This window comes from Streptomyces megasporus (assembly GCF_000718985.1).
In the GTDB taxonomy this organism is placed as follows: Bacteria; Actinomycetota; Actinomycetes; order Streptomycetales; family Streptomycetaceae; genus Streptomyces; species Streptomyces megasporus.
The window spans coordinates 1-56,034 of the sequence record NZ_JODL01000028.1; the positions used below are offsets into that span (position 1 = coordinate 1).

At 72.9% G+C, this 56,034-nt stretch carries 52 protein-coding genes, 1 pseudogene and 1 riboswitch (1 of these 54 only partly in view); of the genes and pseudogenes, 28 read left to right on the forward strand and 25 right to left on the reverse strand.

Annotated features, from left to right (window positions below):
* Window positions 1-285 precede the first annotated feature (285 nt).
* Window positions 286-957, reverse strand: a complete 672-nt coding sequence (locus IF47_RS0121190; protein ID WP_031510488.1) for a DNA-3-methyladenine glycosylase — start codon at window positions 955-957, stop codon at window positions 286-288.
* 131 nt (window positions 958-1,088) lie between these two features.
* Between IF47_RS0121190 and IF47_RS0121195 the strand changes: the two genes are divergently transcribed.
* The 3 genes from IF47_RS0121195 to IF47_RS0121205 all read left to right on the forward strand — a co-directional run bounded on the left by IF47_RS0121195 (window position 1,089) and on the right by IF47_RS0121205 (window position 3,456).
* The gene (locus IF47_RS0121195) at window positions 1,089-1,871 is read left to right on the forward strand and encodes a sporulation protein (RefSeq protein WP_031510489.1); all 783 of its coding nucleotides are present in this window, start codon (window positions 1,089-1,091) and stop codon (window positions 1,869-1,871) included.
* A 140-nt stretch (window positions 1,872-2,011) separates the two neighbouring features.
* Window positions 2,012-2,551, forward strand: coding sequence for a YbhB/YbcL family Raf kinase inhibitor-like protein (locus IF47_RS0121200; RefSeq protein ID WP_031510490.1), 540 nt, complete (start codon window positions 2,012-2,014; stop codon window positions 2,549-2,551).
* Window positions 2,552-2,934: 383 nt separating this feature from the next.
* Window positions 2,935-3,456 (forward strand): HNH endonuclease, encoded by a 522-nt coding sequence (locus IF47_RS0121205; RefSeq protein ID WP_031510491.1) that lies wholly within the window; start codon window positions 2,935-2,937, stop codon window positions 3,454-3,456.
* A gap of 58 nt (window positions 3,457-3,514) precedes the next feature.
* On the opposite strand, the gene IF47_RS0121210 is transcribed toward IF47_RS0121205, so the two are convergent.
* The 4 genes from IF47_RS0121210 to IF47_RS0121225 all read right to left on the reverse strand — a co-directional run bounded on the left by IF47_RS0121210 (window position 3,515) and on the right by IF47_RS0121225 (window position 6,677).
* Window positions 3,515-4,282: a sulfite exporter TauE/SafE family protein gene (locus tag IF47_RS0121210; RefSeq protein ID WP_031510492.1), complete on the reverse strand. Its 768-nt coding sequence runs from the start codon at window positions 4,280-4,282 to the stop codon at window positions 3,515-3,517.
* 129 nt (window positions 4,283-4,411) lie between these two features.
* On the reverse strand, window positions 4,412-5,362 hold the full coding sequence (locus IF47_RS0121215; RefSeq protein ID WP_031510494.1) for an SPFH domain-containing protein: 951 nt from the start codon (window positions 5,360-5,362) through the stop codon (window positions 4,412-4,414).
* Between the two features lie 79 nt (window positions 5,363-5,441).
* Window positions 5,442-5,864, reverse strand: coding sequence for an NfeD family protein (locus IF47_RS0121220; RefSeq protein WP_037733097.1), 423 nt, complete (start codon window positions 5,862-5,864; stop codon window positions 5,442-5,444).
* Between the two features lie 21 nt (window positions 5,865-5,885).
* Window positions 5,886-6,677: an ABC transporter ATP-binding protein gene (locus IF47_RS0121225; protein WP_031510496.1), complete on the reverse strand. Its 792-nt coding sequence runs from the start codon at window positions 6,675-6,677 to the stop codon at window positions 5,886-5,888.
* 108 nt (window positions 6,678-6,785) lie between these two features.
* Between IF47_RS0121225 and IF47_RS0121230 the strand changes: the two genes are divergently transcribed.
* Window positions 6,786-7,568, forward strand: a complete 783-nt coding sequence (locus IF47_RS0121230; RefSeq protein ID WP_031510497.1) for a hypothetical protein — start codon at window positions 6,786-6,788, stop codon at window positions 7,566-7,568.
* A 30-nt stretch (window positions 7,569-7,598) separates the two neighbouring features.
* Here the strand turns inward: IF47_RS0121230 and IF47_RS0121235 are convergent, their stop codons facing one another.
* The 3 genes from IF47_RS0121235 to IF47_RS0121245 all read right to left on the reverse strand — a co-directional run bounded on the left by IF47_RS0121235 (window position 7,599) and on the right by IF47_RS0121245 (window position 12,192).
* A complete protein-coding gene (locus IF47_RS0121235; RefSeq protein ID WP_051718022.1) occupies window positions 7,599-8,288 on the reverse strand; it encodes a response regulator in 690 nt (229 codons plus the stop codon).
* Window positions 8,281-9,438 (reverse strand): GAF domain-containing sensor histidine kinase, encoded by a 1,158-nt coding sequence (locus IF47_RS0121240; protein WP_031510499.1) that lies wholly within the window; start codon window positions 9,436-9,438, stop codon window positions 8,281-8,283. Before IF47_RS0121240 ends, IF47_RS0121235 begins: the two co-directional genes overlap by 8 nt.
* Before the next feature lie 204 nt (window positions 9,439-9,642).
* Window positions 9,643-12,192: an ABC transporter ATP-binding protein/permease gene (locus tag IF47_RS0121245; RefSeq protein ID WP_031510500.1), complete on the reverse strand. Its 2,550-nt coding sequence runs from the start codon at window positions 12,190-12,192 to the stop codon at window positions 9,643-9,645.
* A gap of 369 nt (window positions 12,193-12,561) precedes the next feature.
* Here IF47_RS0121245 and serB point away from each other — a divergent pair, with 369 nt between their 5' ends.
* A complete protein-coding gene (serB, locus tag IF47_RS0121250; RefSeq protein ID WP_031510501.1) occupies window positions 12,562-13,797 on the forward strand; it encodes a phosphoserine phosphatase SerB in 1,236 nt (411 codons plus the stop codon).
* Between the two features lie 53 nt (window positions 13,798-13,850).
* Here serB and IF47_RS0121255 read toward each other — a convergent pair whose 3' ends face one another.
* From IF47_RS0121255 to IF47_RS0121270, 4 genes are all read right to left on the reverse strand, one after another.
* Window positions 13,851-14,372 (reverse strand): SixA phosphatase family protein, encoded by a 522-nt coding sequence (locus tag IF47_RS0121255; RefSeq protein WP_031510502.1) that lies wholly within the window; start codon window positions 14,370-14,372, stop codon window positions 13,851-13,853.
* A gap of 120 nt (window positions 14,373-14,492) precedes the next feature.
* Window positions 14,493-14,690 (reverse strand): hypothetical protein, encoded by a 198-nt coding sequence (locus IF47_RS0121260; RefSeq protein WP_031510503.1) that lies wholly within the window; start codon window positions 14,688-14,690, stop codon window positions 14,493-14,495.
* A 207-nt stretch (window positions 14,691-14,897) separates the two neighbouring features.
* Complete coding sequence (locus IF47_RS31950) at window positions 14,898-15,014, reverse strand: SGM_5486 family transporter-associated protein (RefSeq protein WP_281179533.1); 117 nt, start codon at window positions 15,012-15,014, stop codon at window positions 14,898-14,900.
* Window positions 15,015-15,018: 4 nt separating this feature from the next.
* Window positions 15,019-16,401: a CynX/NimT family MFS transporter gene (locus IF47_RS0121270; RefSeq protein ID WP_051718032.1), complete on the reverse strand. Its 1,383-nt coding sequence runs from the start codon at window positions 16,399-16,401 to the stop codon at window positions 15,019-15,021.
* A 79-nt stretch (window positions 16,402-16,480) separates the two neighbouring features.
* Here IF47_RS0121270 and IF47_RS0121275 point away from each other — a divergent pair, with 79 nt between their 5' ends.
* Window positions 16,481-17,185 (forward strand): FadR/GntR family transcriptional regulator, encoded by a 705-nt coding sequence (locus IF47_RS0121275; protein ID WP_031510505.1) that lies wholly within the window; start codon window positions 16,481-16,483, stop codon window positions 17,183-17,185.
* A 177-nt stretch (window positions 17,186-17,362) separates the two neighbouring features.
* Window positions 17,363-17,710 carry a hypothetical protein gene (locus tag IF47_RS0121280; protein ID WP_031510506.1) on the forward strand — a complete coding sequence of 116 codons (348 nt, stop codon included), beginning with the start codon at window positions 17,363-17,365 and terminating at the stop codon, window positions 17,708-17,710.
* Between the two features lie 74 nt (window positions 17,711-17,784).
* Here IF47_RS0121280 and fabI read toward each other — a convergent pair whose 3' ends face one another.
* The 4 genes from fabI to IF47_RS0121300 all read right to left on the reverse strand — a co-directional run bounded on the left by fabI (window position 17,785) and on the right by IF47_RS0121300 (window position 20,418).
* On the reverse strand, window positions 17,785-18,564 hold the full coding sequence (gene fabI / locus IF47_RS0121285; RefSeq protein WP_031510507.1) for an enoyl-ACP reductase FabI: 780 nt from the start codon (window positions 18,562-18,564) through the stop codon (window positions 17,785-17,787).
* Window positions 18,565-18,569: 5 nt separating this feature from the next.
* A complete protein-coding gene (fabG, locus tag IF47_RS0121290) occupies window positions 18,570-19,274 on the reverse strand; it encodes a 3-oxoacyl-[acyl-carrier-protein] reductase (protein WP_031510508.1) in 705 nt (234 codons plus the stop codon).
* Between the two features lie 277 nt (window positions 19,275-19,551).
* Window positions 19,552-19,734, reverse strand: a complete 183-nt coding sequence (locus tag IF47_RS0121295) for a hypothetical protein (protein ID WP_031510509.1) — start codon at window positions 19,732-19,734, stop codon at window positions 19,552-19,554.
* A 159-nt stretch (window positions 19,735-19,893) separates the two neighbouring features.
* Entirely contained in the window at window positions 19,894-20,418 is a 525-nt protein-coding gene (locus tag IF47_RS0121300) for a DUF1648 domain-containing protein (RefSeq protein ID WP_031510510.1), read from the reverse strand.
* A gap of 133 nt (window positions 20,419-20,551) precedes the next feature.
* Between IF47_RS0121300 and IF47_RS0121305 the strand changes: the two genes are divergently transcribed.
* The 3 genes from IF47_RS0121305 to tyrS all read left to right on the forward strand — a co-directional run bounded on the left by IF47_RS0121305 (window position 20,552) and on the right by tyrS (window position 24,982).
* A complete protein-coding gene (locus tag IF47_RS0121305) occupies window positions 20,552-22,072 on the forward strand; it encodes a TldD/PmbA family protein (RefSeq protein ID WP_031510511.1) in 1,521 nt (506 codons plus the stop codon).
* Window positions 22,069-23,487, forward strand: a complete 1,419-nt coding sequence (locus IF47_RS0121310; protein WP_031510512.1) for a metallopeptidase TldD-related protein — start codon at window positions 22,069-22,071, stop codon at window positions 23,485-23,487. Before IF47_RS0121305 ends, IF47_RS0121310 begins: the two co-directional genes overlap by 4 nt.
* Window positions 23,488-23,572: 85 nt before the next feature.
* A complete protein-coding gene (gene tyrS / locus IF47_RS0121315; RefSeq protein WP_031510513.1) occupies window positions 23,573-24,982 on the forward strand; it encodes a tyrosine--tRNA ligase in 1,410 nt (469 codons plus the stop codon).
* A gap of 127 nt (window positions 24,983-25,109) precedes the next feature.
* Here the strand turns inward: tyrS and IF47_RS0121320 are convergent, their stop codons facing one another.
* A complete protein-coding gene (locus tag IF47_RS0121320) occupies window positions 25,110-25,388 on the reverse strand; it encodes a GlsB/YeaQ/YmgE family stress response membrane protein (protein ID WP_031510514.1) in 279 nt (92 codons plus the stop codon).
* A gap of 189 nt (window positions 25,389-25,577) precedes the next feature.
* On the opposite strand from IF47_RS0121320, the pseudogene IF47_RS30320 reads away from it, so the two are divergent.
* Together IF47_RS30320 and IF47_RS0121330 are read left to right on the forward strand one after the other, a co-directional pair.
* Window positions 25,578-25,886: pseudogene (locus tag IF47_RS30320) on the forward strand (DUF3099 domain-containing protein); the annotation flags it as partial.
* Between the two features lie 383 nt (window positions 25,887-26,269).
* Window positions 26,270-26,512: a hypothetical protein gene (locus tag IF47_RS0121330; RefSeq protein WP_037733098.1), complete on the forward strand. Its 243-nt coding sequence runs from the start codon at window positions 26,270-26,272 to the stop codon at window positions 26,510-26,512.
* Here the strand turns inward: IF47_RS0121330 and moaA are convergent.
* A complete protein-coding gene (gene moaA / locus IF47_RS0121335) occupies window positions 26,495-27,484 on the reverse strand; it encodes a GTP 3',8-cyclase MoaA (RefSeq protein WP_031510517.1) in 990 nt (329 codons plus the stop codon). The two genes, IF47_RS0121330 and moaA, sit on opposite strands and share 18 nt — an antisense overlap.
* A gap of 405 nt (window positions 27,485-27,889) precedes the next feature.
* Between moaA and IF47_RS0121340 the strand changes: the two genes are divergently transcribed.
* Complete coding sequence (locus IF47_RS0121340) at window positions 27,890-29,416, forward strand: S8 family peptidase (RefSeq protein WP_031510518.1); 1,527 nt, start codon at window positions 27,890-27,892, stop codon at window positions 29,414-29,416.
* Window positions 29,417-29,451: 35 nt separating this feature from the next.
* On the opposite strand, the gene IF47_RS0121345 is transcribed toward IF47_RS0121340, so the two are convergent.
* The gene (locus tag IF47_RS0121345) at window positions 29,452-30,375 is read right to left on the reverse strand and encodes a sterol desaturase family protein (RefSeq protein ID WP_031510519.1); all 924 of its coding nucleotides are present in this window, start codon (window positions 30,373-30,375) and stop codon (window positions 29,452-29,454) included.
* Between the two features lie 143 nt (window positions 30,376-30,518).
* On the opposite strand from IF47_RS0121345, the gene IF47_RS0121350 reads away from it, so the two are divergent.
* From IF47_RS0121350 to IF47_RS0121360, 3 genes are read left to right on the forward strand one after another with little or no spacing between them, the layout of a single operon-like run.
* On the forward strand, window positions 30,519-31,514 hold the full coding sequence (locus IF47_RS0121350; RefSeq protein WP_031510520.1) for a DEDDh family exonuclease: 996 nt from the start codon (window positions 30,519-30,521) through the stop codon (window positions 31,512-31,514).
* A gap of 25 nt (window positions 31,515-31,539) precedes the next feature.
* Window positions 31,540-32,481 carry an SURF1 family cytochrome oxidase biogenesis protein gene (locus IF47_RS0121355; RefSeq protein ID WP_037733099.1) on the forward strand — a complete coding sequence of 314 codons (942 nt, stop codon included), beginning with the start codon at window positions 31,540-31,542 and terminating at the stop codon, window positions 32,479-32,481.
* A gap of 4 nt (window positions 32,482-32,485) precedes the next feature.
* A complete protein-coding gene (locus IF47_RS0121360; protein WP_031510523.1) occupies window positions 32,486-33,241 on the forward strand; it encodes an SDR family oxidoreductase in 756 nt (251 codons plus the stop codon).
* Between the two features lie 91 nt (window positions 33,242-33,332).
* Here IF47_RS0121360 and IF47_RS0121365 read toward each other — a convergent pair whose 3' ends face one another.
* From IF47_RS0121365 to IF47_RS0121390, 6 genes are all read right to left on the reverse strand, one after another.
* Window positions 33,333-34,112: an enoyl-CoA hydratase/isomerase family protein gene (locus IF47_RS0121365; RefSeq protein ID WP_031510524.1), complete on the reverse strand. Its 780-nt coding sequence runs from the start codon at window positions 34,110-34,112 to the stop codon at window positions 33,333-33,335.
* A gap of 99 nt (window positions 34,113-34,211) precedes the next feature.
* Window positions 34,212-34,433 (reverse strand): helix-turn-helix domain-containing protein, encoded by a 222-nt coding sequence (locus IF47_RS0121370; RefSeq protein ID WP_031510525.1) that lies wholly within the window; start codon window positions 34,431-34,433, stop codon window positions 34,212-34,214.
* Between the two features lie 363 nt (window positions 34,434-34,796).
* Window positions 34,797-36,395: a ribosomal protection-like ABC-F family protein gene (abc-f, locus tag IF47_RS0121375; RefSeq protein ID WP_031510526.1), complete on the reverse strand. Its 1,599-nt coding sequence runs from the start codon at window positions 36,393-36,395 to the stop codon at window positions 34,797-34,799.
* Window positions 36,396-36,575: 180 nt separating this feature from the next.
* Window positions 36,576-38,021: a hypothetical protein gene (locus IF47_RS0121380; protein ID WP_078592023.1), complete on the reverse strand. Its 1,446-nt coding sequence runs from the start codon at window positions 38,019-38,021 to the stop codon at window positions 36,576-36,578.
* A 148-nt stretch (window positions 38,022-38,169) separates the two neighbouring features.
* The gene (locus tag IF47_RS0121385) at window positions 38,170-39,303 is read right to left on the reverse strand and encodes an alpha/beta hydrolase (protein ID WP_031510528.1); all 1,134 of its coding nucleotides are present in this window, start codon (window positions 39,301-39,303) and stop codon (window positions 38,170-38,172) included.
* 91 nt (window positions 39,304-39,394) lie between these two features.
* Entirely contained in the window at window positions 39,395-40,054 is a 660-nt protein-coding gene (locus tag IF47_RS0121390; protein ID WP_031510529.1) for a class II aldolase/adducin family protein, read from the reverse strand.
* A 205-nt stretch (window positions 40,055-40,259) separates the two neighbouring features.
* On the opposite strand from IF47_RS0121390, the gene IF47_RS0121395 reads away from it, so the two are divergent.
* From IF47_RS0121395 to IF47_RS0121450, 12 genes are all read left to right on the forward strand, one after another.
* Entirely contained in the window at window positions 40,260-41,507 is a 1,248-nt protein-coding gene (locus IF47_RS0121395) for an inorganic phosphate transporter (RefSeq protein ID WP_031510530.1), read from the forward strand.
* Between the two features lie 43 nt (window positions 41,508-41,550).
* Window positions 41,551-41,769 carry a hypothetical protein gene (locus IF47_RS0121400; protein WP_031510531.1) on the forward strand — a complete coding sequence of 73 codons (219 nt, stop codon included), beginning with the start codon at window positions 41,551-41,553 and terminating at the stop codon, window positions 41,767-41,769.
* A 182-nt stretch (window positions 41,770-41,951) separates the two neighbouring features.
* Window positions 41,952-42,076, forward strand: a riboswitch (cobalamin riboswitch).
* A gap of 125 nt (window positions 42,077-42,201) precedes the next feature.
* Window positions 42,202-43,209, forward strand: a complete 1,008-nt coding sequence (locus IF47_RS0121405) for a cobalamin biosynthesis protein (RefSeq protein ID WP_051718024.1) — start codon at window positions 42,202-42,204, stop codon at window positions 43,207-43,209.
* Window positions 43,209-44,753 carry a cobyric acid synthase gene (locus IF47_RS0121410; protein WP_037733100.1) on the forward strand — a complete coding sequence of 515 codons (1,545 nt, stop codon included), beginning with the start codon at window positions 43,209-43,211 and terminating at the stop codon, window positions 44,751-44,753. The genes IF47_RS0121405 and IF47_RS0121410 overlap by 1 nt, the downstream gene beginning before the upstream one ends.
* 116 nt (window positions 44,754-44,869) lie before the next feature.
* A complete protein-coding gene (gene cobN, locus IF47_RS0121415) occupies window positions 44,870-48,532 on the forward strand; it encodes a cobaltochelatase subunit CobN (protein ID WP_031510534.1) in 3,663 nt (1,220 codons plus the stop codon).
* Between the two features lie 172 nt (window positions 48,533-48,704).
* Window positions 48,705-50,750, forward strand: coding sequence for a putative cobaltochelatase (locus tag IF47_RS0121420; RefSeq protein WP_031510535.1), 2,046 nt, complete (start codon window positions 48,705-48,707; stop codon window positions 50,748-50,750).
* On the forward strand, window positions 50,750-51,346 hold the full coding sequence (gene cobO / locus IF47_RS0121425; RefSeq protein ID WP_031510536.1) for a cob(I)yrinic acid a,c-diamide adenosyltransferase: 597 nt from the start codon (window positions 50,750-50,752) through the stop codon (window positions 51,344-51,346). Before IF47_RS0121420 ends, cobO begins: the two co-directional genes overlap by 1 nt.
* Before the next feature lie 19 nt (window positions 51,347-51,365).
* Window positions 51,366-52,763 (forward strand): cobyrinic acid a,c-diamide synthase CobB, encoded by a 1,398-nt coding sequence (locus tag IF47_RS0121430; RefSeq protein ID WP_031510537.1) that lies wholly within the window; start codon window positions 51,366-51,368, stop codon window positions 52,761-52,763.
* On the forward strand, window positions 52,760-53,518 hold the full coding sequence (gene cobI, locus IF47_RS0121435) for a precorrin-2 C(20)-methyltransferase (RefSeq protein WP_031510538.1): 759 nt from the start codon (window positions 52,760-52,762) through the stop codon (window positions 53,516-53,518). The genes IF47_RS0121430 and cobI overlap by 4 nt, the downstream gene beginning before the upstream one ends.
* Window positions 53,519-53,628: 110 nt before the next feature.
* Window positions 53,629-54,477 carry a precorrin-4 C(11)-methyltransferase gene (gene cobM / locus IF47_RS0121440; protein WP_051718035.1) on the forward strand — a complete coding sequence of 283 codons (849 nt, stop codon included), beginning with the start codon at window positions 53,629-53,631 and terminating at the stop codon, window positions 54,475-54,477.
* The gene (locus tag IF47_RS0121445) at window positions 54,470-55,651 is read left to right on the forward strand and encodes a cobalt-precorrin-5B (C(1))-methyltransferase (protein WP_037733101.1); all 1,182 of its coding nucleotides are present in this window, start codon (window positions 54,470-54,472) and stop codon (window positions 55,649-55,651) included. Before cobM ends, IF47_RS0121445 begins: the two co-directional genes overlap by 8 nt.
* Window positions 55,648-56,034 carry the 5' end (the start) of a bifunctional cobalt-precorrin-7 (C(5))-methyltransferase/cobalt-precorrin-6B (C(15))-methyltransferase gene (locus tag IF47_RS0121450; protein WP_031510541.1) on the forward strand. It continues 852 nt past the right edge of the window, so 387 of the gene's 1,239 nt are visible here — the first part of the coding sequence; its start codon is at window positions 55,648-55,650; its stop codon lies beyond the right edge, outside the window. Before IF47_RS0121445 ends, IF47_RS0121450 begins: the two co-directional genes overlap by 4 nt.

Genomic DNA, 56,034 nt, shown 5'->3' on the forward strand with positions numbered 1-56,034 from the left:
GTCTGGCGTTGACTTTTGGCACGCTGTTGAGTTCTCAAGGAACGGACGCTTCCTTCGACACCCCTCCTCGGGGCCCCTCCGGGCGCTTCCCTTCGCTGTGTTCACCACTTTAGCGGATCTTTCCGGCGGCTCATAATCGAGCCTTTCGGACTGGCTTTCCGCACAGCGGAAAGAGCCCCGTTCGGGGATCCGCAGTTTGGTGGTTGTCCGCTCCGGGCCTCTTCTCTCGTACGACCCTTCCGGTCGCCACGAGGAACTCGTCCCGTTCCAGCGGCTCGGTCAACACTAGACCTCGGACACCCTGGCGTCAAGCACCGTCTTCCGACGCCGCGGCTGGTGCGCTCTGTAGGGGCTCACCGAGGGGTCGTCGGCGATCCAGTAACGCCAGGGGTGGGTGGCTCCCTCACCGCCCACGCCCGTGCGTGGACCGGTGCGCACCAGGTGCGGCGGAGCCGGAGTGCCTGTGAGGACGCGGAGGGGAGCCCGTGGGTCGTCCCCGCAGACATCGGTGCCGTTCAGGGCGCGGTCCACTCCCAGGGCCGTTGCCAGACGGGCGGGGCCCTTGGCCAGTTCGCTGTCGTTGCGCGCCTTGGGGCGGCGCTTGCGCGCCGACTCCACGCCCTTCACCACCTCGCCCGCGCGCAGCAGCACACCGCTCGCGGTGCCCTCCTCGTCGCAGACGAGGTTGAGGCAGTGCCACATGCCGTAGGTGAAGTAGACGTACGCGTGGCCGGGCGGACCGAACATCACGGCGTTGCGCTCGGTGCGGCCTCGGTAGGCGTGCGATCCGGGATCGATCCGTCCCGCGTACGCCTCGACCTCGGTCAGACGCAGCTCGATGGGGCCGTCCTCGGTCATGCGGACCAGGACACGCCCGAGCAGGTCCGGGGCGACCTCCAGGACGGGGCGGTGGAAGAAGTCACGCGGCAGAGGCATACGGTCTTGGTCTGCGGTCACGCCCGTCGAGCGTAGTGCAGTCGCCGGGTTGTGACTTCGGGCGGCCCCGAGCGGTGGAACCGTCCGGCGGGCTGTCGGCGTTTACAGATTCCGACGCGACACACAGGCCCAGGGCCTGGGGGAGGAAGAACATGGGCTTCAAGAAGCTGTTCGCGAGCGTGGGCATCGGCGGCGCGTCCGTCGAGACGGTGTTGACCGAGCCGAACGTGGTGCCGGGCGGTGTGGTCCAGGGCGAGGTGAGGATCCAGGGCGGCTCGGTCGCCCAGGAGATCCAGGGGCTGTCGGTCGGCCTCCAGGCGAGAGTCGAGGTGGAGAGCGGCGAGGGGGAGCACGTCAGGGACGTCGAGTTCCACCGCATGCAGCTCGGCGGCGCCTTCGAACTCCAGCCGGGGGCCGTGCACACGGTGCCGTTCGGTCTGGAGGTGCCGTGGGAGACCCCGATCACCATGTTCGCGGGCCGCCACCTGACCGGGATGAACATCGGGGTGAGGACGGAGCTGGCGATCGCGAAGGCCGTCGACTCCGGCGATCTTGACCCGGTGAACGTCCACCCGCTCCCCGCCCAGCAGGCGATCCTCGACGCGTTCGCGGGCCTGGGCTTCCACTTCAAGAGCGCGGACATGGAGCAGGGGCACATCCGCGGGACGCGGCAGAAGCTGCCCTTCTACCAGGAGATCGAGTTCCTGGCCCCGCAGCAGTACCGCGGGCTCAACCAGGTCGAGTTGAGCTTCGTCGCGGACGAGCGCGAGATGGACGTCGTCCTGGAGATGGACAAGAAGCCCGGCCTGTTCAGCGAGGGCAGCGACACCTACCGCTCCTTCACCATGGACCTGACGAACTTCGGGCAGACGGACTGGACCGCCTACCTCAACCAGTGGCTGGCCGAGGTCGGTGGGAAGCGGAACTGGTTCTGACCCGTTCCGTCGATCGTTTCGCCGTGGCGGCGCGCATGCCCGACGCGCGCCGCCACGGCGTTTCCCGGGGTCCGGTCGGAGGGGCGAAGATCGATAGGCTGGTCGGTGCATCGATGTCGCGCTACCGAGGAGGTTCCGACGTGACCGAGCAGAAGCGGCGCCCACTCCCCCACGACTTCCATCCTCCGGTGCCGTCGTTCACGGTCGTCAGTGACGACGTGTCCGAGGGCGCCCGGCTGAAGCCCGACCAGGTCCACGCCGAGGGCAACACCTCTCCGCACCTGCGGTGGGAGGGGTTCCCCGAGGAGACGAAGAGCTTCGCCGTCACCTGCTTCGACCCGGACGCGCCGACCGGCAGCGGCTTCTGGCACTGGTCGGTGTTCGACATCCCGGCGACCGTGACGGAGCTGCCCGCCGGCGCCGGCACGGGCGAGATGAAGGGTCTGCCCGCCGGCGCGGTGCACGTGCGCAACGACTACGGCACCAGGGACTTCGGCGGGGCCGCGCCGCCGCCCGGAGACGGTCCGCACCGCTACGTCTTCACGGTGTACGCCGTGGACGCCGAGAAGCTGGGGGTGGACGCGGACGCGTCGCCCGCCGTGGTCGGTTTCAACCTGCGGTTCCACACCCTGGCCCGGGCTCAGTTGATCGGCGTGTACGAGGTGCCCGCGCAGGACTGACGTCACCGCCGTCCCATCGGCGGGAAAAGGCTTTGCGCCCCGTCGTCCCCGAGGGGCACAGTGGTCGCCGGGCAGCCGGCACCGCAGTGGCGGGGGCGGCGGGGCGCTCATCCGTCCGCGTCGCCCGCCGGAATCCGACGGAGTCGGACGACCGCGTCGGCTGCCCTTTGGGCGTTTCGGTCGCCTCCTCCGGGGACGTCCCGTCCTTCTCCTTCTCCTCCGGTCCGTGCCGTACACGGTCGTTTCCCATGATCGTCACCTGGTGGCAGGTCTGTGGGCATCTCCCGTACAACATGGGGAAATTGCGTTGTCCACCTCACGGTGCGACGGCACAGTGGTCCCACCTCGCCGCGGGGGCGGGGCCCGGTCCAGAGGTGGGTGAGATGCGCGAGACGCTGGTGCTCAACGCCGGTTTCGAGCCGCTGTCGACGGTGTCGCTGCGGCGTGCGGTGGTGTTGGTGATGCAGGACAAGGCCGTCGTCGAACAGTCGCACCCCGGGCTGCGGGTGCGGGCGGCACGGGTCGAATTGCCGGTGCCGCAAGTGATCAGACTCCGCAGATACGTACGGGTTCCGTTCCGACAACGGGCGTCGTGGTCGCGGCGCGGTGTGCTCGTGCGGGACCGGCACCGGTGCGCCTACTGCGGGCGTCGGGCGACCACGGTGGACCACATCGTGCCGCGTTCGCGCGGCGGGGGCGACACCTGGCTGAACACGGTCGCGGCGTGCGCGGAGGACAATCACCGCAAGGCGGACCGCACGCCCGCGCAGGCGGGGATGCGGCTGCTCACCCAGCCGTTCGAACCGACGCCGGCGGACGCGTTGGTCCTCGCTCTGGGGCTGCGGGACGGCGAGTCGCTGCCGGACTGGTTGACGGTGCCCGCGGCGGTGTCCGCGTCGGCCTGAGCCGGACTGAGTCGACCCTGACCGGACTGAGCGGGGCTGAGCGGCCGTTCCGGCGCGGTCAGCCCAGGGAGAGTTGGAGGATCGCCACCACGCCGACGACCACGATGACCGCGCGGAGGGCGGTGGGGGGCAGTCTGCGTCCCAGACGGGCGCCGAGTTGGCCGCCCACCGCCGAGCCGACGGCGATGAGGAGGACGGCGGTCCAGTCGAAGTCGGCGACGAAGAGGAAGAAGAGCGCGGCGGTGCCGTTGACGATCGCGCCGAGGACGTTCTTGACGGCGTTGATGCGCTGGAGGTCGTCGGGGACCAGCAGCCCCATCAGGGCGAGGTAGATGACGCCCTGGGCGGCGCCGAAGTAGCCGCCGTACGCGCTGGACAGGGTCATGCCGCCGAGGAGGACGGGGCCGCCGTGGGGATGGCCGGACTCCCCGGTGCGTTCGCGGCGCCGCTGGATCACGCGGGACAGGCGTGGCTGGGCGATGACGAGTACCAGGGCCAGTGCGATGAGCACCGGGACGATCATGTCGAACGCCGTGGACGGCAGCGTGATCAGCAGGGCCGCTCCGGCCAGTGCCCCGACGAAGGCCGCGCCGCTCAGCCGCAGGACGCGGTCGCGCTGTCCGCGCAGTTCGCGACGGTAGCCGATGGCGCCGCTGACGGAGCCGGGCACCAGGCCCAGGGCGTTGGAGACGTTCGCGGTGACCGGGGAGAGGCCGATCGCGAGGAGCACCGGGAAGGTGATCAGGGTTCCGGAGCCCACGATCGTGTTGATGGTGCCCGCGCCGATGCCGGCGGCGAAGACCGCCAGTGCCTCCCAGATGTCCACGTCCAACGCCCCTCGGCTGATCGGTGTCCAGGGCACCGATCATGCCCGAGGGGCGTTGTCGTCATGCGTCGGGGTGGTGTGCGGGATCCGCGCAGGAGGTGTGTCGGCCCGTCGCCGGGCCTCGGTCGGTCAGTCGATCGGGGGCTGCTCCCGGCGCTTGGTCAGGTCGGATCGGCCGGCGCCACCGTCCCCGGGGGCGGCGACGGCGCCGCCGAGGTTGCCGAACGCGCCGCCCAGCCCCTTGAGGGCGTCGCCGATCTCGCTGGGCACGATCCACAGCTTGTTGGCGTCGCCCTCGGCGATCTTGGGGAGCATCTGGAGGTACTGGTAGGCCAGCAGCTTCTGGTCCGGGTCGCCGGCGTGGATGGACTCGAAGACCGTGCGGATCGCCTGGGCCTCGCCCTCGGCGCGCAGCGCGGCGGCCTTGGCCTCGCCCTCGGCGCGCAGGATCGCGGACTGCTTCTCGCCCTCGGCGGTGAGGATCTGGGACTGCCGGACGCCCTCGGCCTGGAGGATCGCGGCGCGCTTGTCGCGGTCGGCGCGCATCTGCTTCTCCATGGAGTCCTGGATGGAGGTCGGCGGCTCGATCGCCTTGAGCTCGACGCGGTTGACGCGGATGCCCCACTTGCCGGTGGCCTCGTCCAGGACGCCGCGCAGCGCGGCGTTGATCTCCTCGCGGGAGGTCAGGGTGCGCTCCAGGTCCATGCCGCCGATGATGTTGCGCAGCGTGGTGACGGTGAGCTGTTCGATGGCCTGGATGTAGCTGGCGACCTCGTACGTCGCGGCCCGCGCGTCGGTGACCTGGTAGTAGATCACCGTGTCGATGTTCACCACCAGGTTGTCCTGGGTGATCACCGGTTGCGGCGGGAAGGGGACGACCTGCTCACGGAGGTCGATGCGGTTGCGGATGGTGTCGATGAACGGGACGACGATGTTGAGGCCCGCGTTCAGCGTCCGTGTGTAACGGCCGAAGCGCTCCACGATCGCGGCGCTGGCCTGCGGAATGACCTGGATCGTCTTGATGAGTGCGATGAATACCAGCACCACCAGGATGATCAGCACGATGATGATGGCGTCCATCGTGGCTCCCCCTGCGTTCTATGGATTTCACGCTGACTGCGATGACGGGATGACGGTGTGACCGTGCGGTTACCCGCTATCACATCACGACGGCGGTCGCCCCGTCGATCTCCACCACGTCCACCTGAGTGCCCGGCTCGTAGGTCGCGCCCGTGTCGAGGGCACGCGCGGACCAGACCTCGCCGGCGAGCTTGATCCGTCCCCCGTTGGCGTCCACCTTCTCGAGGACCGTCGCCTGACGCCCCGTCAGGGCGTCGACACCGCTCCGCAGTTCCGGACGCTGGGTCTGCATGCGTCTGGCGATGGGGCGGACGACCAGGATCAGCGCGGTGGAGACCACCGCGAAGACGGCCACCTGCGCCACTGCTCCCCCGCCCAGCCCCGCGACGACCGCCCCCGCGATGGCGCCCACCGCGAGCATGCCGAATTCGGGCAGGGCGGTCAGCACGAGGGGGATTCCGAGCCCTACGGCGGCGATCAGCCACCACACCCATGCGTCCACACCGCCATGGTAGGGCGCGGGTCACCCGAGCGGGAGACCCTGAGCCGTCCAGCGTCCGCCGTTGTGCTCCACGATCAGGGGGAGCCCGAAACAGCGCGAGAGGTTGGCGGAGGTCAGCTCGGTTTCGACCGGTCCGGCGGTCAGCACCTTTCCCTGACGGATCATCAGCACGTGGGTGAAGCCCGGGGGGATCTCCTCGACGTGGTGGGTCACCATGATCATCGAGGGGGCGTACGGGTCCCGGGCGAGTCGGCCCAGCCGGCGCACCAGGTCCTCGCGACCGCCGAGGTCGAGCCCCGCGGCGGGCTCGTCCAGCAGGAGCAGTTCGGGGTCGGTCATCATCGCGCGGGCGATCTGGGTGCGCTTGCGCTCGCCCTCGGAGAGGGTGCCGAACTTGCGGTCGAGGTGGGTGTTCATCCCGAGGCGGTCGAGGAAGGCGAGGGCGCGCTGCTCGTCGACGGGGTCGTAGTGCTCGTGCCACCCGGCGGTCATGCCGTAGGCGGCGGTGAGGACCGTCTGGAGCACGGTCTGGCCGCGCGGCAGCTTCTCGGCGAGCGCGCTGCTCGTCATGCCGATGCGGGGGCGCAGTTCGAAGACGTCGACCTTGCCGAGCCTCTCGCCCAGGATGGTGGCGGTGCCGGAGGACGGGTAGAGGTAACTGGACGCGATGTTGAGAAGGGTGGTCTTGCCGGCTCCGTTGGGACCGAGGATCACCCAGCGCTCGCCCTCCTTGACGGACCAGGAGACGTCTTCCACCAGAGCCCGACCCTCGCGGACCACGGATACGTCCACCAGCTCCAGTACATCGCTCATGGCGCGTTGTCTCCCATTGCAGTCGCTGCTGTCGTCTGTGCCTGTGGGCACAGTCCCCAGGGAAAACCTACGCCACGAGCGCCGCGTCGCTGTCCTTAGGCTGGGGGCATGCTCGACGAACCACGTTCCGGGCGGCTGACCGCCTGGGGAAATGCCCTGTTCGCCGGAGTGGTCCCTCCGGACGACGCCGCGTCGCGCGTCGTGGGCGGCGACACCGTCCACCGGGTGGCCGACCTGCCGGGCGAGTCCGGGGAGGTCGGCCTCACCTTCGCGCTCGGCCGACTGCGCTCCCTGGGCGTGCGGGGGCTGCGGTTGGCGCTGCCCGTGCCGGGGCACCCGCTGGGGCTGAGCGGACCGCCGGAGTTCAACGCCCGGGCCCTGGACGCCGGTGAGGCGGTGGTCGCCGTGGGCGCGGCGCTGGGGCTGGTGCCGGAGGTGACCGAGGTCGGTCCGGAGGGGGACGTGCACTCCGAGGTGGTGTGGCGCTGTCTGCCGGTGCGCGAGGCGCCGCCCGCGGACGTGCCGTCGCTGGGCGAGGCCGAGCGGGAGTTGGCGGAGGCGATGCGCGAGGCGACCGAGGCGCTGACGCGGCTGGACGTGGCCGGGTCCGGGCCGGTGGCGAGCGCGGCACTGGAGGCGTACCGGGCGCGGGCGGAGGCGGGTCGCCGGCTGCTGGCGCCGGGCTACCCGCCGCGCGCGGTGCGGGTCCTGGAGTTGGCGCAGCGGGTGGGCGCCCTGGTGGACATCGCGTACGGGCCGGAGCACGGCGGCGCGGTGAGCGCGGGGGCGATGGCGGCGCGGGCCGGGGTGCTGCGGCCGGTGGAGCGGACGGCTCGGCGGGCGAGGGTCGCGGCGTACAACGCGTACGTGGAGGAGCGCGAGCGGCGCTGAGCCGGCCTCCCGACGCGCGGTCGTCCGGTGTCAGCCGGTCACGCCGTGCCTGACCGCCCACAGCGCGGCCTGGGTGCGGTCGGCGAGGTCCAGCTTCATCAGGATGTTGGACACGTGCGTCTTGACGGTCTTCTCGGAGAGCACCAGGTGCCGTGCGATCTCCCGGTTCGAGCGTCCGTCGGCGATCAGCGCGAGCACCTCCCTCTCCCGTTCGGTCAGGGCGGCGCCGCGGCCCGGTCCGCCGCCGGTCTCCTCCTGGGCGAGCAGGGCCTGGGCGACCTCCGGCTGCAGCAGGACGTGTCCGGCGTGGACGGAGCGGATGGCCGCGGCCAGCGCGTCGGGGTCGATGTCCTTGTAGACGTAGCCGGCGGCGCCGGCGCGCAGGGCGGGGACGACGGTGCGCCGCTCGGTGAAGCTGGTGACGACCAGCACCCGTGCGGGGTTCCGCGCCTCGCGCAGCGTGCGCAGCGCCTCGATGCCTCCGGTGCCGGGCATCTTCACGTCCATGAGGACGACGTCGGGCCGCAGTTCCTCGGCGCGTGCCACGCCCTCGGCGCCGTCGGCGGCCTCGCCGACCACCTCGATGTCGTCCTGGACCTCCAGGAACGTGCGCAGGCCCCGGCGGACGACCTGGTGGTCGTCCACCAGCAGGACTCTGATCGCTCCGGTGGTCCCTTCGGTCGTCTCTCCGGCGATCTCTCCGGTACGCCCGTCAGCCACCGGGCACCTCCATCTCGACCACGGTGCCCTTGCCGGGCTCCGACTCCACCGTCAGGGTTCCGCCGACCCCGTTCGCCCGGTCGCGCATCGACACCAGGCCCAGGCGACGGCCGGCGCGGCGCACCGTGGCGGGGTCGAACCCGCGGCCGTCGTCGGTCACCCGCAGCACGGTGGCGGCGCCGCGGCGGGCGAGGGTCACCGTGACGCGCTCCGCCCCGGAGTGCCGCAGGGCGTTGTGCAGTGCCTCCTGCGCCACTCTCAGCATCGCCTCCTCCTGGGCGGCGGGCAGCGCCCGCACCCCCTCGCAGTCGAAGGTGACGGACGCGCCGTGCGCCCTGTCCAGGACCTGTACCTGGGTGCGCAGGGCGGCGACGAGACCGTCCTCGTCGAGGGCGGCGGGACGCAGTTCGACGACGGCGGCCCGCAGTTCGTCGGCGGCCTCGGCGGCCAGCCTCGCCACCTGGCGCAGCTCCTCCTTGGCGCGGCCGGGGTCGCGGTCGACCAGGGCGGTGGCGGCCTGGACGGTGAGCCGCAGGGAGAACAGCTTCTGCGAGACGGCGTCGTGCAGTTCGTGGGCGATGCGGGCGCGTTCCCCGGCGATGGTCAGTTCGCGGCTGCGTTCGTAGAGCCGGGCGTTGGTGAGGGCTATGGCGGCGTGTTCGGCGAGGAGGCGGAGCAGCTCCTCGTCCTCCTCGGTGAAGCCGCAGCCGCCCTCCGGGCGCTCGCACCGCCCGTCGGCGGGGCCGCGCTTGTTGGCGAGGAAGAGCGCGCCGAGCACCTCCTCGCCGTCGGCGATCGGCATGCCGAGGAAGTCGGCCAGTTCCGGGTGGGCGTCGGGCCAGCCCTCGAAACGCGGGTCCCGGCGGACGTCGGCGAGCCGCTGCGGGGAGGCGTCGCGCAGCATCGCGGCGAGGATGCCGTGCTGGCGGGGCAGCGGACCGATCGCCTTCCACTGCTCGTCGTCGACCCCGTCCACCACGAACTGCGCGAAGCCCCCGTGGTCGTCGGGGACGCCGAGCGCGGCGTACTCGGCGCCGAGGAGTTCGCGGGCGGAGGCGACGATCGTCCGAAGGACGTCGCGCACCTCCAGCCGGCGGTTCATGGCGAGCAGGGCGGCGCTGACGGCCGCCAGCCCGGTTCTGGGGACCATGCCGCCCACGGTACCGCCGGGGCGCGCGGGCCGGATCGGCCCGCCGTCCCCTCCGCGCCGGGCGCGGGTCGTAGGACCGCGGTCGTGGAACCCGCCGGACGCGTGCACACCGCGAGGGCGGCACCCCCCGAACCGGGGTGCCGCCCTCGCGGTGTGCACGGTGTGCGGTCGTCCGGGCTCGGCTGTCCGGGCCCGGACCCTTGGTCACTTCCGCATGACCTCCGGCTCGTGGCGGCGCAGCAGACGGGCCACGGCGATGCCGCAGACGACGCCGAGCGCGAGCAGGATCGCCATGTCCATCGCCCACACGCCGGCGCTGTGCTCCCACAGCGGATCGAGGTTGGTGGGGTCCTCCCGGTCCCAGGGGGCCATGGTGTGCGACAGGTCGGCGGTGGCGCCCAGTACGCCCATCGCCCAGCGCGCGGGCATCAGCCAGGCGACCTGCTCGATGCCGGGCGAGTCGAAGATCTGGAAGAGCACGCCGGTGAAGACCAACTGGACGATCGCGAAGCCCACCAGCAGGGGCATGGTCATCTCGGAGGTCTTCACCAGCGAGGAGATCACCAGGCCGACCATCATCGAGGTGAGGCCGAACGCGATGATCCCGACACACAGCTCGACGGCCGTGGGCAGGAACAGGCCCTCGTCGGGCAGTTCGCGCACCGAGAGGCCGATGGCGCACAGGATCACGCCCTGGAAGGCGGTGATCACCCCCAGGACGATCACCTTGGACATCAGGTACGCGGATCTCGACAGGCCGGTCGCCCGTTCGCGCTCGTAGATCACACGTTCCTTGACCAGTTCGCGTACGGAGTTGGCCGCGCCGGACAGGCACATGCCGACCGCGAGGATCATCAGGATCGCGCCCGCGAGTTGGTTGTAGCCCTCGGGGGGGCGTGTGAGTCCGTGTTCGTTGGGCACCACGGCGCTGACCACGCCCAGGATCACCGGCAGGATCACCATCAGCGCCAGGAAGCCCTTGTCGGACGCGATGACCGACGTGTAGCGCCGGGTCAGCGTCCACAGTTGCGAGCCCCAGCTCTGCGGTTTGGGCTGCCTGACGGGTGGCGGGGCGAACTGCTGCGTCTGCGGCGCGGCCGCGTCGATCTCGGCCGCGTAGAGCTGGTAGTGCCGGGAGCCGCGCCAGCGGCCCATCCAGTCGTAGTCGCGGTAGTTCTCGAAGGCGGAGAAGACGTCCGCCCAGCTCTCGTAGCCGAAGAAGTTGAGGGCCTCCTCCGGCGGGCCGAAGTAGGCCACGCCGCCCCCCGGGGCCATCACCAGGACCCTGTCGCACAGGGCGAGCTCGGCCACCGAGTGGGTGACCACCAGCACGGTGCGGCCGTCGTTGGCGAGTTCGCGCAGCAGCTTCATCACGTCGCGGTCCATGCCCGGGTCGAGGCCGGAGGTCGGCTCGTCCAGGAAGATCAGCGACGGCTTGGTGAGCAGTTCCAGCGCGACCGAGACGCGCTTGCGCTGGCCGCCGGAGAGGGAGGTGATCTTCTTGTCGGCGTGGATGTCGAGCTTGAGCTCGGCCAGCACCTCCTCGATCCGCGCGTTGCGCTCGGCCTCCGCTACGTCGCCGGGGAAGCGCAGCTTGGCGGCGTAGCGCAGGGCGGTGCGGATGGTCAGTTCCTTGTGGAGGATGTCGTCCTGCGGGACCAGGGCGATGCGCTGGCGCAGCTCGGCGAACTGCTTGTAGAGGTTCCGGTTGTCGTAGAGGACCTCGCCGATGTCGGCCGGTCGGTAACCGGTGAGCGCGCGCAGCAGCGTGGACTTGCCGGAGCCGGACGGGCCGATGACCGCGACCAGGGACTTCTCCGGAACACCGAAGGTGACGTCGTTGAGGATCACCTTGCCGCCGTCGACCTTGACCGTCAGGTGGCGGGCGGAGAAGGTGACCTCGCCGGTGTCGACGAACTCCTCGAGTCGGTCGCCGACGACGCGGAAGGTCGAGTGGCCGATGCCGACGATGTCGTCGGGGCCGATGAACGCCGAGCCCGACTTGGGCAGCGGCTGACCGTTGACGTAGGTGCCGTTGTGACTGCCGAGGTCGCGGATCTCGAAGCGGCCGTCGGGGGTGGACCGGAATTCCGCGTGGTGCCGGGACACCTGGAGGTCGGAGACGACCAGTTCGTTCTCCAGCGCGCGACCGATCCGCATCACACGGCCCAGCGAGAACTGGTGGAACGTGGTCGGGCTGCGGTGGTCGCCGTGGAGGGGCGCGCCGCCCTGCGGTGGGACGCCGCCCTGGGCGGGTCGCGGCGCGTACTGCTGCGGCACGGGCTGCTGGGGCGCGGGCTGCTGGGGCGCCCCCTGCCGCGGGGTCTGCTGCTGCCCACCCCAGGCGGGGTCGCCATGGAGGGGCGGGCCCGCCGGCTGCTGCTGTGCGGGCGCCTGGGGCGCGGCCATCGCGGCCTGGGCGTGGTGGGCGCCGGCGGGGGCGCCCGCGGCCGGGTCGGAGAAGTTCAGCCGCGGTCCGTCGACGGCGTTGCCCAGGTGGACGGCCGAGCCCGCGCCGAGCTCCAGTCGCTGGACGCGCCGGCCCTGTGCGTACGTGCCGTTGGTGCTGCCCTGGTCCTCGATGACCCAGGTGTTTCCCCCCCAGCGCAGCACGGCGTGTCGCCAGGAGACCCTGGCGTCGTCGACCACGATGTCGCCCTGGGGATCGCGCCCCAGGGCGTAGGACCTGGACGGGTCGAGCGCCCAGGTCCGTCCGTTCAGTTCCAGTACGAGTTCCGGCACTCCATGCCCCACAAAGTTGTCCCCCGAGCTCCCCCCTGTGCGCCAGGAGGTCTAGGGATGGCGAACATCGTGGAGGAACTATTCCAGGCTCCCGCGCCCGACAGAAAGTCGCCCCCGGCGGATGGTTGCCGAACCGCTACGGTCCGCGTCGTCGCCGGGTCGTCGCCGGTGGGGGGAATCCCCGGGGAAACGGGTACCGGTGGCGGTGGCCCCCACGCACGTCCGCACCGACCGTGGGGACCGGCACGAACGACGTGCGTCCGCGCGCGCCGTCGGCCCGGACGCCACACGCGGACGGGCCGATCGGGGGCCTCCGCGGGCTGTCCGGGGTACGGACGTGCGTACGGAACCGCATCGGTGCTCGATACCGTGGGGATCATCATGAGCGCTTCGCAGACCCCGTCGCCCGTCTCCGCCCCCGTCGGCGAGGGCACGCCCACTCTCCTGGTGAAGATCTTCGGCAAGGACCGGCCCGGCATCACCGCGGGCCTCTTCGAGACCCTGGCCGCCTACTCGGTCGACGTCGTCGACATCGAACAGGTCGTCACCCGGGGTCGGATCACCCTGTGCGCCCTGGTCACGACGCCGAACGGAAGCGGCGCCGAGGGAAGGCTGCGGGCGACGGTGCACACCTGGGCGGAGTCGATGCGGCTCCAGGCCGAGATCATCTCCGGCAGGGGCGACAACCGGCCGCGCGGCACCGGCCGCTCGCACGTCACCGTGCTGGGCAACCCGCTGACCGCCGAGGCGACCGCCTCCGTCACCGCCCGGATAACCGGTGTCGGCGGCAACATCGACCGGATCTTCCGGTTGGCGAAGTACCCGGTCACGGCCGTGGAGTTCGCCGTCTCGGGGGCGAAGACCGAGGAGTTGCGGACCGCGCTGGCCCCCCAGTCGGCGGTCTTGGGCGTGGACATCGCCGTCGTCGCCTCCGGGCTGCACCGCCGCGCGCAGCGCCTGGTGGTGATGGACGTGGACTCCACGCTCATCCAGGACGAGGTGATCGAACTGTTCGCGGCGCACGCGGGCTGCGAGGAGGAGGTCGCCGAGGTGACGGCCGCGGCGATGCGCGGCGAGTTGGACTTCGAGCAGTCGCTGCACGCGCGGGTGGCGCTGCTGGAGGGGCTGGACGAGTCGGTGGTCGACAAGGTGCGCTCCGAGGTCCGGCTCACGCCGGGCGCCCGTACCCTCATCCGCACCCTCAAGCGCCTGGGCTACCAGGTGGGGGTGGTCTCGGGTGGGTTCACGCAGGTCACCGACGACCTCAAAGAGCGTCTGGGGTTGGACTTCGCCTCGGCCAACACCCTGGAGATCGTCGACGGCCGGTTGACCGGCCGGGTCGTCGGGGAGGTCGTGGACCGGGCGGGCAAGGCGAGGCTGCTGCGCCGCTTCGCGGCCGAGGCCGGGGTTCCGCTGGCCCAGACCGTGGCGATCGGCGACGGCGCCAACGACCTGGACATGCTCAACACCGCGGGGCTGGGGGTGGCGTTCAACGCCAAGCCGATGGTGCGGGAGGCGGCGCACACCGCGGTGAACGTGCCGTTCCTGGACACCGTGCTGTACCTGCTGGGCATCACGCGCGAGGAGGTCGAGGCGGCCGACGCCGCCCATGCGTGAGCGCCTCGGTCACGGGCGCCGCGCCCGCCCGGGGCGCGGCGCCCGTGGGCACGTCACTCGTGCGGCGCCCAGTGGGCCTCCAGACGGCCGACCCCGTGCTCGACGGACTTCCAGGAGCCGGTGAAGGAGACCACCGCTATGGCGGAGGTCGGGAAGCCGATGCGGTCCAGGCGCGTCCTGGCGTCCCCCTCGGCCTCGCCCGCCAGGGCGTCGGCCAGCGCGTGCATGCCGGGGTTGTGGCCGACGAGCATCAGGTCCCGGACGTCGTCCGACACCTCGTTGATCACCTCGATCAACTGCCCGAGCACGGCCTCGTAGAGCCGCTCCTCGTACACCGTCCTCGGTCGCCGCGGCAGTTCGTGGGCGACCAGCTTCCACGTTTCGCGGGTGCGGTCGGCGGTGGAGCAGAGGGTGAGTTCGGGGACGATGCCGCTCGCGGCGAGCCAGCGGCCCGCGACCGGGGCGTCCTTGCGACCTCGCTCCGCGAGCGGCCTGTCGTGATCGGCCACCTGGGGCGGCCAGTCGGCTTTGGCGTGTCGGAGGATGACGATCCTGCGGGGCACATCGACGCTCATGGGTCCAGCTTCGCACGAATGGCGGCGCGGGGCGCGGGGAGTTGAGGGCCCTCCCCCACCGGGTGACCTCCTGGTCACCGGTGCCCGTGAAATTCCCCGCGGTCCGTCCTCGCGGCGCCGTCACAGGAGTCGTTCGAGGTACTCCAGCAGCCGGACGAGGTACTGCGGCGGCTCGGCCGCCTCGGCCTCGCCACCGCCGGTCAGGGTCAGCAGCACGACGAAGGCGACCACGGGCAGTGTCACGGCCCACCACGGCAGCCGCGTCGCCACGCGGGCCGCCTGTCGGCGTTCGGTCCTGCCGGGTGCGTGGGCCGTCATCGGGCTCGCCTCCGTGGTGTCGTGCGGCGCTCGGTCGTTCGTCCAAGACGCTACGTGCCGTGGGACGGCGGGCCCATCCGGTGATCCACCCATTGCCCCCTGAGCCGCACCCCCTAGGGGATGCGGGGGGAAACCCCACCACGCTCCGGTGCCGTCGACGTGCCGGCCGGGGCCCCGTGGGAGGGGGCACGGGTCCGTCGTGGGCCGCTACGGGGCGATGGCGATCGCGATGACGGCGATGACGACCGTCACGCCGAGCATCGCGCCGAGGACGGTGAGCAGCTTCTTCTGTCCGTTGGGGGGATTGGGTTCCAGCACTGGCATGCGTTCAGTGTCGCATCCGGAGCTCGTCCTCGACGCATCGGTCCCGGCCCGCCACCAGGCCCGCGCAGAGCTGGGCGACCATCAGGACCGCCATCAGGGCCAGGGGCGCGTGCCACCCCCCGGTGTGCTGGTGGAGGGTGCCGACCAACAGCGGGCCGGGGATGGAGATCAGGTAGCCGGTGCCCTGTGCGAAGGCGGAGAGCCCGGCGACCCCGGAGCCGGTGCGCGCCCGCATGCCGATCAGGGTGAGGACCAGAGGGAAGGCGCAGTTGGAGATGCCCAGCAGCAGCGTCCAGGCCCAGGCGCCCTCCGCCGGAGCGAACCAGAGGCCGGCGTATCCGCCGAGCCCGCACACGGCCAGGCCGGCGGCGAGCGGCCCCTGGTGGCGCAGTCGCGCGGCGATCCGCGGCAGGGCGAAGGACAGGGGTATGCCCAGGCCCATGGTGACCGCGAGCAGCAGCCCGGCGGTGGAGGCGGGGACTCCGGCGTCGCGGAAGATCTGCGGGAGCCAGCCCATGGTGATGTAGGCCGCCGTGGCCTGGAAGCCGAAGAAGACGCCGAGCGCCCAGGCGGTGGGCGAACGGGTGATGCGGAGGGAGGACGTCCGACCGGCCGTGCCCGAGCCGTCCGCCGCCGAGCCGTCCGCCGCCACGCCGCCGGTGCTCGGGGCCTCGGCGGCGCGGTCGGTCGCGGCGGTGGTCGAAGCGGCGCTCGGGGCGGGCTCGGCGGCGCGGAGGCCCCGCACGACCGGCAGCCAGACCACCGCCGCGAGCGCGGCCGGCAGCGCCGACAACCCCAGGCCCAGCCGCCAGTCGTCGCCCATCGCCCGGGCCGCCGGGACGGTGAGGGCCGCGGCGGCGGCCGTGCCCAGGGAGAGGGCCATGGAGTACAGGCCGGTCATCGGGCCGATCCGGTCCGGGAACCACCGCTTGACCACCACGGGCATCAGCACGTTGCTCACCGCGATGCCCGCCAGCGCCACCACGCTGGCGGCCAGGAACGTTCCGGTGCCGCCCGCGAGGGGGCGCAGCGCCAGACCGGCGGTGACGGCGGCCATCCCGGCGAGCACCACGGCGGCCGGGCCGAAGCGGCGGGCCAGGCGGGGGGCGGCGCTGCCGAAGACGGCGAAGCACAGGGCGGGCGCGGAGGTGAGCAGCCCGGCGACGGTGCCGCTCATCCCCAACCCGTCGCGGACCTCTTCCAGGAGGGGTCCGAGTCCGGTGATGGCGGGACGGAGGTTGAGCGCCGCCAGGACGATCCCGACGACCAGCAGCCGCCTCGGCCAGGGAGAGGTGCGCGTACCCGCCCGCGCGGCGGAGCGGGTCTCTACGCTGGTCGGAGTCCTTCCGTCCGCTCGGTGGTCGACGGTCGCGGGGTCGTGGGCCATGACCACCATCATAGAATCATCGGATGAATCGAGGCCTTTTCATGCGCACGTCCACGCGCCCGCCCTCCCGGGAAGTGCCATGCCCCTGACCTCGCCCCGACGCTCCGCCCTGGCCGACCAGGTGATCGACGCCCTGCGCGACCAGATCACCTCCGGCGAGTGGCCGGTGGGCTCCCGCATCCCCACCGAACCCGAGCTGGTCGAACAGCTCGGAGTGGCCCGCAACACCGTGCGGGAGGCCGTCCGGGCCCTCGCCCACAACGGACTGCTGGACATCCGCCAGGGGTCGGGCACCTACGTGGCGGCCACCAGCGAACTGGCCGGGGTGATGCACCGCCGCTTCGCCGACGCCGATCCGCGCGACGTGGCCGAACTGCGCTCGGCGCTGGAGGCGGAGGCCGCCCGACTGGCCGCGCACCGCCGCACCGACCAGGACCTGCGCCAACTGCGGACCCTGTTGGAGCGGCGCGAGGCGGCCTGGGAGACGGGCGAGGTGGAACGCTTCGCGGAGGCCGACGTCACGCTGCACCTGGCGATCGTCCGGGCCTCCCACAACGAGGTGCTCACCGCGCTCTACGCGGACCTCGGCACCGTCCTGCGCACCTTCCTCCGCGACGACATGGGCGGGGAGCTGCGTTCCGAGGAGTACCTGGACCACGGCCGGCTGGTGGACGCCATCCGCGACGGCGACGCGGAGGCGGCGGCGCGGGAGGCCGGCTCGTACGCACGGACCTGCCGCGGCCCCCGGAGCCGTGGCGGGGAGCGCGCCGCGGGCCCCGACTGAGCGTGGGCCGGGCCCGAGGCGGGAGCGGGCCCGCGGAACGGCCGGAGGAGCGGCCGGAAGGACGGGCCGCCGATCGGATGCCCGGACGCGCGCGAGTGGCGGACGCGGGGGTTTGCCCGGGTTCGGCGGGTGGGACGGCCGCTGCTGCCCTGCCCGCCTCGCGAGAGGAGAACCCGTATGCCCCCCGCCCAGCCCCGGCGGCCCGCCGCCGCGGCGGCCGGAACGGCGGTCGCGCTCCTGGTCTGCGCCTCGTCCGTCGCCGCCCCGGCCCAGGCCCAGCCCACCCGGCCGTACGGAACCGTCGTCAGCACCGACGGGATCTACCAGCGCCAGTTCCCCAGCACCGACTCCTCGTCCCGAGGGCTTCTCCCCTACCGGGAACAGGCCGGGCTGAGGTGCAAGGTCCGCGCCCAGGACATCGACGGGAACACCGTCTGGTACCTGTTGCGCGACCGCCCCACCTGGGTGGCGGCCCGCTACGTCGCCAACACCGGCACCGTGCCCTACTGCAAGGACGTGATGTGACGCCCGTCGGGGCGTGAACCGCTTCCGGGGGCGGTAGACCGCCCCCGGAAGTCACGGCGTGCCGGCGCGGGGCCTCACGCGCCCATCATGTGGACGCCGCCGTCCACGTGCACGATCTCGCCCGTCGTCTTCGGGAACCAGTCCGAGAGCAGGGCGACCACACCGCGCGCGGCGGGCTCGGGGTCGGTGAGGTCCCAGCCGATCGGGGCGCGGGAGTCCCACACGTCCGTCAGCTCCTCGAAGCCCGGAATGGACCTGGCGGCCATGGACTTGATCGGCCCGGCCGACACCAGGTTGCAGCGGATGTTCCTGGGCCCCAGATCCCGGGCCAGGTAGCGGGAGGTGGACTCCAGGGCGGCCTTGGCCACGCCCATCCAGTCGTACTTGGGCCAGGCCATCTGCGCGTCGAAGTCCATGCCGACCACCGAGCCGCCGCGCTTCTCCAGCAACGGCAGCACCGCCATGGTCAGGGACTTCAGCGAGTACGCCGATACCTCCACCGCCGTGGCGACCGACTCCCACTCGGTGTTGAGGAAGTTGCCGCCGAGCGCGTCCTGCGGCGCGAAACCGATGGAGTGCACCACGCCGTCCAGCCCGACGCCCTCGCCGAGGTGCTCGGCGACCCGGTCGGCCAGGGTGTCGAGGTGCTCCTTGTTCTGCACGTCCAGCTCGATCACCGGCGCCTCCTTGGGGAGCCGCTTGGCGATCCGCTGCACCAGCGTCAGCCGGCCGAAGCCGGTGAGGACGACCTCGGCGCCCTCCTCCTGGGCGAGCCTGGCGACGTGGAAGGCGATCGAGGAGTCGGTGATCACCCCCGTGACGAGGATGCGCTTTCCGGCGAGAAGTCCACTCATGACGTTCAGTGACCCATACCCAATCCGCCGTCCACGGGAATGACGGCTCCGGTGATGTACGCGGCCTCCTCCGAGGCCAGGAAACGCACCGAGGAGGCGATCTCCTCGGGCCGGGCGTAACGGCCCAGCGGGACCTGACCGACGATCTTCTCGCGCTGCTCGTCGGTGAGCGCGCGTGTCATGTCGGTGTCCACGAAGCCCGGCGCGACCACGTTGCACGTGATGTCGCGGGAGCCCAGTTCCCGGGCAATCGAGCGGGCGAATCCCACCAGTCCGGCCTTGGAGGCGGCGTAGTTGGCCTGCCCCGCCGAGCCCAGCAGGCCGACCACGGAGGAGATCAGCACGATGCGCCCCTTGCGGGCGCGGAGCATGCCCCGGCAGGCGCGCTTGACGACCCGGAACGTGCCCGTGAGGTTGGTCTCCAGTACGGAGGTGAAGTCCTCCTCGGACATGCGCAGCAGCAACTGGTCGCGGTTGACGCCGGCGTTGGCGACCAGCACCTCGACCGGACCCTGCCGCTCCTCGATCTCCTTGTAGGCCTGCTCCACCTGTTCCGGGTCGGTGATGTCGCACCTGACCGCGAGGAAGCCCTCCGGTGGCTCGCCGGAGCGGTAGGTGACGGCGACCTTGTCGCCTGCGTCGGCGAAAGCACGGGCGATGGCGAGGCCAATGCCGCGGTTGCCTCCGGTGACGAGAACCGAGCGGCTCAAGGGGACACCCTTCCGTAGGGATCAGGTACTCCCTGAGAAACTATCGCCCGTCCCGTCTCTCCGGGGAACGGGGGGCCGACAGGGGCTTCGACGGGGTGCTGTGGGGTTCCTACAGAAAAGCCCGCGCGAGCGCCGGTCGCGGCACGGGTGTACGGCCCCCTGCTCGGGATTCGCACGGCCGCCCGCCGTTCCCTCCCGCCACGCCGAAGCGCCCGGGGCGGCGGGACGGGACGTCCCTCGCCGCCCCCGGGCGGGGCCGGGGGCGGCGGACGCCGGTCTACTCGCCGGTCTCCTCGCCTTCCCCCTCGTCACCGGGGCGGCTCTCCCGCTTCGGCGACCGGGTCCGGGCGTCCTCGCCCGTGTCCTCGGCGCGCTGTTCCCGTTCCTTCTTCCTCGCACGGGACCGCACCATCTCGGACGGGTCGTGGTCCGTGCCGTAGGGGCCGGAGTAGTCGCTCATGTCCGTGCCTCCTTCGCGTCGGGCCTGTGCACGGCGGCCGACCCGGCCGTGAGTACCCCGGTGCCGCCCGGAAACACACCGGTGCTCCCGGCTCACTCCGCCGGCCCCGCCCGTCCGCCTCGCCCCGCCGTCCTCACCCGTCGCCCTCACCGGCCGTCCTCACCGGGCCCGTTCCCTCCGGTCCCGGACGGCCGCGACGAGGACGGGGACCATGCCCACGACGATCGGGGCGAGGACGGCGGCGGACAGCCAGGCGGACACGTCCGGTTCCGGTTCGGTGCGCCACATCACCGCGCAGGCCACGGCGATCGACACTCCGACGCAGAAGCCGAGCAGGAGCGTGGCCTTGGCCGTCCGCAGCGCCGAGGCACGGGTGGAGGGCCGGTTGACCAGGGAGAACGTCCGCTCGTGGGGGGTGAGCTCGTTGGTGGGGCGCATGCGCAGCAGCGCCGCCACGACGGCGGCCATCAGCGCGGTGATCCCGGCGTGGAGGAAGACGGGGAGGAAGACCGCGCCGACGGACTTCTCCGTCCACGCGTCGACGCCGTCCGGCCCCATGTGCTGCGGCACCCTCTCCGGCAGGTGCGGATAGACCCCGACGCCCCAGGCCGTCAGCACCACCAGGAGGACCAGGGACGGCAGCAGCCAGGGCCAGGGGAAGGCCCTCCGGTTCTCGTCTTCCATCGTGCCCCTCCCGTGTGTTCCCGATGTTCCCCACAGGGTAGGCAGGGCCGCGGGATCGCCTGTGGAAAACGCGCCACGCCCTGTCGCCGGGGCATGGTTGACTGCGATCACGCATCGACAAGGAGGAGCGTCCGTGGTGCACGAGATCGATGAGTCCTTCCTCGCGCTGCCGCTGCGCGCGTTGGCCGACGCGGCGCTCGCCCGAGCCCGGGAGCTGGGGGTCGAGCACGCGGACTTCCGTCTGGAACGGATCCGCGGCGCCTCGTGGCGGCTGCGGGACGCACGGCCGGCCGGGTCCTCGGACGTCACCGACGCCGGGTTCGCGGTCCGGGTGGTGCACGGCGGGGCGTGGGGGTTCGCCTCCGGGGTGGACTTGACGCCCGAGGCCGCGGCCCGGGTCGCGGAGCAGGCCGTGGAGATGGCGCGGCTGTCGGCGAAGGTGCTCGAGGCGGCCGGGGCCGACGAACGGGTGGAGTTGGCGGACGAGCCGGTGCACGGCGAGCGGACGTGGGTCTCGTCGTACGAGATCAACCCGTTCGACGTGCCGGACGCGGAGAAGACGGGGCTGCTGACGGAGTGGAGCCGCCGGCTGCTGGCCGCCGACGGGGTGTCGCACGTGGACGCCTCGCTGCTGACCGTCCAGGAGAACAAGTTCTACGCGGACACCGCCGGCACCGTCACCACCCAGCAGCGGGTGCGGCTGCACCCGGAGCTGACGGCCGTGTCGGTCGCCGACTCCGGCGAGTTCGACTCGATGCGCACCCTGGCGCCCCCGGTCGGACGGGGCTGGGAGTACCTGACGGGCACCGGCTGGGACTGGGCGGGCGAGCTGGAGCGCATCCCGGAGCTGCTGGCGGAGAAGATGCGCGCGCCGAGCGTCGAGCCGGGGAACTACGACCTGGTGATCGACCCGTCCAACCTGTGGCTGACCATCCACGAGTCCATCGGTCACGCCACCGAACTGGACCGGGCCCTGGGGTACGAGGCGGCGTACGCGGGCACCTCCTTCGCCACCTTCGACAAGCTGGGCACGCTGAGGTACGGCTCGCCGGTCATGAACGTCACCGGCGACCGCACCGCCGAGCACGGGCTGGCGACGATCGGCTACGACGACGAGGGCGTGGCGGCCCAGTCCTGGGACCTGGTCAAGGACGGCGTCCTGGTCGGCTACCAGCTCGACCGGCGGATCGCGAAGCTGACCGGGCTGGGCCGCTCCAACGGCTGCGCCTACGCCGACTCCCCCTCCCACGTTCCCGTGCAGCGCATGGCGAACGTCTCGCTCCGACCGGCTCCGGACGGGCCGGACACCGAGGAGCTGATCTCGCGGGTGGAGCGGGGCATCTACGTGGTCGGGGATCGCTCGTGGTCCATCGACATGCAGCGCTACAACTTCCAGTTCACCGGGCAGCGCTTCTTCCGGATCGAGAACGGACGGCTCGCCGGGCAACTGCGCGACGTGGCCTACCAGGCGACCACCACCGACTTCTGGGGCTCGATGGAGGCCGTCGGCGGGCCGCAGACGTACGTACTCGGTGGCGCGTTCAACTGCGGCAAGGCCCAGCCGGGCCAGGTCGCCGCCGTCTCGCACGGCTGTCCCTCCGCGCTCTTCCGCGGCGTCAACATCCTCAACACCGCCCAGGAGGCAGGTCGATGACCGCTTTTCCAGCATTTTCGGCTTCTCCCGCCCCTCATGAGGTCGTCGAGCGCGCGTTGGAGCTGTCGCGGGCCGACGGCTGTGTGGTGATCGCCGACGAGGAGTCCACCGCCAACCTGCGGTGGGCGGGCAACGCCCTGACGACCAACGGCGTCACCCGCGGCCGTACCCTCACCGTCATCGCCACCGTCGACGGTTCCGAGGGGACGGCGTCGGGGGTGGTCTCCCGTTCGGCCGTCACCGACGCGGACATCGAGCCGCTGGTGCGGGCGGCGGAGGAGGCTGCGCGGAGTGCCGGTCCCGCCGAGGACGCCCGGCCTCTGGTGGAGGGCGTGCCCGCCTCCTCCGACTTCACCGAGGCTCCGGCCGAGACCTCCTCGTCGGTCTTCGCCGCCTTCGCCCCGGCACTGGGCGAGGCCTTCGCGCGGGCCCGTGCGGAGGGCCGCGAGCTGTACGGCTTCGCCAACCACCACATGGTCTCCACCTACCTGGGCACCTCCACCGGGCTGCGGCTCCGCCACGACCAGCCCACCGGCACGCTGGAGGTCAACGCCAAGTCCCCGGACCGCGCCCGGTCGGCGTGGGCGGGGCGGGCGACCCGCGACTTCCGGGACGTCGACCCGCGGGCGCTGGACGCCGAGCTGGCGCAGCGACTGGAGTGGGCCAAGCGTCAGGTGGAGCTGCCGGCGGGGCGCTACGAGACGCTGCTGCCGCCGAGCGCCGTGGCGGACCTGCTGATCTACCAGATGTGGTCGTCCACCGGACGCGACGCCGCCGAGGGACGCACGGTGTTCAGCAGGCCGGGCGGTGGCACGCGGGTCGGCGAGCGGCTGTCGGAGCTGCCGTTGACGCTGCGCAGCGACCCGAACGCGCCCGGCCTGGAGGCGGCGCCGTTCGTGATCGCGCACTCCTCCGGCGACGACGCCTCGGTCTTCGACAACGGACTGCCGCTGGAGGCCACCGACTGGATGCGCGACGGCGAGCTGCGGCGCCTGCTGACCACCCGGCACTCGGCGGGGCTGACGGGCCTGCCGGTGGCGCCGGGGATCGACAACCTGATCCTGGAGGCGGGCGGCACCGCCTCGCTGGAGGAGATGGTCGCCGCCAGTGGTCACTCCGGCCCGGCCCTGCTGCTGACCTGTCTGTGGTACATCCGCGAGGTCGATCCGGCGACGCTGCTGCTGACCGGGTTGACCCGGGACGGTGTCTACCTGGTGGAGAACGGCGAGGTCACGGGCTCGGTGAACAACTTCCGGTTCAACGAGTCGCCGGTCGACCTGCTGTCGAGGGCCACCGAGGCCGGCCGCAGCGAGCGCACGCTGCCACGCGAGTGGTCGGACTGGTTCACCCGAGCGGCGATGCCCCCGCTGCGCGTGCCGGACTTCAACATGAGCTCCGTCAGCCGGGGAGTGTGAGCGGCATAGACTCTTACCGACACCCTTACCGATACCGCCGACGACCACGGCGGGCATCCATCCGACTCGACCACCGGGAAAGAACGTGACACGCCTCGGCGACTCCGTGCAGCGTGCCGGCGATCTGCTGGCACAGGACCTCTCCTCCGACGAGACCGTCGAGCGACTGCTCGCCGAGACGGGCGCGCGCCGTTATCTGGACCTGACGGACCTGTCCGCGAAGGAGCAGGCCGAGCTGATCGCCGGTCGGGCGGTGGACGTCCTGCCGTCGGCGGAGAAGCTGGCCGAGGAGATCGACGCCGCGCGGGAGGCCGGCCGCGGGCTCCACGTCAAGCTGGGCATCGACCCGACGGCGGCCGACGTGCACCTGGGCCACACGGTCCCGATGATCGTCCTGAGCCGCTTCCAGCGGATGGGGCACGACGTCACGCTGATCATCGGCGACATCACCGCCAGGATCGGCGACCCCTCGGGGCGCTCCTCGGAGCGTCCGCCGCTGACGGACGAGGACATCGCGCGCAACCTGGCGGGCTACCGGGACCAGGTGAAGCCGTTCTTCGACTTCGACAAGGTCCGTTTCCGACACAACAGCGAGTGGCTGGCCGACATCGCCCTGCCGCGGCTGATCGGCATTCTCTCCCAGGTTCCGGCCTCGTCGCTGCTCCAGCGCGAGGACTTCCGCAACCGGCTGGCGGCCGGACACGGGCTGACGATGTCGGAGCTGATCTACCCGGTGGCGATGGCCATCGACTCCGCGGAGATCGACGCCGACATCGAGCTGGGCGGCGTGGACCAGTTGCTGAACATGCAGATGGGCCGGAAGGTGATGGAGATCTACGGCAAGAAGCCGCAGATGATCGTCACCATGCCGCTGATCGAGGGCACCGACGGCTCGGGCGCGAAGATGTCCAAGTCCAAGGGCAACTACATCGCGCTGAACGCGACCGCCGACGACGTCTTCGGCAAGATCATGTCGATTCCGGACCGTCTGATGGTGCCGTACCTGCGGGCCTGGACGGAGTGGACGGACGCCGAGATCGACCTGGTCACCGCGCGTCTGGAGGAGGGGACGCTGCACCCGATGGACCTGAAGAGGGTCCTGGCCGGTGAGGTCGTCGCCGCGATCCACGGCGTCGAGGCGGCGATGGCGGCCCGGGCGGGCTTCACCGCGCAGTTCTCGAAGAAGTCCTTCACCGACGTCGGGAGTCTGCCGGTGGTGGACGCCGCCGAGCACGGCGAGAAGGGCGTCGCGACCATCCTGGCGACCGTGCTGGAGTTCACCCCGAGCGCCTCGGCCGCCCGCCGCGTCGCCAAGCAGAACGGGCTGCGGCTGATCGTCGAGACCGAGGGGGGCCAGGAGGCGATCGTGCTGCCCGAGGCGGACGCCCTGCGTCCACTGGCGGAGGTCGTCCCGGAGAAGCTGGCCCAGGCCGGGGTCTCCGGCGCCGTCTACCTCAAGGCGGGGCGCAAGGTCGCCGAGGTCCGGGGGCTCTGACCCGGCCCGCGGAAGCGGCCGGAACAGGCGAGAACGAGAAGGGGCCGTTCACAGGCGAAGGGGCCGGCGCACCGTGCCGTGCGTCGGCCCCGGGCACCGCGACGGGTGCCGGGCGCTGCCCGCTCCGTCAGACGGTCCTCCTGCCCCGACCCCTGATGGCCGCGTAGAGCGGGGTTCCCAGCGCCACGATCAACACGGCCCCCGCGAGCTGGAGAATGTGCCGGATCCAGTCGATGCCGCCGGTGTCCTCCACCCCGATCCCCCCGGCCACGGCGTTGCCCAGGATCCCACCGAGGATGCCGAAGATGGCCGTCAGCCACAGAGGGATGTTCTGCCTGCCGGGCAGGATGGCGCGGGCCAGGACGCCCAGCACCAGACCCACGATGATCGCCCACAACCAGCTCATGTCGCCTCCTCGTGCGGCGCGCGACGCGTTCTCCGCGCGCTCGGCTTGCGTCCGGGAACTCCCCCGCACGGCCGTGGGGCCGTCCGGGTGGGAGTCGTTCCTGGCGCACCGGGTGCCCCCTCCCCGCTTTCATATGCGATGGAGTCGGGGCGTAGTGTGGGAAAAGCCGGGAACCGGCGGTCTGAGCGGGTGGTGAAGTTGAGGCGCAAACAGCGCGGTCCCGAGGTCTTCCGAATCACCGGAGCCCGCCAAGGGCTCGCCGAGGACGTCCGGAACCGGGAACGGCACTACGTGATCTCGATGCTGGTGCGCACCGTGTCGGTCCTGCTGACCGTGCTGCTGTGGAACGTCCAGCGTCCCCTCGCCGTGGCGGCCCTGGTGCTCGGTGCCGCGCTGCCGTACATCGCGGTGGTCATCGCCAACGGGGGGCGGGAGAACGCCCCCTCCCTCCCCGACACCTACATCGCCACGCCGCCGCGGCACGCGCTCGGCCCGGCGGAACGCGAGGACCGTGAGGACCACGGGGACCGCGGAGAGCGCGAGGACCCCGGGTCGCAGGAGCCCCCCGTGTGGGAATCGGAGGACCACGAGGGCCACACCGTGTGGCACCCCCCACGGGAGCCGGAGGGTTCGGCGCCCGGTGACGGGAGCGAACGGGAACCGAGTCCGTCGGGCCCCGGCCGCGACGCCGACCCGCGACGCTGACCCACCCCGAGGTCGAGGCTCGGGAAGACCTCGGACCAATCGTGCTGTTCCGCTGCCCTCGGGATGGGTGCGCGTGCCATACTGCCTACACGCTCCGCATCCCCCGTCGGAGCGGCGGACCGACGCCGGGCGGCTCCCCCCGTGGCTGCCCGGCGTCGTCATGTTTGTATGGAGCCGTGACCGAGAACACCGTCGTCTGCTCCGCCAAGGGTTGCCGTGAAGCCGCCGTGTGGGTGCTGGCCTGGAACAACCCCAAGCTGCACACCCCGGAACGCCGCAAGACCTGGCTGGCCTGCGAGGAGCACCGCGAACACCTGTCGAACTTCCTGGGGATGCGCGGCTTCCTCAGGGAAGTGGTGCCCTTGGAGGAGTGGGAGGCCGAGGAGGACCGGCGGGACGGCTCAGCCGCCGATCGCTGACATCGGGCGGTCGGGCTGACGGAAGGAGGGGTCGTCCAATCCGGACCCCGCCTTCTTGCCCCACATGGCCGTCTTCCACAGCTCGGCGATCCTCTCGTCGCCGGCTCCCGAGCGCAGCGCTCCGCGCAGATCCGACTCCTCCCGGGCGAACAGGCAGGTGCGGACCTGTCCGTCGGCGGTCAGTCGGGTGCGGTCGCAGGCGTGGCAGAAGGGCCGGGTGACGGACGCGATCACCCCGACGCGGTGCGGGCCTCCGTCGACGATCCAGCGCTCGGCGGGTGCGGACCCCCGGCTCTCCCCGTCCTCGGGGGTGAGGGTGAAGCGGGTGCGCAGGGAGGCCAGGACGTCCCCCGCGGTGATCATGCCCTCGCGTCGCCAGCCGTGCTGGGCGTCGAGCGGCATCTGCTCGATGAAGCGCAGTTCGTACCCGTTCTCGACGGCCCAGGAGAGCAGGTCGGGGGCCTCGTTCTCGTTGAGGCCGGGCATCAGCACCGCGTTGACCTTGACCGGGGCGAGCCCGGCCGCGCGGGCCGCCGCCAGGCCGCGGAGGACGTCGGCGTGCCGCCTGCGGCGGGTCATCCGGTGGAAGACCTCCGCGTCGAGGGTGTCGAGGGAGACGTTGACCCGGTCCAGTCCGGCCCCGCGCAGCGCCTCGGCCGTCCGCTCCAGGCCGATGCCGTTGGTGGTCAACGACAGTTTCGGACGGGGCTCCAGCGCGGCGCAGCGTTCGACGATGCCCACCAGCCCGGGGCGCAGCAGCGGCTCGCCGCCGGTGAAGCGCACCTCGCGCACTCCGAGCCGGGTCACGGCGATCCCCACGAGGCGGACGATCTCGTCGTCCGTGAGCAGGTCGGGTCTGGCGAGCCACTGGAGCCCTTCCTCGGGCATGCAGTAGGTGCACCGCAGGTTGCAGCGGTCGGTGAGCGATACGCGCAGATCGGTGGCGACCCGACCGTAGGTGTCCGACAGCATGTCGACAGTCCCTCCAGGGATGGACATCTGTCAGGCAGCGTACGCGACGGCCGTCGGGGGCGGGGCGACTCCGACGAGGGAGGACCGGCCGGCGCGGTCCGCCGGACCCGACCATTGCCTTTCGCCCCATCGGGGCGATAACTTCCGTCTCCGTGCATCCGTACGGTCAACTCCGATAAACGGACGGGATCTTGCCCACCTGTGTTCACGCAGGCGTGCCCCGGCTCCCCGTCCAGGAGGTGGGAGGCTTCCGATCCGAAGGTCGTGTCCGGACCGAACCGATTGCCCCGGAGCGCGGGAGCGGGCGAGGACACCGCACCGGAGAAGCGCCCCTCCCCTGTCGGGGGTGACACACCACCGGCTGAAGCCGGCGGTTCTTTCGCCGAGACATCTGATGGAGAGCCCATGGCATCGAGACCCTCCAGCCGACGCCGCGCCCTCGCGGTGCCGGTCGGGTTGGCGCTGACCGCCTCCCTGGCCCTGCTGCCCGGCGCCGGCACGGCGCTGGCCCAGGACGCCCCGGCCGCCGCGACCAGGTCGGCCGCGGACGGCGAGCGGCTGTCGTACGTGGTCAACACCTCCGCTCACCCCGCCACCATCGCCCGCGTGGAGAAGGCGATCGCCAAGGCCGGTGGCACGGTCGTCGTCACGCACCGGAAGATCGGCGTGATCGTCGCCCACTCCTCGAACCCCTCCTTCGCCGAGGAGATGCGCGCGGTGCGCGGCGTGGACTCCGCCGGAGCCACCCGCACCGCGCCGCTGCTGTCCGCGGGGACCACCGAGGTCGGCGCGCCGCAGTACGTGGAGGAGGCGGCCGGGACCACGGCCAAGGCGGCGAGCGCCGACGCCGAGCCCCTGGAAGGCGACCTGTGGGGCCTGCGCGCCATCCGGGCCGACGAGGCCGCCAAGGTCAACCCGGGCCACAAGAGGGTCACCGTCGCGGTGATCGACACCGGCGTCGACGACACCCACCCGGACCTGGCCCCCAACTTCTCGGCGGGCCAGTCCGCGAACTGCGTCGGCGGCGTCGCCGACACCGGCCAGGGCGCCTGGCGTCCGTACGGCTCGGGCGACTACCACGGCACGCACGTCGCGGGCACCATCGCCGCGGCGCGCAACGGCGTCGGTGTGGCGGGCGTCGCGCCGGGCGTGCGGGTGGCCTCCATCAAGGTGAGCGAGCCCGACACCAGCCTCTTCTACGCGGAGGCCGTGATCTGCGCGTTCGTCTTCGCCGCCGACAAGGGCGTGGAGATCACCAACAACAGCTACTACGTCGACCCGTACCTGTACAACTGCGAGGACGACGCGGACCAGGGCGCGGTCGTGGAGGCGGTCCGTCGGGCCGCGGGCTACGCCGAGCGCAAGGGCACGCTGCACGTCGCCTCGGCGGGCAACTCCAACCACGACCTCGCCGCCGACGAGATCCTCGACACCACCAGCCCCAACGACACCGTCCCGGTCGAGCGCACGATAGACCCGTCGGAGTGCCTGGACCTGCCGACCCAGTTGCCGGGTGTGGTGACGGTCTCCGCGACGGGCGTTCAGAACGTCAAGTCGTACTACTCCACCTACGGCCACGGCGTCGTCGACGTGGCGGCCCCCGGTGGCGACCGGTACCAGGTGCCGGACACCCCGTCGGGCAACGGCCGAATCCTGTCGACCATGCCCAACGACTCCTACGCCTTCCTCCAGGGCACCTCGATGGCCAGCCCGCACGTCGCCGGAGTGGCCGCGCTGCTCAAGAGCAAGCACCCCTGGGCGAACCCGGCGACGCTCCGGCTGATGCTGAAGGCGCAGGCGGACAACCCCGGTTGCCCGGAGTTCTACGACCCGGACGGCAACGGGGTCGAGGACGCCACCTGTGAGGGCGGTCGCCAGGTCAACGGCTTCTACGGCCACGGCATCGTCGACGCCCTGGACGCCGTCAAGTAACGCCGACGTCCCGGGCGTTCGACGGGGACGCCCCGTCAGGAAGCGGACGGAGCGGAGGGGTCGGGCCCGAGGGGTCCGGCCCCTCCGCCGTCCGTCCGGGGCCTTGTGGAGGTCGCCGGCTGCCAGCCGGGGCCGCGGAACAGGCGTCCGGCGCGTTCGCGCCAGTCTTTCGCCCCGCGCAGGTCGCGGGCGATGGCCACGTACTCGTGGGTGGCCACGCGCAGCGGGTTGTGGGTGTCGATGTTCTTGGTGAGCCCGTAGACGCACGGTTCGGTCTCGGGCGCGAAGGAGCCGAAGAGGCGGTCCCACACGATGAGGACGCCGCCGAAGTTGCGGTCCAGGTAGTCGCCCTGCGAGGCGTGGTGGACGCGGTGGTGCGAGGGCGTGTTGAAGAGGAACTCGATCGGCCTCGGGAGCCTTCCGATGCGTTCGGTGTGGATCCAGAACTGGTAGACCAGGTTGACCGAGGAGCAGAAGGCGAGCGCGGCCGGGTGCACGCCGCAGACGACGAGCGGCAGGTAGAACGGCCAGGAGGTCACCGACGTCCAGGGCTGGCGCAACGCGGTGGTGAGGTTGAACCTCCGGCTGGAGTGGTGCACCACGTGGCAGGCCCACAGGACGCGGATCACGTGGTGGCCTCGGTGGGACCAGTAGTAGAAGAAGTCCTGGGCGAGCAGCATCAGCGGCAGCGTCCACCACTCGACGGGCACCCGCAGCGGGGTCAGTTCGTGGACCACCGAGTAGATCGCCACGATCGGGACTTTCCACAGGGCGTCGAAGAAGAGGCTGCCCAGGCCCATGGTGACGCTGGTGGCGGCGTCCTTGGCCTCGTACCCGACGACGGGACTGTCGGGTTCTTCGGGGTGGAGGCGGTAGGAGACCATCTCCAGGACCGTCAACAGGACGAAGGCGGGGATGGACCACAACACGACATCGGGGAGATCCGGCACGCTCGGCATGCGAGCACCGTAGGGCCGCGGACGGGCGGTGCCCAGAGTCTGTTACCGACAAGTATGCGGAAGGGGTCGCCCGCCGGCCGGGGCACCGGGAACGACCTGCGGTTGTGTGATGGTGTCAGTAGCGGCCCGTATCCTCTGTGACCATGCTCGAAGACCAGTCGGCGGCCGACGCGCGGCCCGCAGCGCAGCCCACCACCCCGGCCTGGCCCAGTGAATACCCGGACGGCTACGCGGTGGTGGACGTCGAGACCACGGGCCTGGCCCGGGAGGACCGCATCGTCTCCGCGGCCGTCTACCGGCTGGACGCCCGGGGCGACGTGGTGGACCACTGGTACACCCCGGTCAACCCCCAGCGGGATCCGGGGCCGACCTGGATCCACGGTCTGACGAGCGAGATGCTGGCCGACGCCCCGCTCTTCCCGGAGATCGCCGAGGAGTTCGCCGAGCGGCTGCGGGGGCGGGTGCTGGTCGCGCACAACGCCGTCTTCGACTGGTCGATGATCGCCCGCGAGTACGCCCGCGCCCGCCTGGAGGTCCCGGTGCGGCAGCGGCTGTGCACCATCGCGCTCTCCAAGGAGCTGGACCTGCCCCTGGCCAACCACCGGCTGGAGACCCTGGCCGCGCACTACGGCGTCGTGCAGCGCCGGGCGCACCACGCGCTGGACGACGCGCGGGTGCTGGCCGAGGCGTTCCGGCCGAGCCTGCACATGGCGGCCCGCGGCGGCATACGCCTGCCCCTGCTGGCCTGCCGGCCGATGACCGAGTGGACCGACGCCATCACCTCCGGCGGGTCGCGCTCCCGCTCCCACGCGGGAAGTTGGCGCCCCTCGCGCAAGCGTCCCGCCTGTCCCTACCCCAACCCCGGGCGGTACGAGCCGGGCAAGCCGCTCGTCCAGGGCATGCGGGTGGCGATCTCCGGCGACACCTCCGTCGACCGCGAGCTTCTGGAGGACCGGGCGATCGAGGCCGGTCTCCACATCGCGACCAGCGTCTCCCGGCTCACCAGCCTCCTGGTCACCAACGATCCCGACGCCGGCACCTCCAAGGTCGTCAAGGCACGCGCTTACGGCACCCCGGTGATCGACGAGGGGGCCTTCACCCAACTCCTGCGCGACGTGGCCCCCGCTCCGGGGGAATGACCACCGGCGGGGTACCGTCGAACCCGTGTCGTCCTCGTACCGTTTTCTGCTGTCCCGACAGTGGGTGATCCTCACCCTCGTCGCGCTCCTGCTGATCCCGGCCATGGTGTGGCTGGGGTTCTGGCAGTTCCACCGGCACGAGGAGAGGGTGGCCCGCAACGATCTGATCGCCACGAGCCTGGCTTCCGAGCCCGTCGCCGTGGACGAGTTGGTCGCTCCGGGCCGCGGCCCGGAGGGCGACGACCGGTACCGTCCGGTGACGGCGACCGGCACCTACGACACCCGGCACGAGGTGGTCGTCCGCCAGCGGACCGCCGCCGACGGCAAGCGGATCGGATACCACGTCCTCACTCCGCTGGTCCGTGAGGACGGCACGGCCGTGCTGGTCAATCGCGGCTGGATTCCGGCGGCCGGGGACCTGACGAAGTTCCCCGACGTGCCGAAGGCCCCCTCCGGCGAGGTCACCGTGACCGGTCGGCTGATGGCGGACGAGACGGAGAGCGGCGGCGTCAAGGAGAAGGCGGGGCTGCCGCCGCGCCAGGTGATGCTGATCGACAGCGAGCGGGCGGCGCGGGAGATGGACCGGCCGGTCCTCGGCGGCTACGTCGCGTTGGCCGGGACCTCCCCCGAACCCTCCGGGGAACAGCCCCAGCTCCTTCCCGAGCCCGACCACGACAGCATCGGCTCGCACCTGGCGTACGCGTTCCAGTGGTGGCTGTTCGCCGCCGGGGTCCCCGTCGGCTGGGTGGTGCTGGTGCGCCGTGAGCACCGGGACCGTCTGGCGGCCGGGGAGCGGGGCGCGGACGGGACCGCCGGCGGAACCGGGGTGCCGGACGCGGACGCCTCACAGGGGACGGACCCGCGGGGCACGGATCCGCGGGGCACGGACCTACGGGGAACAAACCCGGACGAGCGTCCCTCCCCCGCCCCCTCCGCCGCGGGATCGGCGGAGGGACCGGCAGACTGATCCCATGGATCTGGGACTGCAGGACAGGGTGTACCTCGTCACCGGCGCCACCCGCGGGCTGGGCTTCGCCTCCGCCCGTGAGCTGGTCGCCGAGGGCGCTCGGGTGATCGTCACCGGCCGCACCGACCGCTCGGCGGCCGAGGCCGCCGAGCGGCTGGGCGAAGGCGCCGTCGGCATCGCGGCGGACAACGCCGATCCGGACGCCGCCGACCGCCTGGTGACCGCCGCGCACGACCGGCACGGCCGTCTCGACGGGGTGCTGATCAGCGTCGGCGGACCGCCGCCGGGCTCCTTCGAGAGCAACACCGACGAGCAGTGGCGGTCGGCGTTCGAGTCGGTCTTCCTCGGTGCGGTGCGGTTGGCCCGCACGGCGGCCGGGCGCCTGGGCGAGGGCGGAGTGATCGGTTTCGTGCTCTCCGGCTCGGTGCACGAGCCGATCCCCGGGCTGACGATCTCCAACGGGCTGCGGCCGGGGCTGGCGGGCTTCGCCAAGTCGCTGGCGAACGAGCTGGGGCCGCGCGGCGTCCGCGTCGTCGGGCTGCTGCCGGGGCGTATCGCCACCGATCGGGTCCGCGAGCTCGACGCGCTCTCCGAGGACCCCGAGGCCGCTCGCGAGCGGGCCTCGGCCGTGATCCCGCTGCGCCGTTACGGCACCCCGGAGGAGTTCGGCAGGGTGGCGGCCTTCGTGCTCTCCCCCGCCGCCTCGTACCTGACCGGCGTGATGATCCCGGTCGACGGCGGCGTCCGGCACGGTTTCTGAGTCCGCTTCCGAGTCCACGGCCGCGCCGTTCCGTGCGTGCCGCCCGGCGAGGCCGGCGCGCACGGAACGGACCGCCGTGGGGTTCGTGGGGTTACTCGCCGATGCCGGCCAGGTCGCGCAGCCTGCGCGCTTGTGCCTCGCGCTCGGCCGCGCGCTGTTCGTCGTAGGTGCGCTCCACCGCGCCGCGCAGCAGCGCCTTGGTCTCGACCACCGCGTCGCGCGGGGCGGCGAGCAGCGCCGCCGTCAGGTCGGCGGTGGCCGCCTCCAGCTCCGCGCGGGGCACCACCAGGTTGGCCAGGCCGATCCGCTCGGCCTCCTCGGCGTGGACGGACCGGCCCGTCACGCAGATCTCCAGCGCGCGAGCGTATCCGACGAGGGAGACGAGCGGATGCGTGCCGGTGAGGTCCGGGATAAGTCCGAGGCTGGTCTCGCGCATCGCGAACTGCGCGTCGTCGGCGCAGACGCGCAGGTCGCAGGCGAGCGCGAGCTGGAAGCCCGCGCCGACCGCGTGCCCCTGGACGGCGGCGACGCTCACCACGTCGTTCCGCCGCCACCAGGTGAACGCCTCCTGGTAGCCGGCGATGGCGGCGTCGACCTCGGCGTCCGAACTCCGCGCGAGGTCGATGAAGGACGGTTCGCCCTCGAAGCCCTCGGGAGTGAAGGCCTGCCGGTCGAGTCCGGCGGAGAAGGAGCGGCCCTCGCCGCGCAGGACGACGACGCGGACCTCGCCGGGCAGCAGCCGCCCGGCCTCGGCCAAGGCGCGCCACATCGCGAAGGTCTGGGCGTTGCGCTTGGCCGGGCGGTCGAGCGTGACCGTGGCCACGGCACCGTCGACGGCGAGTCGCACACCGTCCTTGTCGAGCAGGGTCATGAGGGTCTCCTGGGGCTCTCCACAGTCAAGTGACTGCAGAGTAACCACCCAGCCGGTCAGCCGGCCGACCGGGTGGCCTCCTCAGGACGGCCCTGGGTCTCAGGACGTCGTGGTCTTCTTGCCCCGCGTCGCACCGCCGCGACCGCGGAGGGTCACGCCGGACTCGCTGAGCATCCGGTGCACGAATCCATAGGAGCGACCGGTTTCCTCGGCCAGCGCCCGAATGCTCGCACCGGAGTCGTACTTCTTCTTCAGGTCGGCCGCGAGCTTCTCGCGCGCCGCGCCGGTCACCCGGCTGCCCTTCTTCAGAGTCTCGGCCACCCGTGCCTCCTCATGGGAAGTGCGCTCTGAACTCTCATGATCACCCCTTACCGGGCTTCTGGCCACCCATTCGACAAGGTCCGTGGGGAGACCTTGTCCATCGGGCAAACCCCGAGAGACGCCGGAATACGGCGTTCCGCGCCGCCTCCGCCGGGCACACCGCCGGGCCGTGAAAGGAAAGCACAGGTCAGAACGGTGAACGGGAATCGGACCAACACACCGGGCGGCTCCTGCCACACCACCCGCGCTCTCGACGCGCAACCGCGCCGCGGTACGAGCCGAACTCACTCAGATGACGGATCACAGGTAGGCCGAATGATCCAGAACGGTGTGATCATTCTGCGCCCACCGGACGTCCCGACCTCAGGCGAGCGCGACGAGATCCGCGTACTCGTCGCCCCACAGGTCCTCCACGCCGTCCGGCAGCAGGACGATCCGCTCCGGCTGGAGCGCCTCCACCGCGCCCTCGTCGTGGGTGACCAGCACCACCGCGCCGGTGAAGGCGCGCAGCGCGCCGAGGATCTCCTCGCGGCTGGCCGGGTCGAGGTTGTTGGTGGGCTCGTCCAGGAGCAGCACGTTGGCCGAGGAGACCACCAGCGTGGCCAGCGCCAGCCGGGTCTTCTCCCCGCCGGAGAGCACCCCCGCGGGCTTGTCCACGTCGTCGCCGGAGAACAGGAACGATCCCAGCGTCTTGCGCACGTCGACCATGTCCATGTCGGGCGCGGCCGAGCGCATGTTCTCCAGCACCGTGCGGTCCGGGTCCAGGGTCTCGTGCTCCTGCGCGTAGTAGCCGAGCTTGAGCCCGTGGCCGTGGACGACCCGCCCGGTGTCCGGCTTCTCCACCCCGGCCAGCATCCGCAGCAGGGTGGTCTTGCCCGCGCCGTTGAGACCGAGGATGACCACCCGGGAACCCTTGTCGATGGCCAGCGAGAGATCGGTGAAGATCTCCAGGGAGCCGTAGGACTTGGACAGCCCCTCCGCCGTCAGCGGGGTCTTGCCGCACGGCGCGGGGTCGGGGAAGCGCAGCTTGGCGACCTTGTCGGCCTGCCTCGCCTCCTCCAGCCCGGCCAGCAGCCGCTCGGCGCGGCGGGCCATGTTCTGCGCGGCGACGGCCTTGGTCGCCTTGGCGCGCATCTTGTCGGCCTGGGCGGCGAGGGCGGCGGCCTTCTTCTCGGCGTTGGCCCGCTCGCGCCTGCGCCGCTTCTCGTCCGCCTCGCGCTGGACCAGGTACTGCTTCCAGCCCATGTTGTAGATGTCGATGCGGGCGCGGTTGGCGTCCAGGTAGAACACCTTGTTGACGACCGTCTCCACCAGGGCGACGTCGTGGGAGATCACCACGAAACCGCCGCGGTAGGTCTTGAGGAAGTCCCGCAGCCAGGCGACGGAGTCGGCGTCGAGGTGGTTGGTCGGCTCGTCCAGCAGCAGGGTGTCGGCGTCCGAGAACAGGATGCGGGCCAGTTCGACACGGCGCCGCTGACCACCGGAGAGGGTGCCCAGCGGCTGGGCGAGCACCCGGTCGGGCAGGCCCAGGCTGGCGGCGATCGTGGCGGCCTCGGCCTCGGCGGCGTACCCGCCCTTGGTGAGGAACTCCGTCTCCAACCGCTCGTACTTCTTCATCGCCCGCTCGCGGGTGGCGCCCTTGCCGCCCGCCATCCGCTCCTCGTTCTCGCGCATCCTGCGCAGCACGGTGTCCAGGCCCCGGGCGGAGAGGATGCGGTCGCGGGCGAGGGCGTCGAGGTCGCCGGTGCGCGGGTCCTGCGGCAGGTAGCCGACCTCGCCGGTGCGGGTGATGGTGCCCGCGGCGGGGACGCCCTCGCCGGCCAGGCAGCGGGTGAGGGTGGTCTTGCCCGCGCCGTTGCGGCCGACCAGGCCGATGCGGTCGCCGCGGGTGATGCGGAAGGAGGCGGACTCGATGAGAACCCGGGCGCCGGCGCGCAGCTCGAGTCCGGTGGCGGTGATCACGGAAATGCTCCAGGGCAGGGTGGGCGTGCGTACGTCGTGGTCGGGAGGCTGGGTTACGGCGTACGCCGGCCTAATGCGCGAGGAGATTTGCCATGCGGTCAGTCTAACGGCGGCGCGCAACCGGATATCCCGTGCTCCCGTGCCGGAGGCGGCACGGGAGCACGGGAGGCACGGGAACCGTCACGCCTCGCCGGTGTGGACCTGGAAGGCCGCCCGGCGCACGGCCCTGGCCAGCACCGGGTCCGGATGGGCGGCGGCGAGCGCCACCAGGACCTGGACCGTGCGGGGGTGGCCGGTGGCGCGGATCTCCTCCAGCAGCGCCGGGACGCTCTCCTGCACGGCCGAGTCCAGGTGCTCCACCAGCAGCCGGCCGTCCCCGTGGTCGGCGACGGCCGCGGCGGTGTCCACCCACAGCCAGGTGGCCTCCTCGCGCGTCAGGACACCGGAGGCGCCGCCCGCCAGGTCGGCCGGGTCGGCGCCCTCGTGTTCGGCGAGCCAGAGCAGGGCGTAGGGACGCAGGGTGGGCTCGTCCACGACCTCCCGGACGGCGGACTCGGCGGGAGCGCCCACGACGCGCAGCGCCTCGAAGGCCAGACCGCGGATGAGGGCCTCCTCACCGCGGGCGGCCTCCAGCAGCTCGGCGACGGCCGGGCCGGTGGGGCGCGCGGCGAGCCAGGCCCGGTACTCGGCGCGGGCCTCGCCGGGCGAGAGCCGGGCACAGCCCCGCAGCATGTCCTCGGCGGGATGCTCTATGTTCCCGGCGGGACTCTGCGCGGCGACGCAGATCTGTTCGAGTTTCACCCACACGGCCCAGTTGCCCAGCGGGGTGAGCACCGCCTGCCCGGGACGGCCCTCGCCGTCCGCGGCGCACCGGGTGAGGGCGCCGACGGAGGCGAGGCCGTCCAACGCCCAGTCCAGGAGCGCGGGCAGGCCCCGGACGACGGGGCCCGCCCCCGCCCCGTCCGGCTCCTTCCCGCGCTCCGCGGACCGATCCCTTCCGCGCTCCGCGGACCGGTCCTTTCCGCGCTCCGCGGGCCGATCCTTTCCGCGCTCCGCGCGGAGTTCCGCGATTCTCTGCCGCAGCAGGTCCAGCAGGAGCGGCACGGTCACCGGCCCGGACGACAGGTGCATCACGGACAGGAACTGCGGGGCCGCCACGACGACGTCGCCGACCAGCGCCGGGTCGGCGTCGTCGGGCGCCGGATGGGCGAGCGACCACGCGTCGAAGAGGGCGACCCAGCCGCGCAGCACCGCGGAGTCGTCGCGGTCCCAGGCGCGCAACCGCCAGCCGGGCACGGCGGTCTCGCCGTGCAGTTCGATCAGGCCGGCGAGCCGGGCGCGGTCCCAGTGGACGCGCACCTGCTCCACCGACATCCTCAACTCGGCCGCGGCCCGCTCGGCCTCCGTCACCGGCGACAGACCGGTTCCGTCCGCCCAGCGGGCCAGGCGCACGGCGTCGTCGAGGCAGGCCCGCGCCTGCCGGGCCAGTTGGTCACGGGGATGGACCCCCTCGGGGGGCCGGAGCGTCCTCTGCCGGCGGCGCGCGTTCACTGCTCGGCGCGCGGCGGCGAGAGGCTGACGGGCAACGAGGCGCAGCCTGGTGTCTCGCGGTGTACGGGACGTCACGGGAGCAGTTTTGTGCACGACCGCCCGAAAGCCCAAACGTCCGTGCACAGACCTCATCTGAGCGACCCGCGGGAGCGTCCGCCGAGCACCCGCGCGGACGCCCGCACGAGCGCCTGGACAGCGCCTGGGCAAGCGCCTGCGTGAGCCCCTACATGAGCGGGGTGAGGAACCGGCGCAGCGCCTCCTCGTAGCCCTTCGGATCGGCGTTCCACATGGCGGCGTGCGGGGCCTGCCGGACGACGTGCAGCGAGACCAGGTCGGGACGCCGCTCGGCCAACTCGCGGGAGAGGTCCCAGGGGGCGACGGTGTCGTCGGGGCCGTGCAGGACCAGGGTGGGCAGCTCCAGGCTCGACGGGTCGGTCACCTCCGGCAGCGGCCCCGGATGCAGCCGGGCGCGGCCCTGCGCGGCGCGCACGGCCAGCGGCAGCAGCGGCCGGGGGACGTGGCGGCCGGCGGCGAGGGACCGGAGCGTGGCCCGCCAGTCGAGCACGGGCGAGTCCAGCACCAGCCCGGCGACGCGGTCGCGGAGCGGGGAGTGCGCCGCGGCCCGCAGCGCCATGGAGGCCCCGGTGGACCAGCCGTACAGCACGACGTTCCGTGCGCCGCGGTCCAGGGCGTGGCGGATCGCCGCGTCCAGGTCGTGCCACTCGGAGTCCCCCAGGTACATGGTGCCGGCGGGCGAGCGGGGCGCTCCGGGGTCGCCGCGGTGGGAGAGGACGAGCGTCGGCAGCCCCCTCCCGTGGAGGAACGGCAGCAGGTTCATGGGGTGTTCGCGCGTGGCGCCCAGGCCGTGCACGGCGATCACCCACACGTCGCGGAGGGCGGGCAGGTACCAGGCGGGCAGCTCGCCGAGTTCGCCGGGCACCGCCACGTCCTCGTACTCCAGGCCCAGGGCGTCGCGCGGGTTGCCGGTGTACACCTGAGGGGTGACCCGCACCCGGTCGCCGGGGGCGAGACGGCCGCGGTCGACGCGCTCCAGGCGCCTGACGACGGTGTCGGCGGTGGAGGGCACGTCGAGCACCGGGCCGACGACGGCGTGCCGGCCGGGACCGGTGAGCGCGTAGGTGCCGGGCAGCTCGGAGACGAGCGAGCGGGTCAGGGTGATCTGCCCCGCCGCGGTGGCGTGGACCGTCAGCGACGCCCCCCGGAACCCGACGGGCAGGGAACGCCCGGTGGGCGGTCGGAGGGCAGCGTGGGCCGCGTACCGTCCGGCCACGACCGCGGCCGCGCCGGCACCGAGCACGGTGGTGGCGGCCAGGGCCGCCGTTTTGCGCAGGCTCATCCTGCCCAGGATGGCGGTGCGAGGCCGTGGAGGCCAGCGGGACGGACCCGGCGGGTGATCCGGGGCGTCCCGGCCCGGCGTGGCGGGCCGCTCACGTCGAACGGCCGTCCGGCTGCCCGTAGCCGCGCAGCCGTTCGGCCACCCGGCCCAGCTCCTCGGCCGGCAGCAGCGTGGGCGTGCGGCCGGGCACGGAGGCGGCGGCGAGCCAGACCCGGCACATCCACTCCAGTTGGGCGGTGTCGTCGTACGCCCTGCGGAGGCTGTCGCCGTACACGATCGTGCCGTGGTTGCGCAGCAGACAGCCGGTGCGGTCGCGCAGGGCCTCCAGGGCGTGGGCGGCGAGTTCGTCGCTGCCGTACGTGGCGTAGGGTGCCACTCGTACCGGGCCGCCCAGGGCGGCGGCCGCGTAGTGGATCGCCGGGAGCTCCTCCACCAGGGTGGAGACGGCCGTGGCGTGGACGGCGTGGGTGTGGACGATCGCCGCGGCGTCGGTGGCTCGGTAGATCGCCAGGTGCATCGGCAGTTCGCTGGTGGGCCTCAGCTCACCGGCCACCCGCCGTCCGTCGAGGTCGACGGCGCACAACTCGTCCGGCCCCAGCCGGTCGTACGGGACGCCGCTGGGGGTCACCAGAACGGTGTCGTCGACCCGTGCCGACACGTTGCCGGAGGTGCCCACGACGAGCCCGTCGGCCACCGTCCGGCGCGCCGTGTCCACCAGCTCGCGCCAGGCGTCGTCCCAGGTCCGCCGCATCCGTGCCACCTCCGTGCCGCCTCCGGCGGAGCACTGTAGCGCGGCCGGTTACCGGCGGTCGGGTGACCTCGGGCGCGCGTCACCGTGTCCCACCTCCCTGCACAGGTTCAGGGAGATACCGTGAATCCGCTCCCAGTTCACCTTGCGTTCACCCTGGGTCCCTACGTTCGCCGCGTACATCTCCTTCGACTGATTGCCTGGGTGAATGGAAAACATCACGCTTCTCATCGGGATCGTGATCGTCACAGCCTTGGTGTTCGACTTCACCAACGGCTTCCACGACACGGCCAACGCCATGGCCACCACCATTTCCACCGGGGCACTCAAGCCCAAGACCGCGGTGGCGATGTCGGCGGTCCTCAACCTCATCGGCGCCTTCATCTCGGTCGAGGTCGCCGCCACCATCTCCAAAGGCCTCATCAACGAGGACTCCGGAATCGATCCGGCCGTGGTCCTGGCGGGTCTGGTCGGAGCGATCATCTGGAACCTGTTGACCTGGTTGGCGGGTCTCCCCTCCAGTTCCTCCCACGCCCTCATGGGCGGCCTCATCGGCGCGACCATCGCCTCCGTCGGCATCGGCGCCGTCTCCATGAGCGCGGTCGTCTCCAAGGTGCTGCTCCCGGCCCTGGCGGCCCCGCTGGTCGCCGGCATCGCGGCGATGCTCGCCACCAAGCTCACCTACCGGATCACCCGGAAGACCGAGGAGCGGGACGTGGCCAAGGGCTACCGCGCCGGGCAGATCGCCTCGGCCGCCCTGGTCTCCCTCGCCCACGGCACCAACGACGCCCAGAAGACGATGGGCGTCATCACCCTCGCCCTGATCTCCGGCGGCCTGCTGGGCGCCGACGCCGACCCGCCGATGTGGGTCATCGCCTCGGCCGGCATCGCGATCGCCCTGGGCACCTACCTGGGCGGCTGGCGGATCATCCGCACCATGGGCAAGGGCCTCACCGACATCCGGCCGGCCCAGGGCTTCGCGGCCCAGACCAGCTCGGCCGTCACCATCCTGGCCTCCTCCCACCTGGGCTTCGCGCTCTCCACCACCCAGGTCTGCTCCGGCTCGATCATGGGCTCCGGACTGGGCCGCAAGGGCGGCACGGTGCGCTGGAACACCGCGGGCCGCATGCTGGCCGCCTGGGGTCTGACCCTCCCGGCCGCCGGTCTGGTGGCCGCGGGCGCCGCCCTGTTGACCGCCCAGGGCGACTGGGGCGTCATCGTCGTCACGGTCCTCACCGTGGTGATCAGCGCCGCGATCTGGCTCGCCTCCCGCAAGGAGCCGGTGGACCACACCAACGTCAACGACGTCGAGCCGGTCGCGCCCGACACCCCCGCGCAGCTCGGCGTCCCGCCCCAGCCCGCCGTCGTCGCCGGCGTCGGGACCGGCACGGCCGACGCCGAGGCCGAGTCCTCGGGTCCCTCGGCCGCCGCACCCCTCTCCTCCTCGGCCTCGTAGCGCCGCGCGGGAACCCCACAGGAATCGCAAAGGAAACAGCCTCATGGACATCGACTGGGCCGCTCTCGGCCAGGTCTTCGGGGTCAGCCTCGTGATGACGGTCGGCTTGGTGGGCGTCTTCACCCTCGGCATCGTCGGAACCCGCACCAGCAGCAAGGCCGGGGACAGCGGTCCCGCCCTCCTCGGCCGGGTCGGCGCCTACGCCAGCTTCGCCCTGTGCGCGGCGGCCGTGGTGTACGGCATCTACATCATCGCTGCCTGAGCAGCGCGCCTCCGGGCGCCCGACGGGACCGTCGGGCGCCTTTTCATGCCCGCACGCCGGGTGTGCGCGGCGCGCGTCCGCGTCGTGTGCGCTTCCGCACACTCCGCCGTCGCAGGTCATCGCCGAGTTGACGCCTCATTCCCGGCCGTGGTGGACTTCCCGTTGCCCAACGGCGGCAGGAGAGGAAGCCGGTGCGAATCCGGCGCGGTCCCGCCACTGTCACCGGGGAGCGCTTCCCCACCCAGGGCCACGGCTCGCACATCGAGCTGGAAGGCCGGGGAAGCGCGGATCCGGGAGCCAGGAGACTCTCACCGCCGGTCACGTCGATCCAGGGCGAGGACCCTGAGTGAGGACACATCGCCATGCCCGGCATTCCGCCTGCCCCTGCCCCCTCCACGGTGACCGCACGAGGCGCGACGGCACGCTGACGCCATGCGCGCCGACCACACCACCACCGCCACCGCCCTCCCGGACCTCCCCGCCGCATCGGGGTACGCGTACGGAGCGGTGCTCGGGTACCTGTTCGATCTGATCGCCGGCGATCCCCGCCGCGCCCATCCCGTCGCCGCCTTCGGGCGTGCCGCCACGGCCCTCGAACGCCTGCTGTGGCGCGACCACCGCGGCGCGGGCGCGCTCTACACCGGCGTGTGCGCGGGTGGGGCCGTGGCCGCCGCGGCGGCGCTGGACCGTGCCGCGCGCCGCTCCCCCGCCGTCTCTGTCGCGTTGACGGCCGCCGCGACCTGGACCGTGGTCGGCGGCAGCAGCCTGGCCCGTGAGGCCCGCGCCATCGCCGCCGCCCTGGAGGCCGGCGATCTGGAGGCGGCCCGCGCCCGACTGCCCCACCTGTGCGGACGGGATCCGCGGGCGCTGGACGCCGACGGCATCGCCCGGGCCGTCGTGGAGTCCGTCGCCGAGAACACCTCCGACGCCGTGGTCGGCGCCCTGGTCTGGGGCGCGGCCTGCGGCGTGCCGGGGCTGGCCGGCTTCCGGGCCGTCAACACCCTGGACGCGATGGTCGGGCACCGCTCGCCGCGTCACCTCCGTTTCGGCTGGGCCGCGGCCCGGCTGGACGACGTCGCGGGGTGGCCCGGCGCCCGGCTGAGCGCGCTGCTGGCCGCCCTCGCCGGCCCCGATCCGCGCGGCGCGCTCCGCGCCTGGCGCGCGGACGCCCACCGTCACCCCAGCCCCAACGCCGGAAGGGTCGAGGCGGCGTTCGCGGGCGCGCTCGGCGTGCGGCTGGGCGGGACGCTGTCGTACGGCGGCCGGGTCGAGCACCGTCCGGTGCTCAACGCCTCCGGCCGTCCGGTGCGCGTGGCGGACATCGAGCGGGCGGTACGGCTGTCGCGCCGGGTGGGCGCGCTGGCACTGGCGGTGTGCGCCGGCGCCGGAGCCCTGCGGGAGCAGCGGCGGAACGGCCGGAGCGGGAGGGCGGCCCTGTGATGGACGGCGTGACGGACGGTGTGACGGACGGTGTGACGGGCGGCGGACTGCTGATCGCGGGGACGACCTCGGACGCGGGCAAGAGCGTGGTCACGGCGGGCGTCTGCCGTTGGCTGGCCCGCCGGGGCGTCAAGGTGGCGCCGTTCAAGGCGCAGAACATGTCGCTCAACTCCTTCGTCACCCGGGACGGCGCCGAGATCGGCCGCGCCCAGGCCATGCAGGCCGCCGCGGCCCGGGTGGAGCCCACCGCGCTGATGAACCCGGTGCTGCTCAAGCCGGGCGGCGACCGCACCAGTCAGGTCGTGCTGCTGGGGAAGCCGGTGGGCGAGCTGAGCGCCCGCGGCTACCACGCGGGACGGCAGGAGAGGCTGCTGGGGACGGTCCTGGACTGTCTGACCGAGCTGCGGCGCACCCACGACGCGGTGATCTGCGAGGGCGCCGGCAGCCCGGCCGAGATCAACCTGCGGCACAGCGACATCGTCAACATGGGGCTGGCCCGCGCGGCCCGGCTGCCGGTCGTGGTGGTCGGCGACATCGACCGCGGCGGCGTCTTCGCGTCCCTCTTCGGGACCACCGCCCTGCTGTCGGCCGAGGACCAGGCCCTGGTGGCGGGCTACCTGGTGAACAAGTTCCGCGGCGATGTGACGCTGCTGGAGCCGGGGCTGGAGATGTTGCGGGGACTGACCGGACGGCCGGTGCTGGGCGTCCTGCCGTACCGGCACGGGCTCGGCATCGACGAGGAGGACGGGCTGCGTCTCTCCCTGCGCGGCACCGTCCGCGAATCGACCGTCGCGCCCCCGCACGGCCGGGACGTGCTGCGCGTCGCGGTGGTGCCCGTGCCGCTGATGTCGAACTTCACGGACGTGGACGCGCTGGCGGCCGAGCCGGGCGTGGTCGTGCGGTTCTGCGACCGGCCCGAGGAACTGGCCGACGCCGACCTGGCCGTCGTGCCCGGCACCCGCGGCACCGTGCGGGCCCTCGCCTGGCTGCGCGAGCGCGGCCTGGCCGACGCGCTGGTCCGCCGGGCCGCCGAGGGGCGACCGGTGCTGGGGATCTGCGGCGGCTTCCAGATGCTGGGCGAGCGGATCGAGGACGAGGTGGAGTCCCGGGCCGGGACGGTCGACGGCCTGGGGCTGCTGCCGGTACGGGTGCGCTTCGCGCCGGAGAAGACCCTGGCCCGGCCGGTCGGCGAGGCGCTGGGCGAGGCCGTGGAGGGCTACGAGATCCACCACGGCGTGGCCGAGGTGACCGGCGGGGACGAGCCGTTCCTGGACGGCTGCCGCAGCGGCTCGGTGTGGGGCACCCACTGGCACGGGTCGCTGGAGAGCGACGGTTTCCGGCGGGCCTTCCTGCGGCGCGTGGCGGCGGACGCGGGACGGGCGTTCGTCCCCGCCCCCGACACGTCCTTCGCCGCGCTCCGCGAGGAGCAGCTCGACCGGCTGGGCGACCTGGTGGAGGAGCACGCCGACACCGACGCGTTGCTGCGACTGATCGAGGACGGCGCGCCCAGGGGCCTGCCGTTCACACCGCCGGGAGCACCGTGACCGACACGACCGACACGGCCGATGCACTCGACACACCCGACACGGCCGATATACCCGACACACCGGACGCGACCGAGACGAGCGCCACGAAGGGCGTACGCACCCATGGGGGTTCCATGAGCACGGTACTGCTGCTGTCCACCGCCGACACCGACCTGCTGGCGGCCCGGGCCTCCGGCGCCCCGTACCGCATCGCCAACCCCGTGCGCGTCGACGTCGCCGGCGAGCTGCCGGGCCTGATCGAGGGCGCGGACATCGCCGTCGTGCGCCTCCTGGGCGGCCGGCGCGCCTGGGAGGACGGGCTGGAGACGCTGCTGGCCTCCGGCGTCCCCACCGTGCTGCTGGGCGGCGAGTCGGTGCCGGACGCCGAGCTGATGGCGCTGTCCACCGTTCCGGCGGGCGTGGTCGCCGAGGCGCTGAAGTACCTGGTGGCGGGCGGCCCGGAGAACCTGGCCGAGCTGGTGCGCTTCCTCTCCGACACCGTGCTGCTGACCGGCCACGGCTTCGCCGAGCCGCGGCCGATGCCCGAGTACGGTGTGCACGGCGACCGGAAGTCCGACCCGTCCCGGCCGACCGTAGGCGTGCTGTTCTACCGGGCCCACGAGTTGGCGGGGAACACCTCCTTCGTCGACACGCTGTGCGACGCGATCGAGGAGCGCGGCGCCAACGCCCTCCCCGTCTACTGCGGTTCGCTGCGCGGCGCCGATCCGGGCCTGTACGAGCTGCTGGGCCGGGCCGACGCGCTGATCGCCACCGTCCTGGCCGCGGGCGGCACCCGCGCGGCGGACGCGAGCGCCGGCGGCGACGACGAGGCGTGGGACGTGGGCGCCCTGGCCGCGCTGGACGTGCCCGTGATCCAGGGCCTGTGCCTGACCGGTTCCCGCGCCGCCTGGGCCGCCTCGGACGCGGCCCTGTCGCCGATGGACGCCGCGATGCAGGTGGCCATCCCGGAGTTCGACGGGCGGCTGATCACCGTGCCGTTCTCCTTCAAGGAGGAGGGCCCCGACGGTGTGCCCGTCTACGTCGCCGACCCCGAGCGGGCCCGGCGTGTGGCCGGCATCGCGGCGCGGCACGCCGCGCTGCGGCACAAGCCGAACGCCGAGAAGCGGATCGCCCTGGTCTTCACCGCCTACCCGACCAAGCACTCACGGGTGGGCAACGCGGTCGGTCTGGACACCCCCGCCTCGGCGGTGGAGCTGCTGCGGGCCCTGCGGGACGCCGGTTACGACACCGGCGAACTCCCCGAGACCGGTGACGAGCTGATCCACCGTCTGATCGCGGCCGGCGGCCACGACGTGGAGTGGCTGACGGAGGAACAGCTCGCCGCGGCCCCGGCACGGGTCCCGCTGCGGGATTACCGCGAGTGGTTCGCCACGCTCGACCCCGAGCTGCGCGACGCCATGCGCGAGCACTGGGGCGAGCCGCCGGGCTCCCTCTACGTGGACGGCGAGGGCGAGAACGCCGAGATCGTGCTGGCCTCGCTGCGGTTCGGCAACGTGGTGGTGATGATCCAGCCGCCACGCGGCTTCGGCGAGAACCCCATCGCGATCTACCACGACCCGGACATGCCGCCCTCCCACCACTATCTGGCGGCCTACCGGTGGATGGAGCACTCCTTCGGCGCCGACGCGGTGGTCCACATGGGCAAGCACGGCACGATGGAGTGGCTGCCGGGCAAGGGTCTGGGCCTGTCGGCCGGCTGCGCGCCGGACGCGGTGCTGGGCGATCTGCCGCTGGTCTACCCGTTCATCGTCAACGACCCCGGCGAGGGCACCCAGGCCAAGCGGCGCGGCCACGCCACGGTCGTGGACCACCTGGTGCCGCCGATGGCGCGGGCCGACTCCTACGGCGACCTGGCCAAGCTGGAACAGCTCCTGGACGAGTACGCGCTGGTGTCCGACCTGGACCCGGCCAAGGCCCCGGCCGTGCGCAGCCAGATCTGGACGCTGGTGCGGGCCGCCGAACTCCACCACGACCTGCACGTGGAGGAGCAGCCGGGCGAGGACGAGTTCGACGAGTTCGTCATGCACATCGACGGCTGGCTGTGCGAGATCAAGGACGTGCAGATCCGCGACGGCCTGCACATCCTGGGCGGCGGCCCGGTGGGCGAGCCGCGCGTCAACCTGGTGCTGGCCGTGCTGCGGTCGGCGCAGGTGTGGGGCGGCGTGGGCGGCGCGCTGCCGGGCCTGCGGGCGGTGTTGGCCGAGCACGTCGGGCTGGTGGAGTCCGAACTGTTGGCCGAGCCGGGCGCCCGCATCGAGGTGCCCGAGGCGCTCACCTCGCTCGCGGACGGCCCGGCCCGGACCGCCTCCGACGCGGTCGACCTGCTGGAAGCGCTGGCGCGGCGGCTGGTGGAGGGCATGGAGGCCCGTGACTGGGCGCGCGCGGCGGCCGGCGAGGTGACCGTCGAGGTGCTGGGCGCCGAGGTGCCGGGGGCGGTGCGGGCGCTGGAGTTCGCCGCCGAGGAGGTCGTGCCCCGGCTGGCGCGCACCACGGACGAGATCGGCAACGTCCTCCACGCGCTGGACGGCGGGTACGTCCCGGCCGGCCCGTCCGGATCGCCGACCCGCGGTCTGGTCAACGTCCTGCCGACCGGCCGGAACTTCTACTCCGTGGACCCCAAGGCGATCCCGTCCAAGCTGTCCTGGGACGTCGGCAGCTCCCTGGCCGACTCGCTGCTGGCCCGGCACCTGGCCGACCACGGCGCCTACCCGAAGTCGGTGGGCCTGACGGTGTGGGGCACCTCGTGCATGCGCACCCAGGGCGACGACATCGCGGAGATCCTGGCGCTGCTGGGCTGTCGACCGGTGTGGGACGACGCCTCGCGGCGCGTGACGGGCTTCGAGGTCGTCCCCCTTCAGGAGCTGGGACGCCCCCGCATCGACGTCACGGTCCGCATCTCCGGCTTCTTCCGCGACGCCTTCCCGCACGTGGTGGCCCTGGTGGACGACGCGGTGCGGACGGTGGCCGAGCTGGACGAGCCCGCCGAGTCCAACTACGTGAGGGCCCACGCCGACGAGGACACCGCCGCGCACGGCGACCGGCGCCGGGCCACGGCGCGGATCTTCGGCTCCAAGCCGGGCGCGTACGGGGCGGGGCTGCTGCCGCTGATCGACGCCCGCAACTGGCGCTCGGACGCCGACCTGGCCGAGGTGTACGCGGTGTGGGGCGGCTACGCCTACGGGCGCGGTCTGGACGGCCGTCCGGCGCGCGGCGACATGGAGACGGCGTTCCGCCGCATCCAGGTGGCCGCCAAGAACGTCGACACCCGCGAGCACGACATCGCCGACGCCGACGACTACTTCCAGTACCACGGCGGCATGGTCGCCATGGTCCGCCACCTGACGGGCTCCTCCCCCGAGGCGTACGTCGGCGACTCGGCCGTCCCCGACCAGGTGAAGACCCGCACGCTGGGCGAGGAGACCCACCGGGTGTTCCGGGCGAGGGTGGTCAACCCGCGCTGGATGAGCGCCATGAGGAGGCACGGTTACAAAGGCGCCTTCGAGATGGCCGCGACCGTGGACTACCTCTTCGGTTACGACGCGACAGCCGGGGTCGTGGACGACTGGATGTACCAGCGCCTCGCCGCCGAGTACGTCTTCGACGAGACCAACCAGGAGTTCATGAGGCGCTCCAACCCCTGGGCGCTGCGCGGCATCACCGAGCGGCTGCTGGAGGCCGCCGACCGCGAGCTGTGGGCGGAGCCGGACCAGGAGACCCTGGACCGGCTCCGGGAGATCTACCTCGAACTCGAGGGCGACCTGGAAGGCGACGAATGACCTTCCCCGTCCGCATCCCCGCATACGCGGGGCCGATACGGCGATCCGGCGTCACGGACACGACGGCGCGGGACCACCCCCGCGTGCGCGGGGTCCATGTCCCCGGCCTCGGTCACCCGCCGACGGCCATCCGCGCTGTCGGCGAACACTCACTCCAAGGAGGGACGGCAGCATGAGCACCCCCTACCCGTTCACCGCGATCGTCGGGATGGACGACCTCCGGCTCGGTCTGCTCCTGAACGCCGTGCACCCCGCCATCGGCGGCGTGCTGGTGCGGGGCGAGAAGGGCACGGCGAAGTCCACGGCCGTGCGGGCGCTCGCCGCGCTGCTGCCCGAGGTGGAGACCGTCGCCGGCTGCCGCTTCTCCTGCGACCCGGCCGCGCCCGACCCGCACTGCCCCGACGGTCCGCACGAGGCGGGCCACGGCGCCTCGCGCCCGACGCGCCTGGTGGAGCTGCCGGTCGGCGCCTCGGAGGACCGTCTCGTCGGCGCGCTGGACATGGAGCGCGCCCTGGCCGAGGGGGTCAAGGCGTTCGAGCCGGGGCTGCTGGCCCGGGCCCACCGGGGCGTCCTGTACGTGGACGAGGTCAACCTGTTGCAGGACTTCCTCATCGACTCGCTGCTGGACGCCGCCGCGATGGGCGTCACCCATGTCGAGCGCGAGGGCGTCTCGGTGCGGCACGCCTCCCGGTTCCTGCTGGTGGGGACGATGAACCCCGAGGAGGGCGAGCTGCGTCCGCAGTTGCTGGACCGCTTCGGGCTGACCGTGGAGGTCACCGCCTCCCGCGAGACCGACGAGCGGGTGGAGGTCGTCCGGCGGCGGCTGGCGTACGAGGAGGACCCGGCGGCCTTCGCCGCCCGCTGGGCCGGCGAGGAGGCCGCGCTGCGGGAGCGGATCGCGGCGGCGCGGGCCCTGCTGCCGACGGTGTCGCTGGGCGACGCGGCGCTGCGGCAGATCGCCGCGACCTGTGCCGCGTTCGAGGTGGACGGGATGCGGGCCGACATCGTGATGGCCCGCACCGCGACCGCGCTGGCGGCCTGGGCGGGGCGCACGGAGGTGCTGGCCGAGGACGTCCGGCAGGCGGCGTTGCTGGCGCTGCCGCACCGCAGGCGCCGGGCTCCCTTCGACGCGCCCGGCCTGGACGAGGAGAAACTCGACGAGACGCTGCGGCAGAACGGCGGCGACGGCGGGGACGGCGACCCGGACCCGGACGGGCCGGACGGCGGCCCCGGGAACGGTCCCGGCGGCGGTGGGCGGCCCCCGCAGGACGGCCCCGAGGAGCCGTCGGGCGCCTCCGGCGCGTCCGAGCCGTCGGTGCCCGAACAGTCGCGCGGCGGGGAAGGCCCCGCCCAGGGCGGAGGCGCCGGGGAGCAGACCCCCGCCCGCGCCGGCGAGCCGTTCCGCACCCGGGCCCTGTACGTGCCCGGCGTGGGCGAGGGCGCGGCCGGACGGCGCTCGCGCGCCCACACCGCGCAGGGCCGCACCACCGGTGCCCGCCGCCCCCGGGGCGCACTGTCCCGGCTGCACCTGGCCGCGACCGTCCGGGCCGCCGCGCCGCACCAGCGGGCGCGGGGCCGTTCCGGGCCGGGGCTGGTGGTCCGTCGGGACGATCTGCGCGAGGCCGTGACGGAGGGCAGGGAGTCCAACCTCGTGCTGTTCGTCGTGGACGCCTCCGGCTCGATGGCCGCCCGGCAGCGGATGAGCGCCGTCAAGGGAGCGGTGCTGTCGCTGCTGCTGGACGCCTACCAGCGCCGTGACAAGGTCGGTCTGATCACCTTCCGCGGCTCGGGCGCCGAGGTCGCCCTGCCGCCCACCTCCTCGGTGGACGCCGCCGCCGCGCGCCTGGAGTCGCTGCCCACCGGAGGCCGCACCCCGCTGGCCGCCGGGCTGCTGAGAGCCCGTGACGTGCTGCGGGTGGAGCGGCTGCGCGACCCGTCGCGGCGTCCGCTGCTGGTCGCCGTCACCGACGGGCGGGCGACGGGTGGGCCCGAGCCGGTGGCACGGGCCCGGCAGGCGGCGCGGCTGCTGGCCGCCGACGGCACCGCCTCGGTCGTCCTCGACTGCGAGTCGGGACCGGTGCGGCTGGGCCTGGCCGGCGCGCTCGCCCGCGAACTGGGCGGCCCGGCGGTGACGCTGGAGGAGCTGCGCGCCGACGCCGTCACCTCGCTCGTTCACTCCGTACGGAACTCGAACCGGAACCTTGGGAGGGCCGCGTAGTGCCGAAGGGACAGCCGAGCGTCGTACCCGACGACGGACTCACCACACGTCAGCGCCGCAACCGTCCGCTGCTGGCGGTGCACACGGGCATCGGCAAGGGCAAGTCGACGGCCGCCTTCGGACTGGCGCTGCGCGCCTGGAACCAGGGCTGGCCGATCGGGGTGTTCCAGTTCGTGAAGTCCGCCAAGTGGCGGGTGGGCGAGGAGCGCGCGCTGCGCGTGCTGGGCGCGAGCGGCGAGGGCGGGACGGTCGCCTGGCACAAGATGGGCGAGGGCTGGTCCTGGGTGCAGCGCGACATCGAGTCCTCCGAGGAGGCCGCACGCGAGGGCTGGGAACAGGTCAAGCGCGATCTGACGGCCGAGACGTACCGGCTGTACGTGCTGGACGAGTTCACCTACCCGATGCACTGGGGTTGGGTGGACACCGACGAGGTCGTGGAGGTGTTGCGGAGTCGTCCCGGCACCCAGCACGTGGTGATCACCGGGCGGAACGCGCCGGAGGCGCTGGTCGACGCCGCCGATCTGGTGACGGAGATGACCAAGGTCAAGCACCCGATGGACGCCGGCCAGAAGGGCCAGCGGGGCATCGAGTGGTGAGCAAGGTGACGAGCCCCGCATGAGCACCGTCGTCCCCCGGTTGGTCGTCGCCGCGCCCGCCTCGGGCAGCGGCAAGACCACCGTCGCCACCGGCCTGATGGCCGCCTTCGCCGCGGCCGGACTCGCCGTGTCCCCGCACAAGGTGGGCCCGGACTACATCGACCCGGGCTACCACGCGCTGGCCACCGGGCGCGTCGGCCGCAACCTCGACGCCTACCTGTGCGGCCCGGAGCTGGTCGCGCCGCTGTTCCTGCACGGGGCGGCCGGCGCGGACCTGGCCGTGGTCGAAGGCGTGATGGGGCTGTACGACGGCGCGGCCGGGCAGGGGGAGGTCGGCTCGACCGCGCAGGTGGCGAAGCTGCTGCGGGCGCCGGTGGTGCTGGTGGTGGACGCCTCCTCGCAGTCCCGTTCGGTGGCGGCGCTGGTGCACGGCTTCGCGTCCTGGGACCCCGAGGTGCGTCTCGCGGGGGTGATCCTCAACAAGGTGGCCTCCGACCGCCACGAGGAGCTGCTGCGCGAGGCCCTGGACGCCTCGGGGGTGCCCGTGCTGGGCGCGCTGCGTCGCACGGAGCGGGTCCGCGCCCCCTCCCGTCACCTGGGCCTGGTCCCGGTGGCGGAGCGGCGCGCGGAGGCGGCCGAGGCGGTGGCCGAGCTGGCGGAGCGGGTGCGGTCCGGCTGCGACCTTCGGGCGTTGCTCGCCCTGGCGCACTCCGCGCCACCCCTGACGGAGGAACCGTGGGAGCCCCCGGCTCCTCCCGCCGGGGCGCCGCGCGGGCGGCGTCCGGTGGTGGCGGTCGCGGGCGGGGCCGCGTTCACCTTCTCCTACGCCGAGCACGTCGAGCTGCTGCGGGCGGCGGGTGCGGAGGTGGTCCCCTTCGACCCGCTGCGGGACGCCGACCTGCCGCCGGAGACGGCCGGGCTGGTCGTCGGCGGGGGCTTCCCGGAGGTGTACGCGCCGGAGCTGTCGGCGAACGAGTCGCTGCGCGCGTCCGTCGCGGCGCTGGCCGCCTCGGGTGCGCCGATCGCCGCCGAGTGCGCCGGACTGCTGTATCTGGCACGGGAGCTGGACGGCGCCCCGATGTGCGGGGTGTTGGACGTGGCGGCCCGGATGACGGAGCGGCTCACCCTCGGCTACCGCGAGGCGGTCGCCGTCGGCGACAGCGTCCTGGCCGCCGCCGGGACGCGGGTGCGCGGCCACGAGTTCCACCGCACGACGGTGGAGCCGCACGCCGGGGACCCGGCGGCGGGTCAGGCGCCCGCCTGGGGGCTGACCTGGGGCGCCGCGCGCGACCGACGGCGGGTCGAGGGTTTTGTGAAGGCCGGTGTGCATGCCTCGTACCTGCATGTGCACTGGGCCGCCGAGCCGTCCGTGGCCCGGCGTTTCGTCGACAGGTGTGTGGAGAGGGGTGCGGCATGAGCAGCGCCGGCGGTGGGCCGCGGTTGATCGGCGTCGGGGTCGGTCCCGGCGATCCGGATCTGGTGACCGTCAAGGGTGTGAAGGCGCTGCGCTCGGCGAGCGTGGTGGTCGTGCCCGTGATGGCGGACGGCGGAACGGGCAGGGCGGAGTCCACCGTGCTGCACCACGTGTCGCGCGAGCGAATCGAGCGGGTGGTCTTCGCGCTCAACGAGCGCGAAGACCGGGTCCGTCGGGAGGCCGCCTGGGACGCGGCGGGCGAGCGCGTCGCCGAGCTGCTGCGCGCCCGCGGCACCGTGGCCTTCGCCACCATCGGCGACCCCAACGTCTACTCCACCTTCACCTACCTCGCCCAGACCGTCGGCGAGCTGGTGCCCGAGACGGTCGTGGAGACCGTGCCGGGCATCACCGCGATGCAGGACCTGGCCGCGCGCGGCGGCGCGGTGCTCACCGAGGGGACGGAGCCGTTGACGCTGGTGCCGGTGACGGCGGGGGTGGCGGTGCTGGAGGAGGCCCTTCGGGGGCCGGGCACGGTGGTGGCGTACAAGTTCGGGCGGCTGGCCGGCGAGGTCGCCGAGGCGCTGCGCGCCACGGGCCGCCTCGAGGGGGCGGTGTGGGGGTCGTCGCTGGGGTTGCCGGAGGAGTCGATCCGTCCGGCGTCCGCGTTGGCGGCGGAGCTCGCCGCCGGGGGCGCCCTGCCCTACCTGTCCACCCTGATCGCCCCCGCCCGCCGCGAGAGCCGAGGAGGAAAACTGTGACCGCCACGTCGAACACCGCGCCGAACGCCACGCCGAACGCCACGTCGAACACCGCATCGGACACCGCGCCGAACGCTTCGTCGAAGGCCGCCGCGCCCCGCGCCGGGAAGGTGACCATCGTGGGCGCCGGACCCGGCGCCGCCGACCTGCTCACCTTCCGCGCCGCCCGCGCCATCGCCGAGGCCGACGTGGTGATCTGGGCGGCGAGCCTGGTACGCGAGGAGGTGCTCGAACACGCCCGCGCCGGCGCGGAGATCCTGGACTCGGCGTCGATGTCCCTGGAGGACGTCGTCGCCGTCTACGAGCGCGCCTCCCGCGAGGGCCTTGCGGTGGCACGGATCCACTCCGGCGACCCGTCGCTGTGGGGCGGCACCCAGGAACAGGTGGACCGCTGCGCGGAGTTGGGCATCGAGGTGGAGATCGTGCCCGGGGTGTCGTCGTTCTCGGCGGTGGCGGCCATCGCCGGTCGGGAGCTGACGATCCCGGAGGTCGCCCAGTCGGTGATCCTCACCCGGCTCGGCGGCGGGAAGACGCCGATGCCGCCCGGCGAGGAGGTGCGGGAGTTCGCCCGGCACGGCACCACCATGGCGGTCTTCCTGTCGGCGGCGCGGTCCGGGCAACTGGCGGTGGAACTGCTGGAGGGCGGCTATCCGACGGACACCCCGGTGGTGATCGCCCACCAGGCGACCTGGCCGGACGAGCTGGTGTTGCGGTGCACCGTCGGCACGCTGGAGGAGACCGTCAAGGAACACCGGCTGTGGAAGCACACGCTGTTCCTGGTCGGCCCGGCGCTGTCCGCCTCCGGCACCCGCTCGCACCTGTACCACCCGGGGCACTTCCACGGTCACCGCCGCGCCGAGCCGGCGGCCCGGAGGGCGCTGCGGGCGGCCCGACGCGCGAGTGGGGTCGCGGGCGCTCCGGCGGCCCGGGAAACCGTCCGGGAGGCGGGCGGTGAGTGAGCGGCCGGAGCGGGAGCCCGGCCGGGACGCGGGTCCGGTGCTGCGGGAGCCCGACCTGCCGCGTACCGCCAAGCAGCGGCCCAAGGCGCTGCGCACCGGTTGGACGACCGGCACCTGCGCCTCGGCGGCGGCCCGGGCCGCGGCCCTGCACCTGGTCACGGGCGAGCCCCAGCCGTGGGTGGAGGTCGCGCTGCCGTCGGGGCGTCGGGTGACGTTCGCGGTGGAGCGCTCGACCGAGCTGCGGCCGGGCCGCACCGAGGCCGTGGTGGTCAAGGACGCGGGCGACGACCCGGACGTCACCCACGGCTCCCACCTGACCGCCACGGTGAGCTGGCGGGACGAGCCGGGCATCGAGCTGCACGGCGGGATCGGCGTCGGCGTCGTCACCAAGCCGGGGCTGGGCCTGGAGGTGGGCGGGCCGGCGATCAACCCGGTGCCCCGCGCCATGATCAGCCAGGCGGTGGGCGAGGTCGTCGACGTCGCGGCGCGCGGCGTGGACGTCACCATCAGCGTGCCGGACGGCGAGAAGCGCGCCCGGAAGACCACCAACGCCCGGCTCGGCATCCTGGGCGGCATCTCCATCCTGGGGACCACCGGGATCGTGCGGCCGTTCTCGACGGCCTCGTGGCGGGCCAGCGTGGAGCAGGCCGTGTCGGTGGCCGCCGCGCAGGACGCCCCGGCCGTGGTGCTGTGCACCGGTGGCCGCACCGAGAAGGGCGCCATGGGGCTGCTGCCAAACCTGCCCCCGGTGTGCTTCATCGAGGTCGGCGACTTCACCGGCGCCGCGCTGCGGCGGGCCGTGGAGCACGGTGTGGGCCGGGTGGTGTTCGTCGGCATGGTGGGGAAGCTGACCAAGCTGGCCTCCGGTGTGCTGATGACCCACTACACGCGGTCGAGGGTGGACACCTCCGTCCTGGCCGAGGTCACCCGCGCGGTGGGCGGGCCGGAGTCGGTGGCGGCCGAGGTCGCCGTGGCCAACACCGCCCGCCACGCCTACGAGTTGTGGGACGCGGCGGGTCTGCTGCCCACGGCGGGGGCGGAGTTGTGCCGCCGGGTGGCGGACGTGCTGGAGCGTTTCGTGGACCGTCGGGTCGCGGCGGAGACGGCCCTGGTGGACTTCACCGGCCGCACGGTGATCGCCCGGCACGCCGGCGACGGGGGGCTGCTGTCGTGATCACCGTCGTCGGGTCGGGCACGGGCGTCGCCGCGGGCGGCGGGCCGGACTGGCGGGGCGTGTCCCTGGCCGTGGGCGCCCGCCGCCACCTGGACGCCGCCGACGTGCCGTCCGGGGTGCGGCGCGTGGTGCTGGGTCCGCTGTCCCCGGCGCTGGACGCGGTGGCGGAGCACCTCACGGGCGACGGTCGGGTGGTGGTGCTCGCCTCCGGCGATCCGGGGTTCTTCGGGATCGTCCGGGCGCTCGCCGAGCGTTTCGGTCCGCGCGCCCTGGACGTGCGGCCCTCCGTGCCGTCCGTGGCCCTCGCCTTCGCGCGTGCCGGGCTGCCGTGGGACGACGCGGCCGTGGTCAGCGCGCACGGGCGCGATCCGCGCACCGCCGTC

Excerpts from the sequence above, each read along its gene's own strand:
- IF47_RS0121195 (WP_031510489.1), top strand. The coding sequence starts at position 1,089 with ATGGGCTTCAAGAAGCTGTTCGCGAGCGTGGGCATCGGCGGCGCGTCC.
- IF47_RS0121205 (WP_031510491.1), top strand. The coding sequence starts at position 2,935 with ATGCGCGAGACGCTGGTGCTCAACGCCGGTTTCGAGCCGCTGTCGACG.
- IF47_RS0121215 (WP_031510494.1), bottom strand. The coding sequence starts at position 5,362 with ATGGACGCCATCATCATCGTGCTGATCATCCTGGTGGTGCTGGTATTC.
- IF47_RS0121225 (WP_031510496.1), bottom strand. The coding sequence starts at position 6,677 with ATGAGCGATGTACTGGAGCTGGTGGACGTATCCGTGGTCCGCGAGGGT.
- IF47_RS0121230 (WP_031510497.1), top strand. The coding sequence starts at position 6,786 with ATGCTCGACGAACCACGTTCCGGGCGGCTGACCGCCTGGGGAAATGCC.
- IF47_RS0121240 (WP_031510499.1), bottom strand. The coding sequence starts at position 9,438 with ATGGTCCCCAGAACCGGGCTGGCGGCCGTCAGCGCCGCCCTGCTCGCC.
- serB (WP_031510501.1), top strand. The coding sequence starts at position 12,562 with ATGAGCGCTTCGCAGACCCCGTCGCCCGTCTCCGCCCCCGTCGGCGAG.
- IF47_RS0121255 (WP_031510502.1), bottom strand. The coding sequence starts at position 14,372 with ATGAGCGTCGATGTGCCCCGCAGGATCGTCATCCTCCGACACGCCAAA.
- IF47_RS0121260 (WP_031510503.1), bottom strand. The coding sequence starts at position 14,690 with ATGACGGCCCACGCACCCGGCAGGACCGAACGCCGACAGGCGGCCCGC.
- IF47_RS31950 (WP_281179533.1), bottom strand. The coding sequence starts at position 15,014 with ATGCCAGTGCTGGAACCCAATCCCCCCAACGGACAGAAGAAGCTGCTC.
- IF47_RS0121270 (WP_051718032.1), bottom strand. The coding sequence starts at position 16,401 with ATGGCCCACGACCCCGCGACCGTCGACCACCGAGCGGACGGAAGGACT.
- IF47_RS0121275 (WP_031510505.1), top strand. The coding sequence starts at position 16,481 with ATGCCCCTGACCTCGCCCCGACGCTCCGCCCTGGCCGACCAGGTGATC.
- IF47_RS0121280 (WP_031510506.1), top strand. The coding sequence starts at position 17,363 with ATGCCCCCCGCCCAGCCCCGGCGGCCCGCCGCCGCGGCGGCCGGAACG.
- fabI (WP_031510507.1), bottom strand. The coding sequence starts at position 18,564 with ATGAGTGGACTTCTCGCCGGAAAGCGCATCCTCGTCACGGGGGTGATC.
- IF47_RS0121295 (WP_031510509.1), bottom strand. The coding sequence starts at position 19,734 with ATGAGCGACTACTCCGGCCCCTACGGCACGGACCACGACCCGTCCGAG.
- IF47_RS0121300 (WP_031510510.1), bottom strand. The coding sequence starts at position 20,418 with ATGGAAGACGAGAACCGGAGGGCCTTCCCCTGGCCCTGGCTGCTGCCG.
- IF47_RS0121310 (WP_031510512.1), top strand. The coding sequence starts at position 22,069 with ATGACCGCTTTTCCAGCATTTTCGGCTTCTCCCGCCCCTCATGAGGTC.
- IF47_RS0121320 (WP_031510514.1), bottom strand. The coding sequence starts at position 25,388 with ATGAGCTGGTTGTGGGCGATCATCGTGGGTCTGGTGCTGGGCGTCCTG.
- moaA (WP_031510517.1), bottom strand. The coding sequence starts at position 27,484 with ATGCTGTCGGACACCTACGGTCGGGTCGCCACCGATCTGCGCGTATCG.
- IF47_RS0121340 (WP_031510518.1), top strand. The coding sequence starts at position 27,890 with ATGGCATCGAGACCCTCCAGCCGACGCCGCGCCCTCGCGGTGCCGGTC.
- IF47_RS0121345 (WP_031510519.1), bottom strand. The coding sequence starts at position 30,375 with ATGCCGAGCGTGCCGGATCTCCCCGATGTCGTGTTGTGGTCCATCCCC.
- IF47_RS0121350 (WP_031510520.1), top strand. The coding sequence starts at position 30,519 with ATGCTCGAAGACCAGTCGGCGGCCGACGCGCGGCCCGCAGCGCAGCCC.
- IF47_RS0121360 (WP_031510523.1), top strand. The coding sequence starts at position 32,486 with ATGGATCTGGGACTGCAGGACAGGGTGTACCTCGTCACCGGCGCCACC.
- IF47_RS0121365 (WP_031510524.1), bottom strand. The coding sequence starts at position 34,112 with ATGACCCTGCTCGACAAGGACGGTGTGCGACTCGCCGTCGACGGTGCC.
- IF47_RS0121385 (WP_031510528.1), bottom strand. The coding sequence starts at position 39,303 with ATGAGCCTGCGCAAAACGGCGGCCCTGGCCGCCACCACCGTGCTCGGT.
- IF47_RS0121390 (WP_031510529.1), bottom strand. The coding sequence starts at position 40,054 with ATGCGGCGGACCTGGGACGACGCCTGGCGCGAGCTGGTGGACACGGCG.
- IF47_RS0121395 (WP_031510530.1), top strand. The coding sequence starts at position 40,260 with ATGGAAAACATCACGCTTCTCATCGGGATCGTGATCGTCACAGCCTTG.
- IF47_RS0121400 (WP_031510531.1), top strand. The coding sequence starts at position 41,551 with ATGGACATCGACTGGGCCGCTCTCGGCCAGGTCTTCGGGGTCAGCCTC.
- IF47_RS0121405 (WP_051718024.1), top strand. The coding sequence starts at position 42,202 with ATGCGCGCCGACCACACCACCACCGCCACCGCCCTCCCGGACCTCCCC.
- IF47_RS0121410 (WP_037733100.1), top strand. The coding sequence starts at position 43,209 with ATGGACGGCGTGACGGACGGTGTGACGGACGGTGTGACGGGCGGCGGA.
- cobN (WP_031510534.1), top strand. The coding sequence starts at position 44,870 with ATGAGCACGGTACTGCTGCTGTCCACCGCCGACACCGACCTGCTGGCG.
- IF47_RS0121420 (WP_031510535.1), top strand. The coding sequence starts at position 48,705 with ATGAGCACCCCCTACCCGTTCACCGCGATCGTCGGGATGGACGACCTC.
- IF47_RS0121430 (WP_031510537.1), top strand. The coding sequence starts at position 51,366 with ATGAGCACCGTCGTCCCCCGGTTGGTCGTCGCCGCGCCCGCCTCGGGC.
- cobI (WP_031510538.1), top strand. The coding sequence starts at position 52,760 with ATGAGCAGCGCCGGCGGTGGGCCGCGGTTGATCGGCGTCGGGGTCGGT.